Raw genomic sequence first — 57,671 nt, forward strand, 5'->3', positions numbered from 1 at the left:
GATCTAAACCCGCATGACTGGAAGTTGATCATCGCTAAAATAGAAGCATCGTTTGTAGGTGAATTATTTTATGCTCACGAAGTAACAATAAAAACGGTAGTAGAGCATATAGGAAATAGCTCTTTTACTATTAAGCAGGAGGCGTGGCAGCAAGGTAAATGCTGTGTTGTGGGTAAAACTGTATTAGTGCGCTATAACTTTAAAAGCAAAGCTAAACAAAATTTAAGTGAAGCCGAAGTAGCGGCACTAAACGAGCACCTAGTTTAACTAGTTTACTACACGCAGCAAAAAGCAGTCATGTAAACCACAAGCGACAGCTGTAAATTTTTATCGCTGTTTTTTTAACGTATTTTAATTGAGTTACGCTTCTCACTTATATACTATTTATATTATATATTATTGCACCGCTATAACAGGTACTGTTGAGCTGGTAGTTTATGGAGAATGAATGTGGCATCTACAACTGGCAATAAACCGTTAGAGGTGATAACGCTTAGCGATGGTAAAAGCTTAACTGCAGAAATACTGCCATTTGGCGCTATTATCAAAAGTATAAAGTTTAATAACCAAGAGATGACGCTCACAGTGAGCGACCCACAGTATTACCTAGAAAACCCATTTTATTTAGGTGCAACAGTAGGGCGTTATGCAAATCGTATTGAAAATGGACGCTTTGTGTTGTCTGGTACCGAGTATCAGCTTAAGGCAAATAATGGCCCAAATAGTTTGCACGGTGGCGAAAAAGGTTTTAATAAAGTGCAGTGGCAAGTCACTCAGCAAAGTGATAATGAAGTAGAGCTTTATTATTGCTCCGCCGATGGAGAAGAAGGTTTTCCAGGCCAGTTACAAGTTTGGCAAACAATCACTGCACGCAATGGCGAGTTAATCCTCAGTTACCAAGCAACTACCGATAAAGAAACCCTCGTTAACTTTACCAACCACTGCTATTTTAATCTTGAAGGCAGTGAGAGCATTAACGAACATCTACTGCAAATAAATACCGCCACCTATTTACCTATCGATAGTAACAGTATACCGCTTGCCCATCATGAAGATGGCTCCGGCAGCTGTTTTGACTTTACCAAGCGCACACAGGTGGGTACAGCGCTAAGTGAGGCTCACCCTCAGTTAAAGGCTGGAAATGGCTTTGATCACTGCTATATTTTTAGTGATGACAATCGTTTAAAAACAATGGCTACATTAACCTCGCCACACACGGGCGTTAATTTAACCCTTAAAAGTACCCAACCAGGCATGCAGTTATATACCGCAAACTTTGTAGGAGCGCCTTTTAAAGCACGCCAAGCATTGTGTTTAGAAGCGCAAAATTGGCCTAATGCAGCAAACAGAAGCGATTTCCCAAAAGCTAATTTATTGCCGGATGAAGAATATACTCAGCAAATAATTTTTGCATTTTCGCAATAACGTACTAATTCTACTGTTAAATTAAAGAAAACAAAAAGAAAAATACACGTAACAAAAAGATAGCCATAATTAAGGAAAAGGTTGCACTTTTGCTCAATTTAAAGTATTTATATTATAAATAGTATTTGAAGCTATACACACCATACAACGACAAAATGACTACACACAATCAGGAGTTTTTAAAAAATGATAATTAACAATAAGTTATCGTTCAACAAGAAAACCGCGCTCAGTATTGCTATTACAGGTATATTGGCAAGCGGCCACGTTGCAGCTCAAGGCGCTGAAGGTGACACACCGACAGTAGATAAAGATGTTGAGGTTATCGCAGTAACGGGTATTCGCAGCAGCTTACGTTCATCAATGTTAGATAAAAAAGCATCTAATGTTGTAACTGATGGGATTAAAGCAGAAGATCTTGGTAAATTTCCTGATTTAAACGTAGCAGAGTCTCTGCAACGTATCACAGGTGTAGCCATTGACCGTAGTGGCGGTGAAGGGCAGGCAGTAACAATTCGTGGTTTTGGCCCGCAATTTAATACGGTACTTGTAAATGGTCGTCAAATTGCGACAGACAGCGCAGGTCGTGAATTTAATTTTGATGTACTAGCAGCAGATCAAATCACCGGCGCTGATATTTATAAAAGTAATAGCGCAACACTTCAAGAAGGCGGCATTGGTGGTACGGTAAACGTAACCACGGCTCGTCCTTTTGATTTTGGTGGCTTACACGTTATTGGTTCAGTTAAGGGTATGTACGAAAGCCTTTCTGAAGAAGTATCGCCATCGGCTTCATTTTTAGTAAGTAATACCTTTAACGACGACAAGCTCGGTGTGCTTTTTGCTATTACTAATCAGCAACGTAAACTGCAAAACAACCAAATTTTAACGGCTGGTTGGCGCGGTGGCCAAACAATCTCTAACCCACAAGACGGCGTACTGTATGACAATGCATATATTCCACGTAACTGGGACCAAGTTGTTGATGAGCAAGACCGTGAACGTACCAATGCAAGCTTAGTATTACAATATGCACCGTCTGACGATATCACTATTACCGTAGATGGCTTAATTTCAAAATTTGAAGTGGACTCATCAGTACGCGATTTAGCGTCTTGGTTTGAACCAGACCGCGTAGGTAGCGCAACAATCGACCCAGAAACGGGTACTTTGCTTACCTTTACGCAAGAAGTAGGATTAGGTAACGCCAGTGGCAACCCTGCAACTGACTTTGTATCACACACGCGTAACTCACGTGATGTAACTAACAAAGCATTTGGTGTTAACGTTGACTGGCAAGTAAATGAGTCATTAAAAGCAAAGTTTGATGTGTCTCGCTCAACAGCTGAAAACGACCGTGCAGGTAATGACCGTTTTAACGTAGTGGGTATTATTAATAGCTACAGCTTTGATGGTACAGGAAGTATTCCTACCGTACAGCATGATGGGTTTGAAAATGGCTCGCTGCCAGATGCAAGCCTTGCGCGTCTTCACTATAACGAAGTGGGCAACCAGTTTACTGATGAAGATGAAATTACCGAAATTAAAGCCGATTTTGAATACGTGCCAGACAAAGGCCCAGTTGATCGCATTAACTTTGGTGCATATCGTCAAGAACGTGAAAAATCAAGCTTCCAAATTTTTGGTAGCCAATGTCAATTTTGTGGTTACGGCACGCAAGCTCCTATTGATGAAATTGATTTTGAAGCGTATTCAGCAAGTAATTACTTCCCAGGTTTAATCGATACATTTTATAGCTACGACGGCGACAAAATGCTTGATTACCTAGCTGATCAAGGTTTCCCTGTAGAGCCAACATTACAAAATAACCGTTACACAATTAACGAAGATATCACTAGCCTTTACATGGACTTTACCATTGGCTTTGATCTAGCTGATATGCCAGTTACGGTTAACATGGGTGCACGTTACTCAGAAACAGATATTGAAGTCGCTGCTGTACAAAGTTTTATCAGTGATGTTATTCCTACCTCTGATGCGACTTTATTCCAAAACGTATTTGGCCCAGCAACAGACATTCAAGAAGGGACAAGTTACTCAAACTTACTTCCGTCGTTTAACGTTAAGCTTGAACTGCAAGATAACATGATTTTACGCTTTGCAGCGTACGACAGTATTACTCGTCCTACAATGTCACAGCTTTCTCCAGCGACAACGTTTAACGAGCCTCGTCGTCAAAACTTAACAGCAAGTGGTGGTAACCCAGCTCTTAAGCCATTCCAGTCTGAAAACTGGGATATTTCTTACGAGTGGTACTACAACGACGCTAACTTATTTAGCTTTGCGGTATTTAGTAAAGAAGTGGATGACTTTATTGTTACCCTAACCGGTGATGAAACATACGACATGACTGACCGTACAGGCCCTGATTTTGCGTGTACTACGTGTACTGACCAAACCGATGCAGAGCTTAATGGTAGCTCAGAAGTTTACACTGTAAGTCGTCCGCAAAATGGCGAGTCTGCAACGGTAACGGGTTACGAAATTGGTGTAACCCACATGTTTGAAAACGGCTTTGGTTTTATTGCTAATGCCACAGTAGTAGATAGCGACATTAGTGTTGGCTCTGATACTTCACAAACATTTGCACTTGAAGGCTTAGGCGATTCGCAAAACTTAGTATTGTTCTACGAGCAAGAAAACTGGCAAGCACGTATTGCGTTTAATAACCGTGAAGGCTTTTTACGCTTAGTTGATAACGGCTTTAACGGTGAACCAGTGAACGTAGAAACGTACGGTCAATGGGATATTAGTGCAAGCTACGATATCAACGAAAACTTCACTATTTTTGCCGAAGGCATCAATATTACTGAAGAAGAGCTAGTGCAAACGGGTCGTTTTGCTAATCAAATCTACTCTGTAGAAGATAATGGCTCACGTTACGCGTTTGGTATTCGCGGTACGTTTTAATTGATAGCTGAGGCAGTGATTGCCTCTTAGTTTTCATTGCCGTGCATTATAAGTACTGTTACTAATAAAGTTAGTAGCTAATTTGCACAGAATGAGACTAATTTAAACAAATGCCCGAAAGGGCATTTGTTGTCTAACCGGTTATCAATAAAATACTCAAAGAGTAGTCCGTTATGAATAAAACAATAAAAACAATTGCCGTAATTGGTGGTGGCACAGCAGGATGGCTGAGCGCTGCAATTATTGCTTCGTATCACCAAGGTAATAAGGGTGATGGCTTAAAAGTGATGTTGGTAGAATCATCTGATATTCCAACAATTGGTGTAGGTGAAGGTACCTGGCCCACTATGAAAAACACGCTTCAGCAAATTGGTTTGCGAGAAGTAGATGTATTTAAAGCCTGTAATGCCACCTTTAAACAAGGCGGTAAATTTGTAAACTGGACGCATGGCAACAACGATTTTTACTACCATCCCTTTACAGTGCCGCTAGGCTACGGCCGTATAGATTTAGCCCCCTATTTAGATAATGTTGAAAACTTTGCTCAGCAAACTAATTTTCAGCACGATATTTGCGAAGCAAACCTAGCACCAAGAGGCATTGCGCAAGGCGAGTATCAAGCTAATTGTAATTACGCATACCATTTAGATGCAGGTGCTTTTGCCGAGCTATTAAAGCAACATTGTAAGAGCAAACTAGGCATTGAGCACATTATTGGCACCGTTGATCAGGTAAAGCTTGATGAAAATGGTGCTATAGACACCCTTACCTTAAAAGATCAAACCCGCACCATAAACGCCGATTTATACATAGACTGCACGGGTTTTTCATCGCTGTTATTAGGCCAAGCCCTTAACGTGCCATTTAAAAAAATGGATCACGTATTATTTAACGACAGCGCCCTAGCTATGCAAGTCCCCTACGAAGAAGGTGATGAGTCACTGGCCAGCCATACTATTGCCACCGCACAAAATGCTGGGTGGATTTGGGATATAGGCCTAACGCATCGCCGTGGTGTTGGGCATGTATATTCAAGCAAGTTTTTATCAGACGAAGAAGCCGAGCAAAACTTACGTAACTATTTAGGCGATGCCGCTAAAGGTTTAACTGCACGAAAAATAAGTTTTGAGTCGGGTTACAGAGAAAAGTTTTGGCACAAAAACTGTGTTGCAGTGGGGATGTCGGCAGGGTTTGTAGAGCCGCTTGAGGCAACCGCCATTATGTTGGTTGAGATTTCGTCTCGCTTTGTAGCAGAGCACATGCCAGCCGATACTCAAGTAATGCCGATTGTTGCAAAGCGCTTTAATGAGCAAATGGATTACCGCTGGCAGCGTATTATCGACTTTTTAAAGCTGCACTATATGCTTACTAAACGCCCTGAACCCTATTGGCAAGCGCATGTAGAGCCAGAGTCTATTCCACAAAGTTTACAAGAAGACTTATTACTTTGGGGAACTCGAGGCCCACTTATTCAAGATTTTCATGGCGCGTTAGAGCTATTTCCTGCAGCTAGCTACCAGTATGTTTTATACGGTATGGGCTTTAAGCCCGACTTTACTAAGCAAGCGTATTTGTACTCAAACGATGCGCAAGCAAATCAAATAATTGAACGTAACAGCCAGCTTACACAGCAGATGTTGCAAACGTTGCCGCCTCACCGTGCTTACATAGAGCAGTGGCTTGCGGCTAACCCAGTTTAAGGATGTGTAACTATGGCAATGAGTGAACTATCAAATACTCAACACCAAGCAATAAAAATTAACCCTAATGCGGGTGTTGAATACGCAAAAACACAGCATTTAGTTAATCTACGTGCAAACGAAGTGGCAAAATCAGCCTGCGATTTACCTATTTTTTTAGCGCGTAACGCACATAATGGCAGCCACACCATTTCGGGCTTAACCAGCTTTAGTGCTGGGCAAAGTTTATTTGTGAGTAACAATCAATGGCAAGCGCTGTACGCGCCTGTGTGCATGCAAACCCAGCCACTTTATTTACTCACTCGTGAGGCAAATAGCAGTGATTACTTTATTGCTATTGATGAGCAAAGCTCAGCCGTTAATACCCAGCAAGGCGAGTCGCTATTTGATGCCAAAGGCAACCCAAGCCTGTATTTAACTGCGCAGCAAAAGCTACTCGAAAGCGATTTAAAAAATGATTACCAAACGTATCAATTTACTCAAGAAATTGCCCGTTTAGGACTAATTAAAAACATAGATATTGTTTTGCAGTTTGAGCAAGGCGAGGCGCAAACTATACAAGGTTTGAGCACCGTTGATGAAGACAAACTGCAAACTTTAGACAGCGATACCATTGCCAATTTACACAAACAAGGTTATTTAAGCGTACTTAACAGCATGCTTATTTCGTTGTTTCAGTTAAATGCGTTAGTAAAGCGTCATAACCAGCATCCTGAACTTATGCCATTAAAGCAAATTAAGTTAGAACTAAGTCGAGATGCACACGCACTGTAAGGTGCAATTTATTTTTAGCCTTCATAGGTTAAAACGTTCACATAGACAGACATTGCGTTTAACGCGCTGGAGACACACACATGTCAGACAACATTTTGCAGTTAGTGGTTTTTTTCTTTGTAACCGCTTTAATTGGTGGACTTACATATTGGAAGTGCCGAGGCCAAAACCGTAATAGTGGTGATAATCAAACAAAAGAGTATTTTTTAGCGGGCGGTGGCCTTACTTGGATGTTTGTTGCAGGCTCAATTACGCTCACAAATTTGAGTACCGACCAGCTGGTGGGCATGAATGGCAATCAAATGGCCTTGCTCGTATGGTGGGAATTAGCAGCTATTTTAGGGCTTATTATTTTAGCCAAAGTATTTATTCCTGTTTATTACAAGTACAACTGTACTACCACTACAGAGCTGTTAGAAAAACGCTACAACAATAAGCATATTCGTGCTGTTATTGGTGGCTTATTCTTTTTAGGTAACGCACTAATTTACATGCCTGCGGTTATTTATTCTGGTGCGCTATTTATGCAAACCATGTTTAAAGTTGATATTCCGTTAATGTACATAGCGACCGCATTTGCATTGGTAGGCGCTATTTATGCATTTTTTGGTGGCTTACGCGCGGTTGCTGTATCAGATACTTATAATGGTTTATTAGTGTTAGGTATGGCAATACTGGTCGTGTTTTTAGCGCTTAATGCGATTGATTACGACTTTAGCGGTATTCCACAAGAGCGCTTAACATTAATTGGTGATGCTGACTCGCCAATCCCTTGGCCTACGCTGTTAACCGGCATGATCTTTATTCAAATGTATTATTGGGGTACTAACCAAACCATTACCCAGCGTGCTATGGCTGCACCTAATGTTAAAGAAGCGCAAAAAGGGATATTTGCAGCAGCGGGTATTCGCTTTTTAATTGTACCGGCGATTGTGGTGCTACCAGGTATTATTTCGTACAAACTATATGGCGACATTGGCGATGCAGCCTATGGCCGAATTGTAGGTGATGTAATGCCTGCATGGTTAACGGGTGTGTTTGCCGCAGCAATGGCGGCGGCGGTACTTTCTACTTATAACAGCTTATTAAACTCGGCTACGGCACTTTATGTGTGTGATATTCACGAAGCGTACTTTAATAAAGAGCCAAGCGTAGTAAAGCTAAGTGGTTACGTTACGTTGTTACTTACTAGTTTAACGCTTGTGCTTGTGCCAATTTATCAGCAAGCCGACAGCATTATTAACTTACTACAACAGTTAAACGGCTTATTAAGTATGCCTATATTCTCAATTTTTGTAGTGGGCTTATTGTTTAAAAATGTGGATGCGCGTGCAGGTATTGCCGCAGTAATTTTAGGCGTGGTTATGTATGGCATGCTAACGTTTAAAAATTCACCGCTACATACTGAACTACACTATATTCACTTAATGCCAATTACACTTATTGTATGTGTAGCCTTTGCGTTAATCGTTAATAAAGTAGTGTTTGGTTTAAATGCACAGTGGGCAGGCAAAACACCTGCTATTGAAGATACGCCACAAGTGCACGCACCAAAATAATCAGCAGTAAAAGTTAAGTCACTTTTTACTAGCCAGTTAACACATTACTAAATCGGCCTAAGGTAACTTAGGCCGATTTTTATTTATTCAAATAACCTACACTGTAGATAATAGCCATGATTAAGTATTACCGCGGATTGGTATAACTGGTATAGCCAGTAATAATATTGACTAAAATACAGCGTAAACACTATCTAAAAGTAATTTGTATGATATATACTATTATTTTAAAATCACTGACTGCAATTTGATGCAGTAAACAGCGAGTAAGCACACATATTATGTACTCGCGTATTAAACTCATCTTCATTAAAGAGGACAGGAGAATCATGGCTGATATTAAACCATTCTTTCGATTAGACAGCGCAAACAGCACCGTTATTTTCGACTGCCAGAGCAAAACACCGGCATTACTTTATTTTGGTAAGCGCCTATCTGAGCAAACAACTGAAACAATGCTAACTCAGCTTGCGACTCGTCAGGAAGTAAAATGTGCCGTGGTTGAAGAAGCACCTATTTCTCTTTCTCCGCTATTAGGTGAAGGCTTTACTGGCGCTCCGGGCCTAGAGCTATCAAACGATTCTATTGCTTGGTCTGTAGGGCCAAAGCTTCAAGAGGTTCGCCAGCCCTCTGCGTCAACCCTTGAGTTTTTGAGCGTAGATGAACTTCGCGGTATTGAAGTTGTGCACAGCATTACACTTGATAGCACTACCGATGTGCTTAGTGCGCACACGGTTTTAACAAATTTAAGTGACTCACCTTTAAGCGTTAACTTTTGTGCCGCACCTACATTTCAATTACCAGATAGCATGAACAAGCTAGTGAGCTTTGAAGGGCGTTGGTCTAACGAATTTCAACGCCAATCGGTTGATTTAGTGCTAGGCAGCTTTGTTCGCGAAAACCGTAAAGGTAAAACCTCGCACGATGTATTCCCTGGTTTACTAGTACACGCTGAAGGCGCAGGCGAGCAACAAGGTGAGTGTTACGGCTTTCATTTAGGTTGGAGCGGTAACAACAAGCTACGTGCAGAGCTACTACCTGAAGGGCGCCGTTATGTGCAAATGGGTGAGTTATTATTACCTGGTGAGCTAACCCTTGCTAAAGGTCAAACGTATCAAAGCCCAAGTATTTATGGCTCGTTTTCGAGCGACGGTTTTAGTGCGCTGTCGCGTAATTTTCATCGTTTTGTTAAAGCAAACTTGTTAACTCAGGCACAGCGCGAAAAAACACGCCCAGTGCATTACAACACGTGGGAAGGCATTTACTTTGACCACGATGTAGACACACTTAAACAGCTAGCCGACAAAGTAGCGCCATTAGGTGTTGAGCGTTTTGTATTGGACGATGGTTGGTTTAAAGGTCGCCGTGGTGATTACGCAGGCCTTGGTGATTGGACGGTAGATTATGAAATTTACCCAGATGGCTTATCGCCAGTGATTGACCATGTAAACAGCTTAGGCATGGAGTTTGGTATTTGGTTTGAACCTGAAATGGTAAACCCAGATAGCGATTTATACCGCGCTCACCCTGATTGGGTATTGGGCTCAGAAAATAACGAGCAACTTAGTTTTAGAAACCAGCTTGTGCTTGATTTAACGCGTACTGAGGTTGTTGAGTACTTATACAAAGCCATTGACGACATTTTAGTTGAATACCCAACAATTAAGTATATTAAATGGGATATGAACCGCGATATAAACCACGCGGGTAACTTCTCAGGCAAGCCAGCAGTTCATCAGCAAACACTGGCACTGTACCGTTTAATTGACCGTATTAAAGCGGCGCACCCAGGTCTTGAAATAGAAAGCTGTTCATCAGGTGGTGCCCGTGTAGATTACGGCGTGCTAGCACACACAGATCGTGTATGGACGTCAGATTCTAACGATGCGCTTGATCGTCTTGAAATTCAACGCGGTTGTTCGTTCTTCTTCCCATCGTCGGTTATGGGTGCACACGTAGGCCCGCGCGATTGTCATATTACAGGTCGTAATGTCAGTATTGAAATGCGTGCAGCGGTATCACTGTTTGGCCACATGGGTATTGAAATGGACCCACGTGAATTGACCGAACATGAATACAACGCCCTTAAAGCGGCCATTGCGCTGCACAAAGAGCACCGTGATTTTATTCATGCTGCCGATTTATATCGCCTCGATAGCGACGATTTATCAATTAACTTTGGTTTAATCGACGAGCAAAAATCAAAAGCGTTATTTGCGTATAACAGTGTACGCGAAACACCACGTACTGCGCCTAATAAGCTTCGTTTCGTTGGTTTAGATGCAGATACACAGTACACACTTAATTTAGTGTGGCCTGTAAAATTTGAAGAGTACCGCCCTTCGTCTATTGCTGCCGTTAACGGGCAAACATTTACCGGTGAAGCGTTGATGGAATTTGGCCTACAAATGCCAATTTCATTCCCGCAAACATCACTTATTTTTGAGCTAAACAAAGCTTAAAATATAATAAGCAGTAAAAAGGGAGCTAATTAGCTCCCTTTTTTAATGGTGTTTTTTTAAGCCATTAGTCGAGTTTAGATTCAATAAGCTCTAAGGCTTCTTCTAAAATAGTTTCTACTGCTTTTTTAGCGCGTTCTGGATTACGTGATTTAATCGTATCTAAAATATCAGCATGTTTTGCTACATCGGCACCTGGCACACCCTTAATGTGGTTGGTGTAACGAATACTTACGCGCAGCGCGGTGCTAATAAATTCAGTGAGCTGCACAAAAAAGCGGTTATTACTGGCCACTAAAATACTGGTATGAAAGGCAATATCGGCTTCAAGCGGATCGTCTAAGCCTTGGTCTGCATCGGCCATGCGAGCAAGTGCGTTGTCTATTTCAGCCAGTTGTGCGGCGCTGGCATTTTCAGCTGCTAGGGCAGCGGCTTGTGGCTCAAGTGCTACACGTACTTGTGTAAACTCTTTTAATAAAGAAAGTGATGGTTTACTGCTTAAAATCCAGCGCAGTACGTCAGTGTCAAACATATTCCAGCTGCTTTCTGGCAGTACCCGAATACCTTGCTTAGGGCGAGAAGATATTAAGCCTTTAGCTGAGAGCATTTTTACGGCTTCACGTGTTGCACTGCGGCTTACATCGTATTTAACACATAGGTCAGCTTCAGATGGTAAACCTTCGTTAACTGGGTATACGCCACGCACAATTGCAAAGCCTAAATCATGGGTTAATTGTTGTGTTAAATTTTGACGAGGTTGGCTTTTCATTGAGCGTTATCCGAATGAGTTATTGCTTTATTATATATCATATATCATATTAATGTACGAAAGGATATGTTATAAACTTTGATAAAGGCAAGTATTTTAACACAGCTGTAACACGAATCCCCAAGCAAAAGTTTTTACTTTAAGTGGCGCAGTCTGTTTTATGGAGAAACGCATTTGAATAAACACGTTCACTACCCCAGTATTTCTGGCAGAGTTGTTTTTATTACCGGGGGGGCTTCAGGCATTGGTCGCGCAATGGTAAAAGCGTTTGCCGATCAAGGTGCCAAAATTGCTTTTATAGATATTAATAACGAGGCTGCTCAATCTCTTATTGCCTCGCTGCCTAACGCTAAATTGTGGTTTAGACAGGTTGATGTAACCGACTCAAATGCTTTACAGCAATCTTTGGTAGATGCCTGCGCAGCATTGGGTGCCATTAATGTGCTAGTAAACAATGTAGCCAACGATCGCCGCCAAGCCAGTGAAGATGTTACCGTCCAAGATTGGGATCAATGCCTACAAATTAACTTAAATCCGGCGTTTTTTGCCTCGCAAGTGGCTATGTCTTATATGAAAAGCGAAGGCGCGGGGAGCATTATTAATTTTAGCTCTATTAATGCGATTATGGGGCAGCCGCAAATGGCCGGTTATGTAACCGCAAAGGCGGGCCTAATCGGCATGACTAAAGCGCTGGCTCGCGATTATGGTGAGTTTGGCATAAGAGTAAATGCTATCTTACCGGGTTGGGTTGCCACCGACCGCCAATTAGCCAGTTGGTTTACTAAAGAAGAGCAAGTGAAGTGGATGGAAGCCATGGCACTTAAAAAGTTAGTAACCCCTGAAGATGTAGCTAACTTGGCACTTTTTTTAGCTGCCGACGAAAGCAATATGATCACAGGTCAAGGTATTAAAATTGACGGTGGGAGGCTCTAAGTTGCAGCACTTAAACCTTTTTATAGCCGTAGATTGGGGCACGAGTCATTTACGCGCTTATTTATGTAGTGTAAATACCACAGGGCAATTAACGTTAATTGCTCAGCGCGACGGCCCAGGTGTGATTAGAGATAAACAAAACTTTGAACACACTTTAATTGGCGTCGTTGCACCCTGGACCAGCGAATACGGCGTGTTACCTATTTATATGGCGGGGCAAATTACCTCAAGTATTGGCTGGAAAGAAACCCCATATTTAGCCTGCCCTATAAACCCCGAAAGCCTACTCAGTGGTGCGATTAACTTTGATTGTGCAGGTAATAAAGTCAGTGCCTTACCTGGCACAAAATGCACATTACAAAATAATTTATTTGATGTAATGCGCGGCGAAGAACTGCAAATTTTAGGGTTTTTAAAACAAAATCCGGACTATCAGCACGGCAATGTACTAATATGTTTACCCGGTACCCATACGAAATGGGTGTTGCTAAAAGATGGGCAAATTATCTGTTTTAAAACCGCAATGACCGGTGAATTGTACGATTTGCTGTGTCATCAAAGTGTACTTATTCCTAATGATTGTGAGGCTGGGGAATTTGATTGGCATGCATTTGAGCAAGGTTGTGAGCTTACCTTAGGCAGTGACAGCGGTAATTTGGCGCACGGTATTTTTAGTGTGCGTACGCGCCAGCTTTCAAAAGAGTTAACGCCAGTGCAAGCCAAGGCGTACTTGTCGGGAGTGCTAATAGGTAGTGATGTACGCGCTGCACGCCATGCCAGTGAATGGCAATTGGTGAATAATTCTAAAGTGGTGGTTATTGGCACAGAGCAACTAAATAAGTGTTTTACCCATGCGTTAAATTGCATAGGCGTAGAATGCCTAGAGTTTGATGTTAAAACGGCAACCTTAAGTGGTTTTAACTACTTGTTTAATACTAAAAGCTAATAACCCAGCAGATACAAAAAAACCTCTACATTATAATTATGTAGAGGTTTTTTGATTTATATGTTTTGCGTTTTATGCTGTTTTAGCCCCTTGGCCTTGCTCAATATAATGATTAAGCGTTGCCACTTGTGCGTCATTAAAACGCAGGCCTAGTTTACTTCTGCGCCATAAAATATTATAAGCGTTGCCCGCCCATTCTTCGTTTAGTAAGTAATCGACTTCTGCTGCAAATAAGCCATGGCCAAAGTCTTGGCCTAAATCACTTAGCTGGACTGCATTGCCTAAAATTAGTTTGGCACGAGTCCCGTAGGTACGTACAAAGCGTTTAAGAGTGATTTCTGGTAACCAACTATAAGTCGCTTTTAGTTCATTAGTGAGTGCCTCTACCGAGCTAAAATCACCACCAGGAAGTGCGCTGTGTTTGGTCCACGCTTCACTCATTTGTGGGTAAAACTCTTCAAGCTTATTCACCGCAGCTTCGGCAAGTTTACGGTAGGTGGTAATTTTGCCACCAAACACACTTAACAGTGGTGTGTGTTTGCCTTCACTTGATAGCTCTAACTTGTAATCACGTGTTACTTTTTGTGCATTCACTGACTCGTCATCAAGCAGTGGGCGCACACCCGAAAAGGTATGTACTATATCTTCGCGTTTAATGTGGTTTTTAAAGTAGCTGTTAGTAATATCAATTAAGTAATCGATTTCTTCATCACTAATTTTTACATCTTGCGCTGCGCCTTTGTGTTCAACATCGGTGGTGCCTACTAGCGAGTAGTCATCCTCAAATGGAATAACAAACACAATGCGCTGATCTTTATTTTGTAAAATATAGGCTTGTTTTTCATCGTGAATACGCGGCACCACAATATGGCTGCCTTTTACAAGGCGAATATTTTGTGGTGATTTTTCAATCAGTGCTTCGTCAAATAATTTTGCAACCCACGGGCCTGCTGCATTAACAATACCTTTGGCTTTAATAGTTTGTTGCGCCTTAGTTTGTTGTTGCTCAAGCGTTATCTGCCATTGGTTATCAATGCGTTTTGCACTAACACACTTGGTTTGCGTAGCAATGGTCGCGCCTTTGTTTTGCGCAGCTAAGGCGTTTAAAATTACCAAACGTGAATCATCAACCCAGCCATCTGAGTATTCAAACCCTTTTGTAATTGAAGGTTCTAATACGCTGTTTTCACCAAATTTAATGCCACGCGAGCCAGCAAGTGTTTCTCGCTTAGCGAGGTTGTCGTACATAAATAAGCCAATGCGGATCATCCATGCTGGGCGTAGGTGTTTTTGATGCGGTAATCTAAAGGTGAGCGGCCACATAATGTGCGGGGCATTTTTAAGCAGTACCTCACGCTCTGCAAGTGCTTCTTTTACAAGTCTAAATTCATAATGTTCAAGGTAGCGCAAACCGCCGTGGATTAGTTTAGAACTATTTGAAGATGTTGCACTGGCAAGGTCTGATTGTTCGCACAAAAGCACCTTTAATCCTCTGCCTGCTGCATCAGCTGCTATTCCAGTGCCGTTTACACCGCCACCGACGACGAGTAGGTCGTATTCGTTATCTGCTAATTCCACCGAGCTAACCTTTTTATTTGTAATATAAATAAGACATATAACATCATAAAGCGGTGGCTCTTATTTGACAATAGATAACCACGCTTTTTGCGTGTTAATTTTCAATCCTGATCTTTTAAAACATACAGCGTACAGCGCGCTATTTAGCTGACTTTGTTTATGTTTGATAAGCCGCTAACTTAATTAGCGGCTAGTTTTTACTGCTGTTGGCAATCGTCACTAGATAAACGAACTTGCGCTACACAGTGCTGCCATTTTGCGTATAAATCATTACGCTCGTCAGCACTCATTGCTGGCTCAAAGCGACGGTCACAGGTCCACATTTTTGCTAATTGCTCCGTTGACTTATACACACCGGTTTGTAAGCCTGCTAAGTATGCTACGCCTAAAGAGGTGGTTTCGGTCACTGTTGGGCGCTCTACGGTTGCGCCTAGAATGTTTGATAAAAAGGCAAGTACCCAGTTATTTTTAACCATACCGCCATCAACCCGTAACACGCTTGGACGTAAGCCATCACGCTCCATTGCTTTTTGTAAATCTTTGGTTTGATACCCTACAGATTGCAGCGCAGCAGCAACTATGGTGCTAATGCCCGAGTCGCGCGTTAAACCTAAAATAGCGCCCCGTGCGTTCGGGTCCCAATACGGTGCACCTAACCCTGTAAACGAAGGCACTAAAAATACCCCATGATCAAGCGGTACATCTTTTACTAAGGATTCGCTCTCTCCGGCATGGCTTAATAGTTTTAAGCCTTCAACAATCCACTGCATCGTGGCGCCAGCCATAAAAATGCTGCCCTCAATAGCGTAAGTTGGTTTGCCGTTTAATCTGTAAGCCACCGTGGTTAGTAAGCGGTTTTCAGAAGTAAGCGCTTTTTCGCCAGTATTAAGCATTAAAAAACAGCCCGTACCGTAAGTGCTTTTAGCCATGCCTTGTTCAAAACATGCGTGGCCCACAAGGGCTGCTTGCTGATCGCCGGCAATACCACATACACGTATTGGCGTGCCAAAAATATCGTCGCTGGTTGAGCCAAACTCGTCGGCTGAGTCCATCACTTGAGGCAGCATAGATTCAGGAATATCGAATAAATCGAGTAACTCTTGATCCCATTGCTGAGTATGAATATTAAATAGCATGGTGCGCGATGCGTTAGTTGCATCGGTGCGGTGCACTTTACCACCGGTTAACTGCCACAATAAGTAGGTATCTACAGTACCAAAAGCCAGTTCACCCGCAAGGGCTTGTTCGCGTGCGCCTTCTACGTTGTCTAAAATCCAGCGTACTTTAGTGGCCGAAAAATACGGGTCTAGTAGTAGGCCTGTTTTATCGCTTATGGTTTGGCAAAGCTCATCAGTGCTTAGGCTTTCGCAGTAATCACTGGTGCGGCGGTCTTGCCAAACAATCGCGTTATAAATTGGTTTACCGGTTTTTTTGTTCCATACCAGTGTGGTTTCGCGTTGATTGGTGATACCAATGGCAATAATTTCTTCAGGCTTTACGTTTTTATCGGCTAGCACTTTGCGGCTGGTACTTAGCACGGTTTGCCAAATATCGTTAGGGTCGTGTTCTACCCAGCCATTTTGCGGAAAATGCTGCGAAAATTCTTGTTGTGCTGTACCAAAAACGTCTGCATCTTTTGTAAACAAGATGGCCCGAGAGCTTGTGGTTCCTTGATCAATTGAGAGTATGTATTTGGACATGATATTTGTGTTATTTATCTTATCTTATATATGACTAGATTGCCTTTAACTAAGATTAATGGCAACGATTTTTTCTTAAAATAGCCGATTAAAAAATAAACACGCTGTTTTTATTTGCTAACTCTTTTAAATAACAGGTGTTTTATTACGGCATAATTTTAAGTGCGAGTGCGGTTATTTATAAAGATAACCGCTTAAAAACTTAATGTTACTTGGTGTGAGGTTTGGCTTGTTGCCAATCCATACCCGTTGAAAAGCGATTATCAAACCCGTGCCATTGTGGCAGCGGCTTACCATCAACAATGGCTTGATCGCCGTTTTGTGGTAAATCAAGGTATTCGCATTGGCTGGCAACGCCTTTTACGTGGCAGTCCATCATAGCAAGTACAAAGTGTTTGTTGGTCTCATTTAGAGTGCGCATTGACCAGGATGGCTCGTAGTAATGGCCAATATCTAATTCGCTACTACTTTGTGCAATAGCAGGCGCAGGGTGCGGTGCAATATTATGGCGAGCATTTTTGTAAGTAAGCATATACTTATCTGAGCTGCCTGTTTGGTCATACAGGTTTTTAATGCCTTCGTAACCGGATATATCATCTAAGCTACCCGCCACATAAAGCGAAGGGACTTTAATGTTTTGCATAGCATCGGTTTTAAATAGGTTATGTTGCCCGCCCCACGGTGCAAAGGCCACCATGGCTTTTATGCGTGTATCAACTTTTGGATTTTGATATTGCCCACCTGCGCAGCTATTGAGTAATTGCTGCACTTGTTTAATTTGTGCAGGGTCTTTTATACCGGTAAACATGGCGGTTGTTTGCTCATTAAAGTCATAACAGCCACCAATTGTATTTACCGCGCCAAAACCTCCCATTGAGTAGCCAATAATACCTGCACTATTGTTATCGACTTGCTTGCTGGCAAAGTTGTTTTGTTCGTTAAAATAATTAAGTACAAATTGCTGATCGCGTGAGCGGTTAATAAGGGTACTAAAAAAGCCCGAAAACGGGGCGTTTTTAAAATCAACATCGGCATTGGTTGAGTCGGTATGATCAAGTGCAGCAACTATGTATCCGTGCGATGCTAAGTGCTCACCTAGGTAGTACATAATAGTGCGATAGCCGGTATAACCGTGCGAAAGCACAATAACAGGGTAGTGCTCTTTATTATTAATGGCTACATCGCGCATGGCATCGGCTTGTAAGGTAAATGATTTACCTGTGCGTGTTACATCACTGTAGCTAGTGAGTGGTGCCTTTGCCGTGTTTGCTGCGGGATACCACACTTCTACTTTTAAAGGGCGATCTTTTTGAGTTTGTGTTGCAGGGTCAAACTGCGCTGGGTTTACTAAGTCAAGCGTTTGTACGCCAACACTGTAACTACCTTTAGCAGCAAGCTCTGGAAGTACTTCGCTGGTTATTGGCGGGTAGAGTTGCTCAGGTGTTTTTTGAGCTGCAAAAACAGTACTTGCTGTTAAGCAGCCAGTTGCAAGCAGCAAGGCTTTGGAAAGCGCCTTTAAAGTGTGTGTGGTTGTCATTGTGTATCCTTGTTGTGTGTATTTTTTATTATTAATCTAGCTCATGAGTTTCAACGCTATCACTGTATTTAAGCTGCCACTGGGCCCGAAGCTCATCCATTATATTCATAACTCTTAGGCTTGTGCTGAGCGGTAATACAGTACTTTGTGTTTGCTGCTGTAAAATACACTCGCTTACGTGAGCAATTTCGAATTTAAAGTTCTCATCGTCATTAAAGCTAAAATCAAAGCGCTGCATTTGTTGTGCGTTTAAATGAAGCTCTAGCGACTGAGCACCGACAAATTCATCAATACGAATATATCCTTGCTCCCCTAAAATACAGGCTTGAGTAGGGCCATTTTGTTGTAAAGCGCTGCTAAGCTGTGCAAATTGGCCTTCGCCGTAATTTATAAGGGTTACACTTCGCTCATCTACGCCGGTCGTGCTTTTATGTACTAATGATTTAATTTGCTCAGGGGCTTTATTAAATACCACATCGGCAATCGATAGTGGGTAAATACCTAAATCAAGTAATGCGCCACCCGCTGTTGCAGGGTTCATTAAACGGTGTGAGTCAGCAAAGTTGCCTGCTAGGCTAAAGTTAGCATTAACACTGTGTACTTTGCCTATTACGCCCTCGCTTAATAGCTGCTGCAGTTTTACTATGGCTGGTAAAAAGCGCATCCATACACCTTCCATTAAAAAGCAGTTTTGTTGCTCTGCTAACTGACTAAGGGTTGTGAGTTGCTGTGCATTAACCGTAATGGGTTTTTCGCTGAGTACATGTTTATTGTGCATTAAGCATTGCGCAATGGTTTTAAAGTGTTGCTCGTGGGTATTGGCAATATAAATGGCATCAATGTGTGGGCATTGCATAAGAGCTTGGTAGCTCTCATAGCCTTTAATACAATAGTGTGTGGCAAACTCATTTGCGCGTTGCTCGCTGGTCGATGCAGCGCCAATAAGCTGTGCATTGGCGCAATGCGTAATGCTTTTAGCAAAGGTGTGAGCAATATTGCCACACCCAATAATACCCCAATTAACCTTTGCCATGCTTATTCCTTAACGATGTTTAAAAAGACGTAATTTGTAACCCTGAACCTGCGGAGCATACGTAAATGTCGGCATTTAAATTAAAGCGTTCAAAGTAGTGTTGCTCTACTGCGGCTTTAATAAGGGGTACTTCTGCATCACGGCATAAACACACAATCGCACCGCCAAAGCCGCCACCGGTCATACGTACTGCACCACGTTCTCCCATGGCTTCTTTACAAATTTCTACTAGGCCATCGGTCGCGGGTACGGTTACTTCAAAGTAATGCTTAAGCGACTGGTGCGATGCAGCCATTAGCTCACGTAGCGTATCAATGTCGTTATTTTGCAGCGCTTTAGTTGCTGCAATTACACGCTCGTTTTCGCTAATTACGTGGTGTGCACGTTTGTATTCGTTTTCGCTGAGTACGTCTTTTGTTGCTTCAAGCGTAGCCATGGTTGCTTTACGAAGCGTGGCTACGTTCATTTTTGCAGCTGCTTGCTCACAGTCAACACGACGTTGGTTGTATTCGCTATCTACTAACTTACGTGGGTAGTTAGAGTTAACAATAACAATGTTTAAATCATCCGGTACTTTTACAGACTCAGTGGCTAGGTTTTCACAGTCAATTAAAAGAGCATGGCCGTTTTCGCCTTTTGCCGAAATAAGCTGATCCATAATGCCCGATTGGCAATGCATAAAGTCGTTTTCGGCTTCTTGGCCTAGTAATGCAATTTTTTCTTCGCTTAAACCAAGTTGTGCAATATGGTTAAACATACCACCAACAGCAACTTCCAGCGCAGCTGATGACGATAAGCCACTGCCTTGCGGTAAGTTACTATCAATCAGTAAATCGGCGCCGCGTAAAGTATGGCCTGCACGCTTTAATACAAATGCCACGGCACGAATATAGTTGCCCCATTGCGACTGTCCTTCACTGATGTCTTCATCAACACTAAAGCTGTCTTTTTCGCCTGGGTAATTTAACGAATGCACGGTAATGATGTTGTCGTCGCGCTCTTTAAACATAACTTGAGTACGAAACTCTAACGAGCACGGAAATACAAAGCCGTCATTGTAATCGGTAAATTCGCCAATGAGGTTTACACGCCCAGGTGCTGCAGCAATACCTTGAGCAGGCGCACCGTACAGTGATAAAAATTGTTGTTGAAAATCGTTAAGCGTCATCTGTGTGTCCTGCTGTTTTTTTATAGTGTGTGGTACTGGCTGCTTGTAAAATAGAGGCAGCTGTTTCTGCGCTTAAATCGCGCTGGCTTTCGCCTAGCATTTCGTAGCCAACCATGTGTTTTTTCACAGTAGCCGAGCGAAGTAGCGGCGGATAAAAATGAGCATGTAAGCGCCAATGTTGCTCATCTGAACCACGATTTGCGGGTGCATTGTGCCACCCCATAGAATACGGGAAGCTACAATTAAATACGTTGTCGTATTTAGTCGTTAATACTTTTAGTGCTTGTGCTAAAGCGTCTGTTTGCGCATCGTTTAGCTGGCTAAAATTTTGAATGTTATCTTTAGTTACAAGTAGTGTTTCAAACGGCCATGCTGCCCAAAATGGCACTACAACAAGCCAATGTTCGTTTTCAAATACGACGCGGGTTTTATCTGCTTGCTCTTTTTGCACGTAATCGGCAAGCATCGCGCTGCCATGCTTTTTAAAATAGGCAAGCTGCTGCGTATCTTCGGCTTCTATTTCGGTTGATAAGTGCGAGTGAGCCCATACTTGGCCATGTGGATGAGGTTGCGAGCAACCCATGATCTCGCCTTTATTTTCAAATACCTGAACACACTCGTAGTGCTGAGCAAGTTCTGTGTAGTTGTCTTTCCAGGTTTTTACTACTTCGTGCAGAGCATCGTGCTCAAGCTCGGGTAATGTTTTGTTATGCTCTGGCGAAAAACAAATCACACGGCATTCGCCGCTTGCTTCATCAGCAATAAATAAATCGCTGTCTGACTCTAAGCTTTGCGATTGCTCGCTCTCATTAGGTGTCAGTGCGCCAAAGTCATTTTTAAATACATGGGTATATTTGTAATCTGGATTGCTGTCGCCATTTGCACGGGTGTTACCTGGGCAAAGTGGGCAGCTTTCATCGTGCTTGGGTAGTACGCTTTCGTTTACTGCTTCTGTTGCGCCTAACCACGGGCGGTTATTACGATGCGGTGATACTAATACCCAACGCCCCGTTAGCGGGTTTTTACGTCTGTGAGTACTTTCTAATAAAGCCATGTTAACTCTCCAACCCACTTGGGTAATTAGTTTGCCAGCGCCATGTATCGTTGGTCATGTCGCTAAGTGTTAGTTCTGCGTGCCAGTTAAGGGTGGTTTGCGCTTTTGTGGCATCGGCATAATTACAGGCAATATCGCCTGCTCGGCGCGGTGCACTTTTATACGGAATATCTTTATTGGCTGATGCGCTAAATGCGTTGATCATATCAAGCACTGAATAACCTTGGCCTGTGCCTAGGTTATAAGCATGAAAGGCGGTATCTGTTTTATGTTGCATAAAGGCCGCTACATGGCCTTTCGCTAAATCTAAAACGTGAATGTAGTCGCGCACGCCTGTGCCATCTTTGGTGTCGTAGTCATCACCAAAAATATTAACCACTTCGCGTTTACCTACCGCAGTTTGAGCAATAAATGGCATTAAGTTATTTGGGATACCATTTGGGCTTTCGCCTAATAAGCCGCTTGGGTGAGCACCTACTGGGTTAAAGTAGCGAAGAGCAATGCCCATAAATTGGCTGTTGGCATTACATACGTCTTGCATGGCTTGTTCAACCATAACTTTGGTCCAACCATAAGGGTTGGTCGCGCGTATAGGGTGTTTTTCATCAATAGGGAGGTAGTCTGGCTCGCCGTAAACGGTTGCCGATGAGCTAAATATAATATGATTAACGCCTACCTCTTGCATGTTTTGTAGCATGCTTAACGTGCCCGACACATTGTTTTGGTAATAACGCAGTGGTTGCTCGGTTGATTCACCTACTGCTTTAAGCGCTGCAAAGTGAAATACAGCCTCTGCCTTGCTGTGTTTAAGCGCAAGTTTAAACTGCTGCTCGTCTTGAATATCACCTAAAATAAACTCAAAACGGGTGCCGGTAATTTTTTCGAGTTGATCAAGCACACGGGGGCTTGCGTTAGATAAGTTGTCGTAAATAACTGGGGTAATGCCTGCCTCGTGAAGGGCAATACATGTGTGGCTACCAATATAACCCATACCGCCTGTAACTAAAACTTTCATGTGTTTTCTCGAAAAGTGTATTTATATGATAAATACTACTATTAAGGTAATTTAAAAACAATAGTTATGATTGCCCGTTATTTCAAATAAAAGCTTAAAATTCACCCAAGCAAAGGTGCATGGCTATATCTACTTATATAAGGGTGCATAGGTTTATCAATTAATTCTATAAACTGATTCTACTGAGCCACTAATTATTAGTCGCTAAAAGTGGTGGTACTATTAATAAATAGCAGTGAGCTAATGCGTGTGTAATTTGTCGTTAATGCAGTGGCCAAAGTCTTAATATAAAAAGGAACGTTCAACATGAAAAAAACAATTTTATTAACCGGTGCCACCGACGGTATTGGCCTAGAGACCGCTAAAATGTTGTTAGCGCAAGGGCATACTGTATTATTACACGGGCGTAATCAAGATAAGCTAAACAATGTGCAAGGGGCTTTAAACGAGCAATACCCTCAAGCAAATACAGCAACCTATGTAGCCGACTTAAGTGCTATGGCGCAGGTGCAAACATTTGCGCACACAGTATTAGCTGACTTACAGCAAAGCGGCAAAACATTAGATGTACTTATTAATAACGCCGGTGTTTATAAATTGGCAAATATCACTACTGTCGATGGGCTAGATGCACGTTTTGCTGTTAATACGTTAGCGCCTTATTTACTTACTAAAGCGTTATTGCCTGTAATGAACACGCAATCACGTGTGGTTAACGTGTCATCGGCTGCACAAACCAGCGTTAATTTTGACTCGTTGGTGGGTAAAAAGCCACTATCAGATAGCGCAGCCTACGCGCAAAGCAAATTGGCTATTACTATGTGGTCGCGTCACTTAGGTTTAGCACTTAAAGGTAACGGGCCGTTAGTCGTTGCGGTAAACCCTAAGTCGTTACTAGGTAGTAAAATGGTAAAAGATGCCTACGGGCTTGCTGGTGGCGACTTAAAACTAGGTGCCGATATTTTTTGCCGTGCCGCACTAAGTGACGAATTTAAAGATGCCACTGGCCTTTATTTCGATAACGATGCAGAGCGCTTTGCCCCGCCACATCCTGATGCGCTCAACCCCGCTAAAAATCAGCAGTTAGTTGATACGTTAGATAGCTTGCTTGCTCAACTAAATGCCGATAGCTAGTAGTAAATTAACGCGAAAAGATTTTACTCATGCCTTATAAGGCCTAGTCGTTTTTATAAAGCCGATATGTGCTTTAAATGTTTTACCTTTTGTTGATCGTCAAAGAGTTCACCTAACGGTGAACTCTTTTTTTTGTGTGCAGCATTACTCTTGTTGTAAACGCTCGTACAACCAATCTTTTAATTCTGAACGCTCATGCTTTAGTTGATTCATTTGCTCATCGCTAATGGGCGCATCTTTAAGCTCTAAAGTGCGTATTTCTTTATCTAGCTTGTCGTACTTATCTGCCTTTTTGGCAAATTCTGTATCGCTTTTATTTAGCTCTGCAATGGTATTTAGGTACTGTGGAAAGTCATTGGTAAGTGAGTGGTCTTCGCCTAACATATTCGCTCCTTAGTAGGAAAATGAGTTATTTAAGTGAATTACTACCTTTTCATCTATTACTCTGGGGTTTACACAATCATAAATCAACCATAGCTATTTTAAATTGATATAGCGCCGCGACAGGGTAGGGCTTTGTTTAATGCCTACTTTTAAACAGGGATGGGGAATTTTTAAACTCTATTATAAATATTTTTTTGAAACTGATTGTGTGATTAGCCTTATTATCATTTTTAAAGGGTGTGTCTACAATGAAGCTTCATTACATAATTACTTATCAACAGATAACAGAGGCAATACCCATGAAAGCAATGACAATTAATAATTTTGGTGGCACTGAAGAGTTTGTAGCAGCTGAGGTTGCAAAACCACAAGTAACAGCAGGTAATGTATTAGTTCGTATTGCCGCAACAAGCGTAAATACAATCGATATGATGATTCGTCAAATGGGTGCAGACTTACCCTTTGCTCCAAAACTACCGGGCATTTTAGGGATGGACTTTGCAGGCACCGTTGAAGCTGTAGGCGAAGGCGTAACAGATTTTGCAGTAGGTGATGAAGTATATGGTTGTGCTGGTGGCCTAGGCGATTTACCAGGTGCACTTGCTGAGTTTATTCTTGCTGATAAGCGCTTAATCGCTCACAAACCTAAAAACCTAAGCATGAAAGAAGCAGCTGCTATTCCACTTGTAGGTATTACAGCACTTGAAGGTTTAACACGTGCAAGTGTAAGTGCAGGGCAAAAAGTATTAGTGCACGGCGGTGCCGGTGGCGTAGGCCATTTAGCAGTACAACTAGCTAAGCATTTTGGCGCAGATGTTTACTCAACGGGCGGTAACGCAGAGCAATTAGCCCTAATAGAAAGCTTTGGCGCTACAGGCATAAACTTTAAAGACGAAACCGTAGAGCAATATGTTGAAAAACACACAAGCAACGTTGGTTTTGACATGGTATTTGACACGGTAGGCGGCGGTAACCTGACTAACTCATTTGCTGCAGCAAAATTAAATGCTCAGGTATCTACAACGCTTTCTTTATTAGAAGTAGATTTAAGCCCAGTACACTTTAAAGGGTTATCGTTAAATGTAATCTTTATGCTTATTCCAATGATCCACGACTTTAACCGTCAAGACCATGGCGACAAACTAGCACAGCTTGCACAAATTGTTGAAGCAGGCGGCATGCGCCCAGTACTTGATGAGCAAAACTTTAGTTTAGAAGACGCAGCTAAAGCGCATGACCGCTTAGCAAGTGGTCAAGCCATGGGTAAAGTTGTTATTTCTGTACAATAAATTATACCAATCCGCATAATTAAGTGATCTATTTTGAGGATGGAAAAGCGTGTTGATAGCAAGGCAAGAAATTCGCTATTTAGTTGTTCTAAATGAGAATTTTTTAACGCAGATAGCGACACGTTTAGCCCCTAAAAATGATTAAGTATTATTGCGGATTGGTATCATTAAGGCCGGCAGCCTCGCCGGCCCTTTCTTTTTATGCCCGCCTGATTAACGTTTGCACACCCTTTTTATAACTAAATATAAACAATGGTACTTTTATTAATCGTATATAATTACGTTTTAAAATGAGTTGTTAATATTTTAGGGTCAGAGTAAGCGTTTATATGAAAATATTCACTAATAAATTTGCCAGTAAAGCTAAGCAGTTTTATATAGGTACTGTACTGGTAGGCTGTGTCCTATCTGCGATGGTTTATTATCAGGCAGAAACCATTAAACGCACCTCATCGACCTTAATGGAACAACAACTTCCGGCGCTGCGCGATATTCGATTAATCGAAACCTATCTAGTAAAACAAGAGCGCTTATTATATGAGTATTACGCAACTAATAAGCGTGAACTTTATTTAATCGACTTTTTAGAAAACCATGTACATATACTTGCGTTGATAAAAAACCTAGATCAAAACCACAGCACATTAGCGCTAGAAAGCAGCTTAAGTGATGAGCTTAAACGTGGTTTAGACTTAGCACTTAAATTACACGAAAACTTATCAAGCTCCCGTACCAGTTGGGATTTAGCAAGAGAGCAGCTTGAGCAACTCACCGCGTTACAAGCGCAAATGATGGGCCAACTAGGCAATGCTGAAACTGTCATTTCAAAGGCGGTTGATAGCGGCTACAAAAACACAGAGAGTAATCTGCATAGCACAGTGCAAACGGTATTTCTATTTACCTTTGCCTTAGTGCTGGTAAGTATTTATACAGGCCGTTACGCCTCTAAATTTATAAAGCTTAGTGCCCGTAACGAACGTTTGGCGCTATTTCCAACCCGTAACCCTAACCCAATTGTCAGTTTAAGTGCCAACCTTGATCTTAATTACTGTAACCCTGCAGCCATTACTATGCATAAAGCGTATGTAAGTGATAAAAATACTACGCCTATTGCATTATTAAGCCCCAATATAAAGCAGCAGCTAATACAAACTAAGCAGTCGGCCAATCACGTTGAGCGTTTTTATACACAACTAGATAACCATTACCTCACTTACCAAGTTCATTGGCTGCAAGAAATAGATGCCTTTGATATACATATACGCGATGTAACAGAGCAATTTGAGGCAGAGCGCTCATTAGAGTATTTAGCCTTTCATCACCCATATTCAAAGTTGCCTAACCAGGCCAATTTAGAAACATACACCAATGAGCTAATTTCACTTGAGCAGCCGTTTAGTTTAATGCTGATTGATGTGAGCCACTTTAAGCTATTGCTTGAGCAATATGGTTTATCGGGTGCTAATGAGTGTATAAATGCCTTTGCAATGCACTTATCGCGTAGCGCTAATAAGTTTTCGCAGCAGGTTAAAAGTAAAAACAAACTGACCTTTTATCATATTGCCGATGCTAACTTTGTGGTTATTTATACTGAGCAAGATTGCTCTACAACCCTAGATGATTTGCTCAAAGGGGTGCAAAGCCGCTTAAGCCAAGCTATTAGCACACCGTACGGTGAAATGCGCATGAGCTTTAATTGCGGTGTCACACGCTACCCAACCAGCAATAACTATAAAGCGCTTCTACTGCACGCCAATATTGCTTTAGAAGAAGCGGTAAAACGTAATATTCCCTATGCTCATTTTAATACTGAGAGCGGCGCTAAACATGCACAGCAATTGCATATTGCACGGCGCCTTGATACTGCCATTGAAAAACAACAGTTTGAGCTTTATTTTCAACCTAAAATGCACCTTAAATCGCAAACTATAAACAGTTGCGAGTGCTTAATTAGGTGGTTTGATGACGGGAAGTTTGTTTCTCCGGCGCAGTTTATTCCTATTGCCGAGCACAGTGGGTTTATATTGCCATTAGGCGAATGGATACTCGATAGTGCCTTTGCCCAAGCTAAAAAATGGCATCAACAAAACTTAAACATACGCCTAGCCATTAATATATCGGCTAGGCAATTTACGCAGCAAAACTTTGTACAAAGTATAAAACAAAGACTCATTCATTTTAACGTGCCCGCGCATTTAATAGAGCTAGAAATTACCGAAACCGCCATTATGGACGATGAAGAGTTTGGTATTTCGGTACTGCAAGCGCTCAGCGCACTGGGTATTAGTTTATCAATAGATGATTTTGGTACAGGCTATTCATCACTTGGCTACTTACAGCGTTTTCCGGTTAATAAATTAAAAATAGATCAGTCGTTTGTGCGCAATATGGCAAACGATAAACGCGACCAAGCTCTTGTGCTGAGTATTTGCCAATTAGCTAAAAACTTAGGGCTCGATATTATTGCCGAAGGCGTAGAGGAGCACGCCCAACTTGAAAAGTTAACAGAGTATAACTGCGACCTAATTCAAGGGTACTTATTAAGTCGGCCAATACCTGCCGATGAGTTTGAGGCTTTTTTAGCTAAAGGCATTAGCTTTTAAGGCGTTTTGCTCATGTATGTTGGGGAATTATTAGTGATAGAATAGGCATTATAAATGCTTCTACTGCTCATTATACAAGCCAAACATGTGAGCAAAGAGCACTCCATTTGAAATAAGGTCGTTGTGTAATGCTGTTGATGATCGACAACTACGATTCGTTTACTTATAACCTAGTACAATATTTTCAGCGCTTAGACCAAGAAGTTTTGGTAAAGCGTAATGACGAAATATCGGTTGCGCAAATTAAGCAACTAAACCCTAAGCATATTGTTATATCGCCAGGCCCTTGTACGCCAAACGAGGCGGGTGTGTCACTCAATGTCGTTGAGCAGCTAAAAGGTATTTACCCTATTTTGGGTATTTGCTTAGGGCATCAAACTATAGCGCAAGCGCTAGGGGGTAAGGTTATTCGTGCAAAGCAAGTTATGCATGGTAAAACCTCGCCTATTATTCACAATAATAAAGGGGTGTTTAGCGGTTTAGAAAACCCCCTTACTGTGTGTCGCTATCACTCGCTGGTGGTCGAAAAGCACAGTTTACCGAGTGAATTAACCATTACCGCGTGGAGTCAAACCGAGCAAGGTGAGTTTGATGAAATTATGGGGCTACTTCACACAGAGCTTGCACTCGAAGGCGTGCAATTTCATCCCGAGGCTATTTTAACAACTCAAGGGCTCGAATTGCTTGCTAACTTTTTGTCTCGCTTCTAACCTTACAGTAACCACCGAATGGTAACACTTATACTGAATGGACTTTATGACTGAACTTGCCTCGCAAAAGCGAATAGCCTCAATGCTTGACCAGCGTGCTCACGACTTGCTGCTTGGGCATAGTTTTGCACATCAACAAATAGGCTTTATTCATACATTAGACATTGATTATGGTAAACCTATGAAGCAGCGCACTTTATTAGAAGTTGAAGTTGCCGCACAGCATAAACGCCAACAAAATAGCACCGCGCATCATAAGTACCGAGCACAAGCGAGTAAGCAGCTCCATAAAGTAATAGAAACAGCCATATTTAAGCAATTAGAAGATATGGACAGTGTTATTCAAAACACCATAGGTATAGAAGATAACGTGGCGACTATGCTAGATATACTAGCGGTAAAGTCGGTATCTGTTGGGCGTTTAGAGCCATTGGTAAATGACTCAAGTTGGCTTGGCCGTGAATTAGTCTCGTTGGTAAACTTGCCTTATTATCGAAAGCAGCGCAGTAAAAGTACCTCGGTTAAAGTAGACAGCCCTGCACTTGCGCTGCGCTACATTGGCCTTGATAACTTGCAGTTGGTTATTCCTACTTTTGCTGTGCGTCATTGGATGCCACACAGCACAGAGCCATTTCCACTATTAAAGCGCCGCTTACGCGATGCCGCCATGGCCAATGCCATTGCTGCACAAAAAATTGCAGAGCTTAACGATGTAAACCCTATACATGCCTTTACGCTTGGTATGCTTATAGATGTAGGGCGTATAGCCTTAGTGCGTTTGTACTTAAAAACATTTGAGCAGGTATGGCAACGCAAAGTGCAAATAGCGCGCGAGGCACAGCAAAAAGATTTACACACAGCCTTGATGGAGTTAAAGCCCGATCCTTTATTTTTAACCACATTGTTGAGTAATAAGTCGCTTGAGCTTAGTGCTAAAGTCATCCGTAAAATGGCGTTTCAGTACTTACCGTTTAATCACGTTATGGCGCAACTTGTTCATGGTATTGAGCGAAGTAATGATGTTTTCCCAATGAGTGAAGTCATGCTTAAAGCACGATGCTATTCGCAGTATTTAAACCTAAAACAACATCAACTTATTGAACAAGATGAAGTAGAGGCGTGGTTTTCGTATCACGGCTTCACTAAAAATGAGCTGAAAACCCTCGAAACAAGTAATTTTACCAACCTCGCTATTCAAATTGACTAAAAAGCCGTTTATTTTTTGGACCTTATACCGGTAATTTTTGGCTGGTGGCGGTAAATTTTCATTAACTATTGAATTTTTTGTTAATTTTTTTGCGACTATTCATTCATTAACATCTTCTTTGGCGCACCTTACTTTAAGCTCGTATTGTAAGGCGCGGCTCAGTGCGTAGGCGCTAAAGCTGCAAAAAAAGCTATTAATTATCTATGCAGATAGTTATTCACTATCTATGAAATAATATCCCAAGGCCTTTATTTTAAAGGCCTGCATGAAAGTTTTTAACGAGACAGCATCACAAATATCTGAAATAATGAGCGCCTGAAAATTGAACCACAAGGCAGTTTTACGCTCAATCTTTTGCTATTTAGTGCGTAAATATCTTGGTTACATTTATAACCAAACACCTATTTTGATGTTTTGTGTTGCTCACAATTAAGAGGAAAAAAAATGACAGTCAATCGCGAATTATTTGATCACGTAATGGTTCCTAACTACGCACCTTCAAGCGTAATTCCTGTTCGAGGCGAAGGCTCTCGCGTATGGGATCAACAAGGTAAAGAATTTATCGACTTTGCCGGTGGTATTGCTGTTAACTGTCTTGGCCATTGCCACCCTGCATTAGTAGGTGCATTAAAAGAGCAAGGCGAAAAAATTTGGCACCTATCAAACGTAATGACTAACGAGCCTGCGCTGCGTTTAGCTAAAAAAATGGTAGATGCGACCTTTGCTGAAAAAGTGTACTTTGCAAACTCAGGCGCAGAAGCAAACGAAGCCGCGCTTAAATTAGCACGTCGTTTTGCACTTGATAAATTTGGCGCAGAAAAATCACAAATTATCTCATTTAACAAAGGCTTTCACGGTCGTACGTTTTTTACCGTAACCGTAGGCGGTCAAGCTGCATACTCAGATGGTTTTGGTCCTAAGCCAGGCGACATAGTACATTGTGATTACAATGACCTAGCAGCATTTGAAGCGCTAATTAGCGACAAAACATGTGCTGTAATGATGGAGCCACTGCAAGGCGAAGGCGGTATTATTTCGCCAACTGACGAATTTGCACAAGGCGTGCGCGAGTTATGTACTAAACACAATGCACTGCTTATTTTTGATGAAGTACAAACAGGTGTAGGCCGTACTGGTGAGCTATACGCATACCAAGGTTTAAACGTAGTGCCTGATATTTTAACATCAGCTAAAGCACTTGGCGGCGGTTTCCCAATTGGCGCTATGCTAACTACAACTGAGATTGCACAGCACTTAAAAGTAGGTACTCACGGTTCTACTTACGGTGGTAACCCACTGGCGTGTGCAGTAGCTGAAGCCGCATTTGATACTGTAAATACCCCTAAAGTACTGGCGGGCGTAAAAGAAAAAGCCGCTTTATTTAACGAGCTACTTGCAGCGGTAAACGAAAAATACAACGTGTTTAGCGAAATTCGTGGGCAAGGTTTATTAATTGGTGCAGCCGTTAACGAGCAATACAAAGGCCGTGCTAAAGAGTTTTTAGTAGCAGCTACCGAGCAAGGGCTTATGTCGCTTGTAGCGGGTGCTGATGTAGTACGCTTTACGCCATCGTTAGTGATCACCGAAGCAGATATTCGCGAAGGTATGGCGCGTTTTGAAAAAGCAGTAGCAAGCGTAGTAAACGCTTAAGCGCGTTAAACCACCTTATTAAGGGCAAGCCTGCTTGCCCTGCATATTCTATTTACCGTTATTGATAAGGGAGCAAGCGGACTCATGATGATCCTTCGCCCAATCCAGCAAAATGATTACGCAGCGTTATTAAAAATTGCCCACGAATCGGGCCATGGTTTTACATCTTTGCCGTTAAACGAAGAGTTACTGCAAAAGAAAATTGACCATTCTGTAAGCTCATTTGCTAAACAAACGTCACAACCTGGTGACGAAGGCTACCTGTTTGTTCTTGAAGATACCGAAACCGGTGAAGTAGTCGGTACTTCAGCTATTGAGGCTGCTGTAGGGCTTGATGATGCATTTTATCATTACCACTTAAGCAAAGTGATTCATTCATCACGTACACTAGATGTATACAAAGCGGTTGATATTTTAACTCTATGTAATGACTACACCGGTGCAACAGAACTATGTACCTTATTTTTGAAAGATGGCTATCGTAAAAACTGTAACGGTAAACTGCTTTCAAAAGCGCGCTTTATGTTTATAAAACAACATGAGCAGCGTTTTGCACAAACAGTAATAGCAGAAATGCGCGGCGTGTCTGACAAAAACGGCAGCAGCCCGTTTTGGCAGTGGCTAGAAGAGCACTTTTTCTCAATGGACTTTCCTACCGCTGATTACCTAACAGGTATAGGCCAAAAAGTGTTTATTGCTGAGCTAATGCCAAAATACCCAATTTACGTAAACTTGCTAAGCAAAGATGCGCAAGCGGTGATTGGTAAAGTACACGACAACACGCGCCCAGCGATTGAGCTATTAAAAAATGAAGGATTTACCTTCAATGGCTACGTCGATATTTTTGATGCGGGCCCAACAGTAGAAGCAAAAGTAGATAACATCGCCACTATTCGTAATGCGAAAGACTTTACCGTAGAAATAGGCGAAGTATCGGGCGATACCATGGTACTGCTTGCTAACGGCAAGTTAGAAGATTATCGTGCAACCGTTGCAGCGCTTAGCTTTGATGAGCGTGCAAACTCTCTTGTTTTATCGCAACAAATAGCCGATGCCCTACAGCTTCAATCGGGCGATACCGTAAGCGCAACCCCAGTTTAATTAAGGAGAAAGTATAATGACTCATCCTGCACAATTTATTAATGGTCAGTGGTCACAAGGCCAAGGCAACGCATTTAACTCAGTAAACCCTGCAAATAACGACGTTATTTGGCAGGCATCTTCCGCTACTGCAGAGCAAGTAGATAGCGCGGTAAATTCGGCGCGCGAAGCATTTTACAGCTGGGCAGATAAAAGCTTTAATGAGCGCTTAGAAATAGTTAAAACCTTTGCCGCAACACTTAAAGAGCACAGCGAAGAGCTTGCTGTTGCGATTGCCCAAGAAACCGGTAAGCCACTGTGGGAAACGCGAACAGAAGCAGGTGCTATGGTAGGTAAGATTGCCATTTCAGAAAAAGCATTTTTAGAGCGCACCGGCGACGTTGAAAACGCTATGCCAGTAGGGCGTGCGATGATCCGCCATAAACCACATGGTGTAGTTGCCGTATTTGGCCCATATAACTTCCCTGGGCACTTACCAAATGGCCACATTGTGCCAGCGCTTTTAGCCGGTAACACTGTGGTATTTAAGCCATCTGAGCTTACGCCAATGGTGGCAGAGCTTACGCTTAAACTATGGGAAAAAGCTGGTCTACCTGCAGGTGTAATTAACCTTGTTCAAGGTGAAGTAGAAACGGGTAAAGCCCTTGCTGCTCATAAAGGCATTGATGGATTATTCTTTACCGGTTCTTCGCGTACTGGTCATATTTTGCATGAGCAGTTTGCGGGTCAACCAGGTAAAATATTAGCGCTTGAAATGGGTGGTAATAACCCACTTATTATTAAAGATGTGGCTGATACTAAAGCCGCTGTACACGATATTATTCAATCGGCGTTTATTTCAAGCGGCCAGCGTTGTACGTGTGCACGTAAAGTATTTTTACCTAAAGGTCAGCAAGGCGATGACATTTTAGCAAGCCTTATCACGGCTACTAAAGCGATTAAAGTAGGCAACTACGATGATGAAGATCAGCCATTTATGGGCTCTATGATCTCATCTGCGGCTGCAGCCGGCATGGTAAAAGCACAAAACGAGCTTGTTGAACTAGGCGGTGAAGTGCTAGTAGAGCTTGAGCACACAGCCAATACTGGTTTTGTAACACCGGGTATTATTGAGTGTTCAGCAATTAGCGACTTCCCAGATGAAGAGCACTTTGGCCCGTTATTAAAAGTGTTCCGCTTTGATGACTTTGACCACGCAATTGATAAAGCAAACGATACCAGCTTTGGTTTATCAGCAGGTTTATTAAGCGACAGCGAAGCCGACTACAATCACTTTTTACGCCGTATTCGTGCCGGTATTGTTAACTGGAACCGACCAATTACAGGCGCATCAAGTGCAGCCCCATTTGGTGGTATTGGCGCATCAGGAAATCACAGAGCAAGCGCGTATTACGCAGCCGACTACTGTGCATACCCTGTAGCATCGGTAGAACTTGAAAAAGTAACGATGCCAGCAACACTAAGCCCAGGCTTAAAAATAGATTAATTACTATTCTATTTATAGTTATAAAGAATGAGAAAAGCAGCTTAGGCTGCTTTTTTTGTATTGGTATCGCGCAAAGCTAGTAATTAGCAGCACTTTCTGCTTAAATCTATGCAATTAGTTATTCAAAGGTGAAAATCACAATGGTTTTAGACAGGCAAGGGTACGATGACCTGATCATGTATCTAACTCAAAATTTAGCGTTATTTGAGAAGCCAGGTGAAATCAAACCCGGTGCGCCAACCGTTATGGAACTCATAGAAGACGTAATAGCGCAAAATGTGATGTTAATTTGTGAGCAGCATACCAACCTTAATACCGAACAACGTAGCCAAATAGTGCGCGAGGTAGACGGTATTGTTTACGACTTACAAGAAGTACTAAGCAGCATTACCTCACAACCCGTTACGGTTGAACAACACGCATTTATAGATGAGTTTGCTGGGCTTATTAAAAACCTATTTGATAATGCGGTAACACAAACCTCTTAACGTTACCCGTTAGCACAGCGCAGTATGACCTAATGACTGCGCTCCTATGACTTCTCGCCTTATTAATAATATCAATCCGCAAAATGATTAAGTATTATTGCGAATGGGTATAACACCACTAAATTTAATCTCAGCGCTCACGTATCGTTGCAGATTGTTATACAATCAACAAAAATTTTTTAGAGATAAACACATGCAAGCAAATGTAAAATGGGTTGAAGGCGACACCTTTATTGGTCGTTCTAATTCTAATCACAATGTCGTTTTTGATGCCGGCAGCGACAGCGCTGCACCAAGTCCAATGGAAATGGTACTTATGTCGGTTGGGTGTTGTTCGTCGGTTGACGTGGTAAGTATTTTAAAAAAAGCCAAACAAGATTTTTCTGATGTGCAAGTGCAGTTAAGCTCAGAGCGCGCCGAAACAGCGCCGCGTGTATTTACTAAAATTAATTTACACTTTGTTGTTACAGGTAATAATGTCTCGGAAAAACACCTTGCGCGTGCGGTTTCGCTTTCTGCTGAAAAGTATTGTTCTGTTGCTTTAATGCTTGATAAAACAGTAGAAATTACCCATAGCCACGAAGTTGTGCAAGAACAGGTAAAATAACGCTTTTTCCGTGAGGAAAATTCGTATAAAATCCGCGAACTTTTCATTCTGCAGGTGCAGATTTCACTAATTTATAGGTTGGTTTATCATGAACAAACCCTTCGATAAACTTAAACTTCATGGCTTTAATAATTTAACCAAAAGTTTAAGCTTTAGTATTTACGACATTTGCTACGCAAAGACCGAGCAACAACGTAAAGAATATATTGAATATATCGACGAGCAGTACAGTGCAGATAGACTAACCGACATACTAGGTGATGTTGTTGATATTATTGGTGCTAACATTTTAAATGTGGCGCGCCAAGATTATGAACCACAAGGCGCAAGTGTAACTATTTTGGTTTCGGAAGAGCCGGTAGAAGAGCAGCAAAATTACGATGCTGACGAAGCGCCAGGCCCATTACCCGACTCTGTTGTTGCGCACCTAGATAAAAGCCACATTTGTGTACATACCTACCCAGAAGCACACCCTGATGATGGTATTTGTACATTCCGTGCTGATATTGAAGTATCTACCTGTGGCATTATTTCGCCACTTAAAGCGTTAAACTTCTTAATTCATAGCCTAGAGTCAGACGTGGTAACGATTGACTACCGTGTACGTGGCTTTACTCGCGACGTAAACGGGGTTAAACACTACATTGACCACGCTATTAACTCGATTCAAAACTTCATGACAGAAGATACCAAAGAAGCGTACCAAATGATGGACGTGAACGTGTATCAAGAAAACCTGTTCCACACTAAAATGATGTTAAAAGAAACCGACTTAAATACCTATTTATTCGGCCTTTCTACTGATGAGTTATCGGATGAAGAAGAGGAAGAAATTCGCTCTAAACTAACCCGTGAAATGCAGGAAATATTCTACGGTCGTAACCTACCAGACGCAGAATAAACAGTTTAAAATAATTTGATTTTATTAAAAATGGCGCTCAGTGAGCGCCATTTTTTATGGGGTAATATTATTGCTATTAATTAAGCATGCTGTAAATAAGTGCACATACGGCCAGTGAGCCCACAGCAAGTACAAACAAGGTACTTAAACGGTTGCGGTATTTACTCAGCGCAGGCACTTTGTACACGGCAATCATAGGCATAATAAATAAAATCATCGCGATGATAGGGCCAGATAGCTGATCCATCATGTCTAAAATGCTTGGATTTTTAACCGCGCAAAACCAAATAGCAAAAAACATAATGAGTACGCCAATTTTGTCGGCTACTTTTGCGCTTAAGCTCGTTTGCTTAGTCACCAAACCGGTAAAGCTTTCGCGTGCTCCTAAAAAGTGCCCTAAAAACGATGAGGTAATAGCAATAAAGGCAACCAGCGGTCCAAGGGTCGCGATATACGAATTACTGGTGATGTTAGCAAGGTAAGATAAAATCGATACGTTCGCCGCTTTAGCAGCAGCCATTTGCTCGCTAGTAAGCGAAAGCACGCACGAAAACACAAACAGCAGTACAAATACAATAAGCAGTAAGCTAGTGCGCTTTAAAATAGCCTCAGCCTTATTGGTGGCCTGATTGCCATAATGACCACGCTGTACGTTCACAAAGCTTGAAATAGCCGCCGCATGGCTAAACGAAAACACAATAATAGGAATAGATAACCACAGTGTTTTAGTAAAGCTGCCCGCCTCAGGAAAGCTCATATCTGGCATTTGCCAGCTCGGAATTAAATATATCGATAAGCAAAATAAAATACCTACCAATGGGTAAACCAAAATAGCAAAGGCACGCAGCATTAAACGCTCGCCGCCCATCATTAGGCTTATCATACCTGCAACTAATACACCCGAAAGTAACACGCGAGAAGGTGATTCCACTCCCATTTGGTTCACCATAAAGCTATCAACTGTATTTGTTAAACCAACGCCGTAAATAAGCAAAATGGGGAATATAGATAAAAAGTATAATAAAGAGATTAACCTACCTGCTGTTACACCAAAGTGCTCCTCAACAACATCGGTAAAATCTGAATCTTTATTTTTAGACGACAACACAAAGCGGGCTAAACCACGGTGCGCTAAAAAGGTCATTGGAAAGGCTAAACACGCCATAATAATCAGTGGCCAAAAACCACCTATACCAATGTTAATAGGTAAAAATAAAATGCCCGCGCCAACGGCGGTACCAAAAAGGCTTAACGTCCACTGCGTATCGTGCAGATTCCATTTAGAAGTAGGTGTGTGTTCACCTGTTGTTGATGCATTTGAAAGCGTTGCATCTTGTGATGGTGTCATGTGTGTGCTCATCCATTATTTAAATAATAATCGCGCGCAAGAATATAGTTTTTAGCTAAAACTTTCATGTTTTGAGGCGTTTTGTAGACTAATTAATTAGACGCCGTTGCAGCAAAAGTGTCATGAATACGAAACAGCGCTGTAAAATTAAACAAATACCTCAACCAGCACAGTTGTAGGTTGGGTAGAGCGAAGCGAAACCCAACACGCCCATAGTGTTTTTCAAGCACTAAAGCAAAGATAGGCGGTTGTAATAACGTAAAAATAGGGGAGCCATTTTTATTGCTTCCAACTAATATCAAAGCTTGCTTACAAAACCTGTTAAGTAGCCGCCATTGCTTAGAACTTCATAAGAGATTTATTCTAAACTCCGTTATACTTCCTGCTATTAAATATGCCAAACAAAGTAAACAGGCTGCTAACTGCAATGAGCAAAGATATTCTTTTTCATACTACTTTTGCACACGAAACCAGTAAAATATGGGTTGTATTTGTTCATGGCGCAGGGGGGAGTTCGGCAATTTGGTTTCGCCAACTTAAAGCCTATAAAAAAGAATATAATGTATTGCTGCTCGATCTTCGTGGTCACGGTAAATCAAATAACTTAGTGCAAAACTTTGTAGATAATAATTACTCGTTTAATAAGGTCTCTAAAGACATTATCGATGTGCTAGATCATAACAACATCCCTAACGCACACTTTGTTGGTATTTCACTGGGCACGATTCTTATTCGAAATATTGCTGAAATTGCGCCGCAATATGTTTCTAGCATGGTGCTAGGTGGAGCGGTTACTCGTTTTAATACTCGCAGTAATACCTTGGTTTATTTAGGGAATACGTTTAAACACTTATTGCCTTATATGTGGCTGTATCGCTTATTTGCTTTTATTATGATGCCGAAAAAGCGCCATAAAGAATCTCGACTTTTGTTTGTTCGTGAAGCAAAACGCTTGTGCCAAAAAGAGTTTATAAAGTGGTTTAAATTAGCCATGGACGTAAACCCCTTAATGCAGTATTTCAAAGAAAAAGACATTGATATACCCATTCTTTACATTATGGGTAAAGAAGATCACATGTTCCTTGGCCCTGTTAAAGAAATGGTAAAGCGCCATAAAAATAGCGTACTGCAAACTATTCACCATTGCGGCCATGTTTGTAACGTAGAGCGCCCTGACTTATTCAACCAGCACTCGCTTGCTTTTATCGCCCAGCAAAACCGTTAAGGGTTACCGCTTTTAAAAAGCGTTCAATTAATGGCAAGTATCTAGTAATAAAACTAAAACAGCCACCCTTAGCAAATTGGAATGGGTCATTCTTTTTTTGTTTTCGTACTAAACTAAAAACAAGGCTTGCCGCTTAAGTAATAAACCCAAAATGTCATATCGTCATCCAAGTCTTAAAGTCAAGGTAGGCTGTTTTCATAGCGAACAGCGTATCCGATATAATATTTATAATTGGTAATAACCTACACGCTTTGATATTAATAGAAGCTCGAAAAGTGAGAATATCCCACGTAATGATTGAAAAAAGCCTCTCAAAACTTGGAGGTATTACTTTTCACAAGAAGCTATTAGTGCCACTAATTAGGAGTGACTTACATGAGTGGGGATATGTTTGGGATAAACCTGAATGATTGGCTTGAAGGAACAATTGCAAAGGTTAAAAATAATGAACCTTGGAATAAAGCGTGGATAAATACCTATAAGGATTTAGGTGGCCAAAGTTTAGAAAGTGGAAAGAAATCTTGCCCAAAGAACGCCGCGAGAGTGTTATATCAAAACGGGAGAATAGCAGGATATGATGAAAATTATAAAACAGTCTCATTTCAGGAGGTTATAGAGAATGATTCTGTAAATGGGGTTTATGCTCTTATGGCTATTGATGAACTAAAACAAAATAATAGTATTGAACTTAGTTCGCTTGTAAAAGCTGTTCATTGCAAATTCGAGAAGCAGTTTGGTTCAGCTCCTAACTCAGATCAAGGTGCTATAAAATTAACATTCAAACTATGGCATTTGAATAAAATTGTTCAACAATAAGCTAAAGCTATCACTTGTCTTGCTGACAACTGATAGCTAACCACTCAAAACTGCTTTTATCCCTCTAAAGCCGAAACAATAAAATACGGATTCAAATATTCATCTTTGGTGTTATACAAAAGCGGGCTGCCATCAAGTTTGGTTACTTTAGCGCCGGCTATTTCGGCGATTGCATGGCCGGCACCCGTATCCCACTCACAGGTTGGGCCTAAGCGTGGGTAAATATCAGCGCTGCCTTCGGCAACTAAACATAATTTTAGTGAGCTGCCTTTTGAGACCATTTCAACGTCGTCAAAGCGTTTTACAAACTCGGCTAAATCAGGTGACGGGTGCGAGCGGCTGCCTACAACACGTATTAACCCTTTGTTAGGCTTAGTGGTAACTTTAAGCTCTATTCGTTCATCGCCTTTGTCTTTAAACGCGCCAATGTCGTTACTGGCTAAGTACGATACGCCAAGCGCGGGTGCATCAACTACAGCAAGTACGGGTTTACCGTTTTCGATTAGGGCTATGTTTACGGTAAATTCGCCGTTCTTTTTTATAAACTCTTTTGTGCCGTCGATGGGGTCTACTAACCAGTAGCTTTTCCAGGTTTGGCGAATATCCCAGCTTATATCAGCGCTTTCTTCGCTGAGTATAGGTGTGTCGGGAGTGAGCTGTTTAAGCCCTGCCGCAATCACTTTATGAGCTGCTAAATCGGCGTCGGTTACTGGGCTTTCATCGGCTTTGTATTCAACGTTAAAGTCCTTTTCGTAAATCCCCATTATGGCTTGGCCTGCTTTGCGGGCAAGTATGAGGGTTTCTTCTAGTAGCTCGGTTTGGTTCATTGGGGTTAACCTATAATATGCTTTTGTTTTAGATACGTTATCAGTTGAGTAACCGATTGGTCTAGGGTGTTTTTACTGGTATCTAAAATTATTTCTGGGTTGTTGGGTATTTCGTAGCTTGAGTCGATGCCAGTAAAGTGTTTTATCTCTCCTGCGCGGGCTTTTTTGTATAAGCCTTTAGGGTCGCGGCTTTCACATACATCAAGCGGGGTATCTATAAATACTTCAATAAACTCGCCGTCGTCTACTAAATTGCGCACCATGTCGCGCTCTGCTCTAAATGGCGAGATAAACGCAGTAAGCACTAATAAGCCTGCATCGGTCATGAGCTTAGCGGTTTCGCCAACGCGGCGTATGTTTTCAATGCGATCTTCGTCGCTAAAGCCTAGGTCTTTACATAAGCCGTGGCGTACGTTGTCGCCATCAAGTAGGTAGGTGTGCGCGCCTTGCTGGTTAAGCGCCGCTTCTAGTGCATTAGCTACGGTGCTTTTGCCAGAGCCTGAAAAACCGGTAAACCATAAAATGGCCGGTTTATGCTTTTTTTGCTCACTACGCTGTGCTTTTGTGGTTGCGTAGTTATGCCAAACAATATTTTCATCCATAGTGGTGAGTCTCTTGTACTTTAAGCGCCAGTATTAAAACGGAAATACCAGCGGGATCAAGGTTAATACCGTGATTGAATAAATAATGGAAAGGGGCAAGCCCATTGTTATGTAATCTTTTAAGCGGTAGTTACCCGCACTATAAACCATAAGGTTAGTTTGATACCCAAACGGCGATATAAAACTGGCCGATGCACCAAACGCTACCGCCATAATAAAGGGGAGTGGGTCTACATTAAAACCCACTGCTAGCGAGTAAGCCACAGGGAATGAAAGTGCTGCTGCGGCATTATTAGTAATAAGCTCGGTGAATAACACGGTCATTAAAAATATGGCGATAAACGCGCCATAAGGGCCAAAATCACCTAGAACCATAAATAGGGCGCTTGATATTTGCCCGGCAAGCCCGGTTTCTATCATTAATTTAGCAAGCCCTATGGCACTGCCTACGACTGCGAGTAGCTCAATTGGAAAGCGACGTTTTACTTCACTCAGTTTAACTGTACCGCTAAGCAGTAAGCCAATTAATAATACCAGTAAGCCTTTAACAAGCGGCACTATACCTACAATACTTAGCCCTAATACAGCAGCAAAGCCTGCTAATACAATATTAGATTGCTTAGGTTTTAAGTGGGTTTGTAAGTCAAACCCCGATATATACACAAATTCGCGGTTTAAATTAGGCAAAGAATAAAAGCTTTTACCTGGGGCGAGTATTAAGGAATCGCCGGCTTGCAATTGCACTTGCCCAAGGCCGCCTTGTAAGCGGTCGTGCCCGCGGCGAATGGCAATAACCGCGGCATGAAACTGCTCTCTAAAGCGCCCTTCTTTTACGGTTTTACCTATAAACTTAGAGGATTGGCTTACCACTACTTCTACTAAGTGTTCTATGTCTTTTTCGTGGTTGTCGTGCACTACTTTTAGGCCATCAAAACGCTGAAGTAGCGGCACCGACTTTATATCGCCTACAAACAGCAGTACGTCGTTTTGCCTAATAATTTGCTGAGGTGTTACTGCGTATATACGCTCATCGCCGCGAATAATTTCGGCGAGGAATAAATCTTTTAAATCGCGTAGACCGTTTTCTTCTACGGTGCGGCCAATAAGCTTAGAGCCTGCCTGCACTTTTCCCTCTAAATAAAAGGGAATAACTTCTTGCGCGTTTTTGCCGTTGTCGGGTAGGTATTTGAGCATTACTAAAATAGTAATGAGGCCCACACTTAATGCGCCAATGCCTACAAGTGTAAAATCAAAAAAGCCCAGTGGCGCCATGCCTGCATCTACCGCAAAGCCATTTACAATTAAGTTGGTTGATGTACCAATAAGTGTGATGGTGCCGCCTAATATAGCCGTGTACGACAGCGGTAACAGTAGCTTTGAGGGGGAATGATTTGGGTTGTCTTTTATGGCGGTAATAAGCGATGCAACCACCGCGGTGTTATTAGTAAACGATGACAAAAAGGCGGTAGATAAGCCAAGTTTGGTAACCGATTTTACTAAGCTTCCTTTAGATAGTGATTGCGATAGTTTTTGAATTAAAGTGGTTTTTTCAATCGCAATTGAAACAAGTACCAATAACACTAAGGTAATAAGTGACGGGTTAGCGTAGTTTACTAACATGCTTTCAAGGTCAATCAGGCCTGTTAAATAACCTGTACCAATAGCACTTACAAATAACCATGCAGGATTAATGCGGGTGCCAAAAAGGCACCCAACTAAGGTAAGCATAATGCCTGTTAAAACCAGCTGCTCTACCATGCTTTTATATTCCTAACAGACATTTTTTATACTTACAGTTTTGAGATATCAAGCGCTTGCCAATGTGGGAAGTGCTTGCGTACTAAACTATTAAACTCAATTTCAAAGTCGCTGAAATCGCTTTGTTGTTTTTCGCTTTTTAGTACTTGCTCAATCATACCTGCTGCAACCGTTAAGTTAGATAAGCGGTCGATAAGGATAAATGAGCCAGTTTCGTGGTTGTTGTGATACTCGTCAGCTAATATTGTTTCGCTTAGTTCAAGCGTGACAATGGCAATTTCGTTTAGCTGCAGTGAATCGGCTGTGCCGTGCTCTAGGGTATTTACATCAATAGTGTGGTCAATCTTTTTAACCACGACAGATGTATTTTTGCTACCTAGTTTTATGTTGTAACTTTTACCTAGTACCAGCGGCGCTTCGTGCATCCACACAAGTTTTGCTTGTATAAGGTTAGTTACTGTAGCCGTTGAGCTTGCCGGTACTATTACGTCACCGCGGCTAATATCTATTTCGCTATTAAGGGTAACGGTAATTGCTTGGCCAGCTTCTGCATGATCTAGGTTGCCATTAAAGGTTACTATTTCTTTAATGTTTGACGTTTTACCCGACGGTAATACTTTTACTGCATCGCCAACGTGTAACTTGCCTGATGCCAACGTGCCCTGAAAACCACGGAAGTTTAAGTTAGGGCGTACCACGTACTGCACAGGTAAGCGTGCTTCAAAACCGGTATCGGTTTCTGCCGCTGGTGAGTCTTCTAAAAGCTCAAGCAATGGCTTGTCGGTGTAATAAGGCGTATGCGCAGAGCGTGTTACTACGTTATCGCCTTTAAGCGCCGACATAGGCACAAACTTAATATTTGTTACGTTAAGTTGCTCAGCAAATTTAAGGTAATCGGCTTTGATTTTTTCATAAACGGTTTCGTCAAAATCAACGATATCCATTTTATTAATCGCTACCACAAACTGTTTAATACCGAGCGAGTCACAAATAAAGCTATGGCGCTTAGTTTGTACTTGCACACCGTAGCGAGCATCAACCAAAATAATGGCTACATCGCTTGTTGATGCGCCCGTTACCATGTTGCGTGTGTATTGCTCGTGCCCTGGGGTGTCGGCAATAATAAATTTACGCTTAGCGGTTGAAAAATAACGGTACGCTACGTCAATAGTAATGCCTTGCTCGCGCTCAGCTTGCAGGCCATCTACGAGTAGCGCTAAGTCGAGTTCTTCGCCTGCGTTACCTACTTTTTCGTTATCTTTATGAAGCGCTGCTAGCTGATCTTCATAAATTTGGTGGCTGTCGTGCAAAAGGCGGCCAATCAGTGTTGATTTGCCGTCGTCTACGCTGCCACAGGTAAGCATTCGTAATAAGCTTTTGTCTTGTTGGCGTGCTAGGTAGGCGTCTATGCCAATTTCTTTTACTTCGTTAATGGTGTCGTTAGTATTGGTAGACATTAGAAATACCCCTCACGTTTTTTCTTCTCCATTGAGCCTGCTGAGTCGTGATCGATTACACGGCCTTCACGTTCAGATGACGTAGATAACAGCATTTCTTCAATAATTTCTGTTAGGTTGCTAGCGGTTGATTCAACTGCACCGGTAAGCGGGTAACAGCCTAAAGTACGAAAACGTACCGACTTCATTTGTGGTACTTCACCCTCAGCAAGTGGCATGCGCTCATCGTCAACCATTATTAGGGTGCCATCGCGCTCTACTACTGGGCGCTCTTTCGCTAAATAAAGCGGAACCATTTCGATGTTTTCTTGGTAAATGTATTGCCAAATATCAAGCTCAGTCCAGTTAGATAGTGGGAATACACGAATGCTCTCACCTGGGTTAACTTGGCTATTATAGGTATTCCAAAGCTCTGGGCGTTGGTTTTTAGGGTCCCAACGGTGGTGTTTATCGCGGAACGAGTAAACACGCTCTTTAGCACGAGACTTTTCTTCATCGCGGCGTGCGCCACCAAATGCAGCATCAAAGCCGTATTTATCTAGCGCTTGCTTTAAGCCTTGAGTTTTCATTATGTCGGTATGCTTACCTGAGCCATGTGTAAACGGGCTGATGTTCATTTCTAGCCCTTCAGGATTTTTATGAACAATTAGGTCAAAGCCGTATTCTTTTGCAATGCGGTCGCGAAACTCAATCATTTCACGAAACTTCCAGTTGGTGTCTACGTGTAATAACGGAAACGGAATTTTTGCAGGGTAAAATGCTTTACGCGCTAAGTGCAAAAGTACCGACGAATCTTTACCAATTGAGTAAAGCATTACTGGGTTCTCAAACTCAGCGGCGACTTCGCGCATGATTTTGATACTTTCAGCTTCAAGTTGCTGAAGGTGAGTTAAAGCCATTGTTAGTCGTCCTACTAAAATGATTAAAAGTGATTAAGTAAAATATAATTATGTATTTGCTACGCCGGTTAGCGGCTGTGCAAAGCTACTGGTTTGCTCGTTTTGGCCAAACCATGCAAGCTGCGAGTGCAGGGCGGCTACTTCGCCAATAATAAGTAATGCTGGCGATACAACACGGTTGCGCTCTATTAAATCTGCAAGTTCACCTAATTGCCCCGTAACAACACGCTGGTTTTTACGGGTGCCGTTTTCGATTATGGCAACTGGCGTATTAGCGCTGCGGCCATGTTTTAAAAGCTGAGCCTGTATATGTGGCGATTTAATAACACCCATATAAATAGCTAAAGTTTGATGCGCTTTAGCAAGCGATTGCCAATCGAGTTCTTGGCCATCTTTTTTACAATGCCCTGTTACAAACTGGATGGCTTGTGCGTGGTCGCGGTGAGTAAGCGGAATACCCGCATACGCGCTACAGCCAGCGGCGGCAGTTATACCTGGCACTATTTGATAATTAACGTTATTGGCAGCCAGTACTTGTACTTCTTCACCACCACGGCCGTAAATAAAGGGGTCGCCACCTTTAATGCGGCATACCTTTTTACCTTGCTTGGCAAAATCAACCAGCATTTGGTTGGTATCTTCTTGCGCTACACTGTGATCGCCCATACGCTTGCCTACGCAGACTAAATCGGCATCACGGCGTACTAATTCCATAATTTCATCAGACACTAAATAGTCGTATACAACAACATCGGCTTGCTGCATTAGTTGCAGTGCTTTAAGTGTTAAAAGCTCAGGGTCGCCAGGGCCTGCACCTACTATGTATACTTCACCTTCTGGCTCAGCTTTGGCATCAAGCATTTGCTCTAGCTGCGCTTGTGCTGCATCGGTATTACCGGTTTGCACTTTGCTTACGACTGATGAATCAAACACGCCTTCCCAAAATTGGCGGCGATCAGCAAAGTGCTTAAAGCGCTGTTTTACTTTGTCTCTAAAGCTGCCAACTAAAGTAGCCAGTGGGCCAATGTGTTGTGGAATTAACGTTTCGAGCTTTTCACGTAAACGCCGTGCAAGTACTGGCGCAGTGCCTGCACTTGATATAGCAATGGTTATTGGGTCGCGATCTACAATTGATGGGAATATAAACGTACATTTTGGTTGGTCATCAACCACATTCACAAATACATTACGTGCGTTTGCCAGCTCAAATACAGTGTTGTTTACTTCGTCTAAGTCTGTGGCTGCTATAACTAGCATTTTGCCATCAAGGTGTGACTCATCAAAATAGGCATCAATAAGCGTTACTTCATTGTTGTGTGCATGCTCTTTTAGTTCATCACAAAACCAAGGTGCCACTAAGGTTACATTTGCGCGGGCTTTTAAAAACGCGCGACATTTGCGTAATGCGACCTCTCCACCGCCAACAACCAGCACAGGTTTGTTGTCGAGTTTGGTAAAGATAGGTAAATACTGCACGTGGTTAACACCTCTAAGTAAAATCTAAAATAAAACGCTATTGAGCAGTTGGCAGAATATAGCGCGTACTGGTAAGTAAAAAATAATTAAAACCAAGTTTATATAACCAAAAGTTATAATGGGTGGTCGTTTTAGGTTTAAGGCTTAATTTATCTGGGATTAAGACGAGTTACACGCAAAATAATGTGCTTATAGTGTTTGGTTATGAGCTATAGCGAGATTACGTTAATTTGTTACTATGATGCTAAACCTAATTTATCGCCTACTTAAAGGGATTACGTATGACTGTACAACACAACGATGCACACTTAGCGGTTTCGTTAATGGACCTAACCAGCCTAAATACAGCTGATACTTCAAACGATATTCAGCAGCTTGTAAATAGTATTAACCCACAATTGGGCACGCCTGCTGCAGTATGCGTTTACAGTAATTTTGTAGATGATGCAAAAATAGCATTGGCTGCGCGTGAGCTTAACCATGTAAAAGTAGCAACGGTTACAAATTTTCCAAGTGGTGATGCGCCACTGAGCGATGTGATAAACGAAACGCTAATAGCTATTGAGCGCGGCGCGGATGAAATAGATTTAGTTATACCCTATAAAGCACTTATTGCCGGTGAGGACTCTAAAGTGCTCGAGTATGTAACTCAAAGTAAAAAAGCTTGTGGTACAAAAGCGCAATTAAAAGTAATTATAGAAAGTGGCGAGCTTAAAACTGCAGAGTTAATCACTAAAGCAACAAACTTAGCGATTCAAGGCGGAGCTGATTTTGTAAAAACCAGCACAGGTAAAGTGGCAATAAATGCAACGCTCGACGCAACAAACATGATGCTCAATGCTATTAAGCAATCGGGCAAGGTTGTTGGTTTTAAAGCCGCCGGCGGTGTTAAAACAGTCGCCGATGCAAAGGAGTATTTAGCATTAACACGTTCAATAATGGGCGATGACTACTTGCAAGCCGCTACATTTAGGTTTGGCGCATCAAGCTTACTTAGTGATGTGTATAAAGTATTAGAAAAATAACCATTAAATTAAGCACTATGCCCTTATACAAGAGAGTAAATGATTGGCATACGAAATAATAATGGAATTAATTAATTAGATTTTCATATGTGGGTATCTTTTAGGCTTGTGTTAATGATTTGCGTAAGTATAATAGGCATCCACTTTGCAGGGGCGTAGTTCCAATTGGTAGAACAGCGGTCTCCAAAACCGACGGTTGGGAGTTCGAATCTCTCCGCCCCTGCCATTTTTACTCATAAATTGAGTAAGTCTGGGGTTAAAAATCGGTTTAAATAAGTCTGTTTTTAAGTTTAGATTTTAATGGATTAACCCTGCCGTTGTGTAGGGTTGTTGTGTCTGTAGTTAAGGTAATAATATTATGAGCACGAATGTAGAAACACCATCAAGTGCGATGGAGTCGGTAAAGTGGTTAGTAGCAATCGCGCTACTTGCAGGCGCAGTTGTTGGTAATCACATGTTTGCAGATCAGTCTGTATTACTACGTGCAATTGGCGTTGTGGTTGCTATAGCAGCAGGTTTAGGTATTGCCTCGCAAACCGCTAAAGGCCGTGACTTTTTAGCATTTGCTAAAGAAGCACGCATCGAAGTACGTAAAGTTGTTTGGCCAACGCGTCAAGAAACTACCCACACGACATTAATCGTAATGGTTGCAACAGTGATTATGGCGCTTATCCTTTGGGGATTAGATGGCATTTTATTCCGCGCTGTAGGCTTTTTAACTGGATTGGAGATCTGATCCCATGTCGGATGAGAACAAAGAAATTAAATTACGCTGGTACGTTGTACAAGCATTCTCTGGTTACGAAAAGCGTGTAGCGCAAACGTTATCAGAGCACATTAAAATTGAAGGTCTTGAAGAGAGCTTTGGTGAAATATTAGTACCAACAGAAGAAGTGGTTGAGATGCGCGCAGGTCAAAAGCGTAAATCTGAGCGTAAATTCTTCCCAGGTTACGTACTAGTACAAATGGACATGAACGATGCAAGCTGGCACTTAGTGAACAGCACTGAACGTGTAATGGGCTTTATTGGCGGTACTTCTGACCGTCCAGCGCCTATTAGTTCTAAAGAAGCAGAACGCATTCTTAACCGCTTACAAGAGAACGCTGAAGCACCTAAACCAGCTACATTATTTGAGCCAGGTGAGGTTGTTCGTGTTACTGATGGTCCATTTGCTGACTTTAGCGGTGTTGTTGAAGAAGTTGACTACGAAAAGAGCCGCGTAAAAGTGTCGGTGCTTATTTTCGGTCGTTCTACACCGGTTGAACTTGAATTTGGTCAAGTTGAACAAGATAAGTAATTGATTAAAAAAGCTTCGCCATTATTTACTTAAATTTTGGCACGAAGCTTGAAAAAGGCCGCTGATTAACTTATAATCAGCGGCCTTTTTGTATTAAGGCAAAAATTTATTTTTGCTAGCAAAAAGTACGAAACCAATTTTTAAACTGGGAAGCCGTTAGAGTACGCGTCCTCGCGCGCACAAGGCTAAGACCCACCAAATGAGGTATTTATAATGGCTAAAAAAGTTGAAGCTTTAATCAAGCTACAAGTTGCCGCTGGTATGGCTAATCCTAGTCCTCCAGTAGGTCCTGCACTAGGTCAACACGGTGTAAACATCATGGAATTCTGTAAAGCGTTTAACGCGCGTACAGAGTCTATCGAAAAAGGCGCTCCAGTTCCTGTAGTGATCTCTGTTTACGGTGACCGTTCATTTACGTTCGATATGAAAACGCCACCTGCTGCTTACTTACTTAAGAAAGCTGCTGGTATCAAATCAGGCTCAGGCCGTCCTAACACTGAAAAAGTAGGCACAGTAACTCGTGCTCAACTTGAAGAGATCGTTGAGACAAAACGAGCTGACCTTACAGCGGCTGATATGGACGCTGCGGTTCGCACTATCGCAGGTTCTGCGCGTGCGATGGGCTTGAACGTAGAGGACTAAGAAATGGCTAAATTAACTAAACGTATGCGTACTATCCGCGAAAAAGTGGAAGTAACTAAAGATTACGAAATCAATGAAGCAGTTGCTCTTTTAAAAGAGTTAGCGACAGCTAAATTCGTAGAAAGTGTTGACGTTGCTGTTAACCTTGGTATTGACGCTCGTAAATCTGACCAGAACGTTCGTGGTGCAACTGTACTACCTAACGGTACTGGCCGTGATGTTCGTGTTGCTGTATTCACTCAAGGCGCTAATGCAGAAGCTGCAAAAGAAGCCGGTGCTGAATTAGTAGGCATGGAAGATCTTGCTGAACTAGTTAAGAAAGGCGAGATGGATTTTGACGTTGTTGTTGCATCACCAGACGCTATGCGTGTTGTTGGTCAACTAGGTCAAATCTTAGGTCCACGTGGTCTTATGCCTAACCCTAAAACTGGTACTGTAACACCTAACGTTGCAGAAGCAGTTAAAAATGCGAAAGCAGGTCAAGTACGTTACCGTAATGACAAAAATGGTATCATCCATACTACTATCGGTAAGGTTGATTTCACTGCTGAGCAACTTCAACAAAACCTTGAAGCTCTAATTGTTGCGCTTAAGAAGGCTAAACCTTCTCAAGCTAAAGGTGTTTACGTTAAGAAAGTAACCATCTCTACAACAATGGGCGCAGGTGTTGCTGTTGACCAAAACACATTAAGCACAACTGTAGCTTAATAAGTGTTTACATGGCGTGAAATTTGTACTATAATTTTGCGCCATTTTGTTGAATAATTTATTGTTTAACAAGTAAAGAATTCGGGTTGAAGTCCATAATTTCGCTAAGCTCTTGAGTGATGCGATAAATTGGGCTTCCGTCCAAGACCGTAGGCGGCTTCGGCCTTAATATTACCTACGTAGACGGTGTGAATCCCCAGATAGATTTTTCCTAATCTCTTCTGGCTCTCGCCGTAAAAAGCATCTCTATCAGTTTGTTGATAGGGAAGAGTAAAACAGGGAAGCCGAGTGTCGGTGACCCATTAAACCAGGAGTAACACCCATGGCTTTAAATCTTCAAGGCAAAAAAGCAATTGTTGCTGAAGTCAACGAAGCAGCCAATGGTGCTCTTTCTGCAGTTGTTGCAGATTCTCGTGGTGTAGCAGTAGGCGCAATTACAGCCCTTCGTAAAGAAGCTCGTGAAGCTGGTGTATGGATGAAAGTTGTTCGTAACACTTTAGCAAAACGTGCTGTTGAAGGTACTGAATTTGAATGCCTATCTGATTCGTTAGTTGGTCCAAGCTTAATCGCTTTCTCATCAGAGCACCCAGGTGCTGCTGCGCGTATCTTCTCAGATTTCGCGAAAAAGAACGAGAAATTCGAAGTTAAAACGGCCGCTTTTGAAGGAAATGTTGTAGATGCAGCAATGCTTGCTACATTACCTACATACGATGAAGCTGTTGCACGCTTAATGAGCGCTATGAAAGAAGCGTCTGCTGGCAAATTGTGTAAAACAATTGAAGCAGTACGTGTACAGAAAGAAGAGCAAGCTGCTTAATTTTAAGCTGTTCAACCTCCCTTTCGGTGTAAAATTTATTTGGACCTAGAGTCCGTTAATTATTAGGAAATTTGTAATGTCTGTAACTAAAGACCAAATCCTTGACGCAATTGCTGAAATGTCAGTAATGGACGTTGTTGCTCTTGTTGAAGCAATGGAAGAAAAATTCGGCGTAACTGCTGCAGCTGCTATGGTAGCAGGTCCTGCTGCTGAAGCTGCTGAAGAGAAAACTGAATTTGACGTAATCCTTACTGGCGCTGGCGCTAACAAGGTTGCGGCAATCAAAGCTGTACGTAGCGCAACTGGCCTAGGCCTTAAAGAAGCGAAAGCGCTTGTTGAAGCTGCTCCTGCACCTATCAAAGAAGGTGTATCTAAAGAAGAAGCTGAAGCACTTCAAAAAGACCTTACTGAAGCTGGTGCTGAAGTTGAGGTTAAGTAATCTAGCTCACGCTAGGTTCGCTGCCTGAGTAATCAGGCAAGGGCTGGTGATTATTTAATCACCGGCCTTTTTGCGCTATAGAGTTATGTATTCCTGTAGCTCAAATAAAATCTAATTTTCTCTTTACTTTCAACGCTTTATAGTTTGCTAGTGTTGTTAAGGCGGAGTTGATTAGAACAACAATTAAATGTTGTAAATCTTGGCATAGATGCCAGTTAAGTCTGTTCTTACAAGAACAGGTCGGGTCAAAGATCAGCAAGCTGAGGAACCCCATGGCTTACTCTTATTCTGAAAAGAAACGTATCCGTAAGGATTTTGGTAAACGTCCACAAGTTTTGGATATACCTTTCTTACTGTCAACACAGTTAGAATCGTTTAAAAAATTCTTAGTCCCAGACGCTGATGGCGATCATGGTTTGGAAGCAGCCTTCCGTTCTGTGTTCCCTATTAAAAGCTACTCGGGAAATTCTGAGCTTCAATACGTAAGTTATCGTATTGGTGAGCCAGTATTCGATGTAAAAGAATGTCAAATTCGCGGTGTGACTTATTCTGCTCCACTTCGCGTGAAACTGCGTCTTGTAGTTATGGACAAAGAAGCTCCAGGCACAGTTAAAGACATTAAAGAGCAAGAAGTTTACATGGGCGAAATTCCGCTCATGACTGATACCGGTACTTTTGTAATCAATGGTACAGAGCGTGTTATCGTTTCTCAGCTACACCGTAGCCCTGGTGTATTCTTTGATAACGACCGCGGTAAAACCCATTCATCGGGTAAAGTATTATATAACGCACGCGTTATTCCTTACCGTGGTTCATGGTTAGACTTCGAATTTGATGCAAAAGATAACTTATATGTACGTATAGACCGTCGTCGTAAATTACCGGCGTCTATTATCTTACGTGCACTTGAGTACTCTAGCGAAGAAATCTTAGATATGTTCTTCGACACCACTGCGTTTGAAGTAACTGACGGTAAAGTTCTTATGGAGCTTGTGCCTTCACGTTTACGTGGTGAAACTGCCGCTTTTGATATCAAAGGCGAAGACGGTGAAGTACTTGTTGAAAGCGGTCGTCGTATTACGGCACGCCACATCAAGAGCATCGAGAAAAAAGGCATTAATCAATTAGAAGTACCACATGAGTACATCATTGGCCGTATTGTAGCTAAAAACTATGTTGATGAATCAACAGGTGAAGTTATTGCAAACGCTAATGACGAGCTATCACTAGAGTTGATGGCTGAATTGGTTAAAGCAGGTCACACTAAAATTGATACGTTATACATCAATGAAGTGGACAGCGGCGCTTACATGTCAAATACATTGAATATTGACTCGTCAAGCAACCGTTTAGAAGCATTAGTAGAAATTTATCGCATGATGCGCCCAGGCGAGCCACCGACGAAAGACGCGGCTGAAGCCTTATTTGAGAACTTATTCTTCTCAGAAGAACGTTATGACTTATCTACTGTAGGTCGTATGAAGTTCAATAGCCGTGTTGGTTATGATACTGACACAGGCCCAGGCACATTAAGCAAAGAAGACATCGTAGCTGTTATGAAAGTATTAATTGCTATTCGTAACGGTCAAGGCGATGTTGATGATATTGACCACTTAGGCAACCGTCGTATCCGTAGTGTTGGCGAAATGGCTGAGAACCAATTCCGTGTTGGTCTAGTACGTGTAGAACGTGCTGTACGTGAGCGTTTAAGCTTAGGTGACCTTGACGCGATCATGCCACAAGACCTTATTAACGCTAAGCCTATTTCGGCAGCAGTTAAAGAGTTCTTCGGCTCGTCTCAGTTATCACAGTTTATGGACCAAAATAACCCGCTATCAGAAGTAACGCACAAACGTCGTATTTCTGCATTAGGCCCGGGTGGTCTTACGCGTGAGCGCGCTGGCTTTGAAGTACGTGACGTTCACGTAACTCACTATGGTCGCGTATGTCCAATCGAGACGCCTGAGGGTCCAAACATCGGTCTAATTAACTCGTTATCTACGTACGCACGTACAAATGATTACGGTTTCTTAGAAACACCTTACCGTAAAGTGGTAGACGGTGTTGTAACTGATGAAGTTGATTATTTATCAGCCATTGAAGAAGGTCAGTTTGTTATCGCACAGGCGAACTCAAACTTAACTGAAACCAATGAATTTGTTGATGAACTTATTCCGTGTCGTCACAAAGGTGAATCAACCTTTATGGGTCGCATGGATCAGCAATATATGGATGTATCACCACAACAGGTGATCTCTGTAGCGGCAGCACTTATCCCGTTCTTAGAACACGATGATGCTAACCGTGCATTGATGGGTTCAAACATGCAACGTCAAGCAGTACCAACATTGAAAGCGGATAAGCCGTTAGTAGGTACAGGTATTGAGTTAACACTAGCGAAAGACTCTGGTGTAACTATTGTTGCTAAACGTGGTGGTGAAGTAATGTACGCCGATGCAAGTCGCATCGTTGTAAACGTACATGACGATGAGCGTATTCCTGGTGAAGCGGGCATCGACATTTACAACCTTACTAAATACACACGTTCTAACCAAAATACATGTATTAACCAAAAACCAACGTGCATGGTTGGTGAACCGGTTACTCGTGGCGACGTGTTAGCAGATGGTCCTTCGACTGACTTAGGTGACTTAGCCCTTGGTCAAAACCTTCGCGTGGCATTCATGCCATGGAACGGTTATAACTTCGAGGATTCAATCTTACTATCAGAGCGCGTAGTTGAAGAAGATCGTCTAACGACTATCCACATTCAAGAACTACAGTGTGTTGCCCGTGATACTAAATTAGGTCCTGAAGAGATCACTGCAGATATCCCGAATGTGGGTGAGTCTGCGCTAGGCAAGCTTGATGAATCAGGCGTTGTTTATATCGGTGCTGAAGTTAAAGGCGGCGATATCCTAGTAGGTAAAGTGACTCCGAAAGGCGAGACGCAATTAACACCTGAAGAGAAGCTACTGCGTGCTATCTTCGGTGAAAAAGCGTCTGACGTTAAAGACAGCTCTTTACGTGTACCAAACTCTGTAACTGGTACTGTAATTGACGTACAAGTTTTCACCCGTGATGGTGTTGAAAAAGATAAGCGTGCGTTAGAAGTTGAAGATATGCAGCTTCGCGAAGCGAAGAAAGACTTCAACGAAGAGTTCCGTATTCTAGAAGCTGGTGTACTAGACCGTGCTCGCAAGTTACTTGCAGCAGCAGGCTTCGACGAAAACAACTTAGCGTCACTAAATGCTGAAAAGCTACTTACTCAAAGCCTTGCAGAAGAAGACAAGCAAGCTGAACTTGAGCAACTAGCTGCACAGTACGATGAGCTTAAAGCTGAATACGATAAGAAGTTTGAAAACAAACGTCGTAAAATTACTCAAGGTGATGACTTAGCACCAGGCGTACTTAAGATTGTTAAAGTATACCTAGCTGTTAAACGTCGTATCCAACCGGGTGATAAAATGGCGGGTCGTCACGGTAACAAAGGTGTTATCTCGACTATCGTACCAGTAGAAGATATGCCATACGATGATAAAGGTCGTACGGTAGATATCGTACTAAACCCACTAGGTGTACCATCACGTATGAACATCGGTCAGATCCTTGAAACACATATGGGTCTAGCTGCACGTGGTATTGGTGAGCGCTTAGAGGAAATGATGAAGGAACAACGTGAGCTGCATGAGCTACGTGAATTCATCAAGCAAGCTTACGAAATCGGTGAATCTCGTCAAGAAGTAGATATTGCTAGCTTCTCTGATGATGAAATTCGTCGTCTGGCTGAAAACTTAAAAGGTGGTTTACCAATCGCAACTCCGGCATTTGATGGCGCGAAAGAAGACGAAATCAAAGACATGCTAGAGCTTGGTGGCTACCCAAGAAGTGGTCAGGTTACACTCTATGATGGCCGTACTGGCGATCAGTTTGAACGTCAAGTAACTGTTGGTTACATGTACATGCTTAAACTTAACCACTTGGTTGACGATAAGATGCACGCGCGTTCAACTGGTTCTTACAGCCTTGTTACTCAGCAGCCGCTGGGTGGTAAAGCACAGTTCGGTGGCCAGCGTTTTGGTGAGATGGAAGTATGGGCACTTGAAGCTTACGGTGCTGCTTACACGCTACAAGAAATGCTAACAGTGAAATCGGATGACGTGAACGGTCGTACTAAGATGTATAAAAACATCGTTGATGGTAACCATAAGATGGAACCAGGTATGCCAGAATCGTTCAACGTATTGTTGAAAGAAATCCGCTCATTGGGTATCAACATCGAGTTGGAAGAAAATTAAGCCAATTAGATGCTGCAGTTAATCCTGCAGCATCTGTTACGGCTGAATAGAATGTAGGGGCGAGGTTATCCGCCCTCAAGATTAACTCCGACAGGAGAGCTAAGGTGAAAGACTTACTTAAGTTTCTGAAGCAACAAAATAAGACCGAAGAATTCGATGCAATTCGCATTGGTCTTGCTTCACCAGACATGGTTCGTTCATGGTCATACGGTGAAGTAAAGAAACCTGAGACTATTAACTACCGTACTTTCAAGCCTGAGCGCGATGGCTTATTCTGTGCCCGTATTTTCGGCCCAGTGAAAGATTATGAGTGTTTATGTGGTAAATATAAACGCCTTAAACACCGTGGTGTGATCTGTGAGAAGTGTGGCGTTGAAGTTACACTTACAAAAGTGCGTCGTGATCGTATGGGTCATATCGACCTTGCGAGCCCAGTAGCACATATATGGTTTTTAAAATCATTACCGTCTCGTATTGGCTTAATGCTTGATATGACACTTCGTGATATTGAACGTGTTCTTTACTTCGAGTCATTCGTAGTAACTGAGCCTGGTATGACAACGCTTGAGCGTGGTCAATTATTAGGTGAAGAAGAATACCTAGATGCACTTGAAGAGCACGGTGATGAGTTTGAAGCGAAGATGGGTGCAGAAGCAGTATTAGACTTGCTTCGTGAACTTGATCTTGGCCAACTAATTGCAGAAATGCGTGAAGAGTTACCAACAATTAACTCTGAAACTAAGCGTAAGAAGATCACTAAGCGTCTTAAGTTAATGGAATCGTTCCACCAATCAGGTAATAACCCTGAGTGGATGATCATGACAGTACTTCCAGTATTGCCACCTGATCTACGTCCATTAGTACCACTAGACGGTGGTCGTTTTGCGACATCTGATCTAAATGACCTTTACCGTCGTGTTATTAACCGTAATAACCGTCTTAAACGTCTATTAGATTTAGCTGCACCAGATATTATCGTACGCAACGAAAAACGTATGTTACAAGAAGCGGTAGATGCGCTACTTGATAACGGTCGTCGTGGTCGTGCAATTACAGGTTCTAACAAGCGTCCGCTTAAATCTCTTGCTGATATGATCAAGGGTAAGCAAGGTCGTTTCCGTCAGAACTTACTTGGTAAGCGTGTAGATTACTCTGGCCGTTCTGTAATCACGGTTGGTCCTACACTTAAGCTTCACCAATGTGGTCTTCCTAAGAAGATGGCACTTGAGCTATTCAAACCATTTATTTATGGCAAATTAGAACGTCGCGGCATGGCTACGACAATCAAAGCTGCTAAGAAAATGGTAGAGCGCGAAGTAGCGGAAGTATGGGATGTACTAGACGAAGTAATTCGTGAACACCCAGTATTACTTAACCGTGCACCTACACTTCACCGTTTAGGTATCCAAGCGTTCGAACCTGTACTAATTGAAGGTAAAGCAATCCATTTACACCCATTAGTATGTGCGGCTTACAACGCCGACTTCGATGGTGACCAAATGGCGGTACACGTACCGTTAACGCTTGAAGCTCAGTTAGAAGCTCGTGCACTAATGATGTCTACTAACAACATTCTATCTCCAGCGAATGGTGAGCCAATCATCGTTCCTTCACAGGATGTTGTATTAGGTCTTTACTACATGACGCGCGATCGCATTAATGCGAAAGGCGAAGGCATTGTATTTAAAGATCCTAAAGAAGCAGAAAAAGCATACCGTAGTGGTAACGCAGAACTTCACGCGCGCGTTAAAGTGCGTATTAGTCAGTCAATCACTAACGAAGCAGGTGTTGTTGAAGACACTGTAACGCTTATCGACACAACTGTTGGTCGTGCAATTCTGTCTTTAATTTTACCTAAAGGCATGCCGTTTGAGTCAATCAACCAAGCATTAGGT

At 42.2% G+C, this 57,671-nt stretch carries 47 protein-coding genes and 1 tRNA gene (2 of these 48 only partly in view); 32 read left to right on the forward strand and 16 right to left on the reverse strand.

Annotated features, from left to right (window positions below):
• The 7 genes from QUE46_RS01090 to QUE46_RS01120 all read left to right on the forward strand — a co-directional run.
• Positions 1-267 carry the 3' portion of a thioesterase family protein gene (locus QUE46_RS01090; protein ID WP_286245857.1) on the forward strand. It extends 123 nt beyond the left edge of the window, so only the last 267 of its 390 coding nucleotides appear in the window; the start codon falls outside the window, past its left edge; the stop codon is at positions 265-267.
• Between the two features lie 177 nt (positions 268-444).
• Positions 445-1,425, forward strand: a complete 981-nt coding sequence (locus tag QUE46_RS01095) for an aldose epimerase family protein (RefSeq protein WP_286245858.1) — start codon at positions 445-447, stop codon at positions 1,423-1,425.
• A gap of 186 nt (positions 1,426-1,611) precedes the next feature.
• The gene (locus QUE46_RS01100) at positions 1,612-4,356 is read left to right on the forward strand and encodes a TonB-dependent receptor (protein ID WP_286245859.1); all 2,745 of its coding nucleotides are present in this window, start codon (positions 1,612-1,614) and stop codon (positions 4,354-4,356) included.
• Positions 4,357-4,529: 173 nt separating this feature from the next.
• On the forward strand, positions 4,530-6,056 hold the full coding sequence (locus QUE46_RS01105) for a tryptophan halogenase family protein (RefSeq protein ID WP_286245860.1): 1,527 nt from the start codon (positions 4,530-4,532) through the stop codon (positions 6,054-6,056).
• 12 nt (positions 6,057-6,068) lie between these two features.
• Positions 6,069-6,830 (forward strand): SapC family protein, encoded by a 762-nt coding sequence (locus QUE46_RS01110; RefSeq protein ID WP_286245861.1) that lies wholly within the window; start codon positions 6,069-6,071, stop codon positions 6,828-6,830.
• 80 nt (positions 6,831-6,910) lie between these two features.
• Positions 6,911-8,389, forward strand: coding sequence for an SLC5 family protein (locus QUE46_RS01115; RefSeq protein WP_286245862.1), 1,479 nt, complete (start codon positions 6,911-6,913; stop codon positions 8,387-8,389).
• A gap of 329 nt (positions 8,390-8,718) precedes the next feature.
• Positions 8,719-10,851 carry an alpha-galactosidase gene (locus QUE46_RS01120; RefSeq protein ID WP_286245863.1) on the forward strand — a complete coding sequence of 711 codons (2,133 nt, stop codon included), beginning with the start codon at positions 8,719-8,721 and terminating at the stop codon, positions 10,849-10,851.
• A 64-nt stretch (positions 10,852-10,915) separates the two neighbouring features.
• Here QUE46_RS01120 and QUE46_RS01125 read toward each other — a convergent pair whose 3' ends face one another.
• On the reverse strand, positions 10,916-11,617 hold the full coding sequence (locus tag QUE46_RS01125; RefSeq protein ID WP_286245864.1) for a FadR/GntR family transcriptional regulator: 702 nt from the start codon (positions 11,615-11,617) through the stop codon (positions 10,916-10,918).
• 174 nt (positions 11,618-11,791) lie between these two features.
• Between QUE46_RS01125 and QUE46_RS01130 the strand changes: the two genes are divergently transcribed.
• Both QUE46_RS01130 and QUE46_RS01135 read left to right on the forward strand, forming a co-directional pair.
• A complete protein-coding gene (locus tag QUE46_RS01130) occupies positions 11,792-12,550 on the forward strand; it encodes an SDR family NAD(P)-dependent oxidoreductase (RefSeq protein WP_286245865.1) in 759 nt (252 codons plus the stop codon).
• 1 nt (position 12,551) lies between these two features.
• Positions 12,552-13,496, forward strand: a complete 945-nt coding sequence (locus tag QUE46_RS01135) for a 2-dehydro-3-deoxygalactonokinase (RefSeq protein ID WP_286245866.1) — start codon at positions 12,552-12,554, stop codon at positions 13,494-13,496.
• Positions 13,497-13,568: 72 nt separating this feature from the next.
• Here QUE46_RS01135 and glpD read toward each other — a convergent pair whose 3' ends face one another.
• From glpD to galE, 7 genes are all read right to left on the reverse strand, one after another.
• Complete coding sequence (glpD, locus tag QUE46_RS01140; protein ID WP_286245867.1) at positions 13,569-15,074, reverse strand: glycerol-3-phosphate dehydrogenase; 1,506 nt, start codon at positions 15,072-15,074, stop codon at positions 13,569-13,571.
• A gap of 197 nt (positions 15,075-15,271) precedes the next feature.
• A complete protein-coding gene (gene glpK, locus QUE46_RS01145) occupies positions 15,272-16,774 on the reverse strand; it encodes a glycerol kinase GlpK (RefSeq protein WP_286245868.1) in 1,503 nt (500 codons plus the stop codon).
• Positions 16,775-16,982: 208 nt separating this feature from the next.
• Positions 16,983-18,311, reverse strand: coding sequence for a dienelactone hydrolase family protein (locus QUE46_RS01150; RefSeq protein ID WP_286245869.1), 1,329 nt, complete (start codon positions 18,309-18,311; stop codon positions 16,983-16,985).
• Between the two features lie 31 nt (positions 18,312-18,342).
• Positions 18,343-19,344 carry a Gfo/Idh/MocA family protein gene (locus QUE46_RS01155; RefSeq protein ID WP_286245870.1) on the reverse strand — a complete coding sequence of 334 codons (1,002 nt, stop codon included), beginning with the start codon at positions 19,342-19,344 and terminating at the stop codon, positions 18,343-18,345.
• Between the two features lie 19 nt (positions 19,345-19,363).
• Positions 19,364-20,512, reverse strand: coding sequence for a galactokinase (gene galK, locus QUE46_RS01160; RefSeq protein ID WP_286245871.1), 1,149 nt, complete (start codon positions 20,510-20,512; stop codon positions 19,364-19,366).
• Positions 20,502-21,566 (reverse strand): UDP-glucose--hexose-1-phosphate uridylyltransferase, encoded by a 1,065-nt coding sequence (locus tag QUE46_RS01165; protein ID WP_286245872.1) that lies wholly within the window; start codon positions 21,564-21,566, stop codon positions 20,502-20,504. Before QUE46_RS01165 ends, galK begins: the two co-directional genes overlap by 11 nt.
• A 1-nt stretch (position 21,567) precedes the next feature.
• A complete protein-coding gene (gene galE, locus QUE46_RS01170) occupies positions 21,568-22,581 on the reverse strand; it encodes a UDP-glucose 4-epimerase GalE (protein ID WP_286245873.1) in 1,014 nt (337 codons plus the stop codon).
• 306 nt (positions 22,582-22,887) lie between these two features.
• Between galE and QUE46_RS01175 the strand changes: the two genes are divergently transcribed.
• A complete protein-coding gene (locus QUE46_RS01175) occupies positions 22,888-23,715 on the forward strand; it encodes an SDR family NAD(P)-dependent oxidoreductase (RefSeq protein ID WP_286245874.1) in 828 nt (275 codons plus the stop codon).
• Between the two features lie 144 nt (positions 23,716-23,859).
• Here QUE46_RS01175 and QUE46_RS01180 read toward each other — a convergent pair whose 3' ends face one another.
• On the reverse strand, positions 23,860-24,099 hold the full coding sequence (locus QUE46_RS01180) for a YdcH family protein (protein ID WP_138541493.1): 240 nt from the start codon (positions 24,097-24,099) through the stop codon (positions 23,860-23,862).
• Between the two features lie 299 nt (positions 24,100-24,398).
• Here QUE46_RS01180 and QUE46_RS01185 point away from each other — a divergent pair, with 299 nt between their 5' ends.
• The 10 genes from QUE46_RS01185 (at position 24,399) to speD (ending at position 36,141) form a co-directional block, all read left to right on the forward strand.
• Positions 24,399-25,388 carry a zinc-dependent alcohol dehydrogenase family protein gene (locus tag QUE46_RS01185; RefSeq protein WP_286245875.1) on the forward strand — a complete coding sequence of 330 codons (990 nt, stop codon included), beginning with the start codon at positions 24,399-24,401 and terminating at the stop codon, positions 25,386-25,388.
• 329 nt (positions 25,389-25,717) lie between these two features.
• Entirely contained in the window at positions 25,718-27,991 is a 2,274-nt protein-coding gene (locus QUE46_RS01190; protein ID WP_286245876.1) for a bifunctional diguanylate cyclase/phosphodiesterase, read from the forward strand.
• 128 nt (positions 27,992-28,119) lie between these two features.
• Complete coding sequence (locus QUE46_RS01195; protein WP_286245877.1) at positions 28,120-28,701, forward strand: aminodeoxychorismate/anthranilate synthase component II; 582 nt, start codon at positions 28,120-28,122, stop codon at positions 28,699-28,701.
• A 46-nt stretch (positions 28,702-28,747) separates the two neighbouring features.
• Positions 28,748-29,908, forward strand: coding sequence for an HDOD domain-containing protein (locus QUE46_RS01200; protein WP_286245878.1), 1,161 nt, complete (start codon positions 28,748-28,750; stop codon positions 29,906-29,908).
• Between the two features lie 444 nt (positions 29,909-30,352).
• A complete protein-coding gene (locus QUE46_RS01205; RefSeq protein WP_286245879.1) occupies positions 30,353-31,558 on the forward strand; it encodes an aspartate aminotransferase family protein in 1,206 nt (401 codons plus the stop codon).
• An 84-nt stretch (positions 31,559-31,642) separates the two neighbouring features.
• Positions 31,643-32,659: an arginine N-succinyltransferase gene (gene astA, locus QUE46_RS01210; RefSeq protein WP_286245880.1), complete on the forward strand. Its 1,017-nt coding sequence runs from the start codon at positions 31,643-31,645 to the stop codon at positions 32,657-32,659.
• A gap of 16 nt (positions 32,660-32,675) precedes the next feature.
• On the forward strand, positions 32,676-34,145 hold the full coding sequence (astD, locus tag QUE46_RS01215) for a succinylglutamate-semialdehyde dehydrogenase (protein WP_286245881.1): 1,470 nt from the start codon (positions 32,676-32,678) through the stop codon (positions 34,143-34,145).
• Between the two features lie 140 nt (positions 34,146-34,285).
• Complete coding sequence (locus QUE46_RS01220) at positions 34,286-34,633, forward strand: DUF3802 family protein (RefSeq protein ID WP_286245882.1); 348 nt, start codon at positions 34,286-34,288, stop codon at positions 34,631-34,633.
• A 193-nt stretch (positions 34,634-34,826) separates the two neighbouring features.
• Positions 34,827-35,240: an OsmC family protein gene (locus QUE46_RS01225; protein ID WP_004588192.1), complete on the forward strand. Its 414-nt coding sequence runs from the start codon at positions 34,827-34,829 to the stop codon at positions 35,238-35,240.
• 88 nt (positions 35,241-35,328) lie between these two features.
• Positions 35,329-36,141, forward strand: coding sequence for an adenosylmethionine decarboxylase (speD, locus tag QUE46_RS01230; RefSeq protein ID WP_004588193.1), 813 nt, complete (start codon positions 35,329-35,331; stop codon positions 36,139-36,141).
• A 76-nt stretch (positions 36,142-36,217) separates the two neighbouring features.
• Here the strand turns inward: speD and QUE46_RS01235 are convergent, their stop codons facing one another.
• Positions 36,218-37,489 (reverse strand): aromatic amino acid transport family protein, encoded by a 1,272-nt coding sequence (locus tag QUE46_RS01235; protein WP_286245883.1) that lies wholly within the window; start codon positions 37,487-37,489, stop codon positions 36,218-36,220.
• Positions 37,490-37,916: 427 nt separating this feature from the next.
• On the opposite strand from QUE46_RS01235, the gene QUE46_RS01240 reads away from it, so the two are divergent.
• Positions 37,917-38,714 carry an alpha/beta fold hydrolase gene (locus QUE46_RS01240; RefSeq protein ID WP_286245884.1) on the forward strand — a complete coding sequence of 266 codons (798 nt, stop codon included), beginning with the start codon at positions 37,917-37,919 and terminating at the stop codon, positions 38,712-38,714.
• Between the two features lie 375 nt (positions 38,715-39,089).
• Complete coding sequence (locus QUE46_RS01245; RefSeq protein ID WP_286245885.1) at positions 39,090-39,530, forward strand: DUF6979 family protein; 441 nt, start codon at positions 39,090-39,092, stop codon at positions 39,528-39,530.
• Positions 39,531-39,586: 56 nt separating this feature from the next.
• Here QUE46_RS01245 and cysQ read toward each other — a convergent pair whose 3' ends face one another.
• From cysQ to cysG, 6 genes are read right to left on the reverse strand one after another with little or no spacing between them, the layout of a single operon-like run.
• The gene (gene cysQ, locus QUE46_RS01250) at positions 39,587-40,357 is read right to left on the reverse strand and encodes a 3'(2'),5'-bisphosphate nucleotidase CysQ (RefSeq protein ID WP_286245886.1); all 771 of its coding nucleotides are present in this window, start codon (positions 40,355-40,357) and stop codon (positions 39,587-39,589) included.
• A 5-nt stretch (positions 40,358-40,362) separates the two neighbouring features.
• Positions 40,363-40,959 (reverse strand): adenylyl-sulfate kinase, encoded by a 597-nt coding sequence (gene cysC, locus QUE46_RS01255; RefSeq protein ID WP_089346424.1) that lies wholly within the window; start codon positions 40,957-40,959, stop codon positions 40,363-40,365.
• Positions 40,960-40,992: 33 nt separating this feature from the next.
• Positions 40,993-42,717, reverse strand: a complete 1,725-nt coding sequence (locus tag QUE46_RS01260; protein WP_286245887.1) for an SLC13 family permease — start codon at positions 42,715-42,717, stop codon at positions 40,993-40,995.
• 32 nt (positions 42,718-42,749) lie between these two features.
• Positions 42,750-44,174, reverse strand: coding sequence for a sulfate adenylyltransferase subunit CysN (cysN, locus tag QUE46_RS01265; RefSeq protein ID WP_286245888.1), 1,425 nt, complete (start codon positions 44,172-44,174; stop codon positions 42,750-42,752).
• Entirely contained in the window at positions 44,174-45,073 is a 900-nt protein-coding gene (gene cysD, locus QUE46_RS01270) for a sulfate adenylyltransferase subunit CysD (protein WP_286245889.1), read from the reverse strand. Before cysD ends, cysN begins: the two co-directional genes overlap by 1 nt.
• 48 nt (positions 45,074-45,121) lie before the next feature.
• On the reverse strand, positions 45,122-46,549 hold the full coding sequence (gene cysG, locus QUE46_RS01275) for a siroheme synthase CysG (protein WP_286245890.1): 1,428 nt from the start codon (positions 46,547-46,549) through the stop codon (positions 45,122-45,124).
• Between the two features lie 281 nt (positions 46,550-46,830).
• Between cysG and deoC the strand changes: the two genes are divergently transcribed.
• The 10 genes from deoC to rpoC form a co-directional block, all read left to right on the forward strand.
• The gene (gene deoC / locus QUE46_RS01280) at positions 46,831-47,574 is read left to right on the forward strand and encodes a deoxyribose-phosphate aldolase (RefSeq protein WP_286245891.1); all 744 of its coding nucleotides are present in this window, start codon (positions 46,831-46,833) and stop codon (positions 47,572-47,574) included.
• A 149-nt stretch (positions 47,575-47,723) separates the two neighbouring features.
• Positions 47,724-47,800: transfer RNA gene (locus QUE46_RS01285), tRNA-Trp, on the forward strand.
• A gap of 132 nt (positions 47,801-47,932) precedes the next feature.
• Positions 47,933-48,310, forward strand: coding sequence for a preprotein translocase subunit SecE (gene secE, locus QUE46_RS01290; RefSeq protein ID WP_004588203.1), 378 nt, complete (start codon positions 47,933-47,935; stop codon positions 48,308-48,310).
• Between the two features lie 4 nt (positions 48,311-48,314).
• Entirely contained in the window at positions 48,315-48,872 is a 558-nt protein-coding gene (nusG, locus tag QUE46_RS01295; protein ID WP_024032045.1) for a transcription termination/antitermination protein NusG, read from the forward strand.
• A gap of 213 nt (positions 48,873-49,085) precedes the next feature.
• On the forward strand, positions 49,086-49,514 hold the full coding sequence (gene rplK / locus QUE46_RS01300; RefSeq protein WP_004588205.1) for a 50S ribosomal protein L11: 429 nt from the start codon (positions 49,086-49,088) through the stop codon (positions 49,512-49,514).
• Between the two features lie 3 nt (positions 49,515-49,517).
• Positions 49,518-50,222 carry a 50S ribosomal protein L1 gene (gene rplA, locus QUE46_RS01305; protein ID WP_286245892.1) on the forward strand — a complete coding sequence of 235 codons (705 nt, stop codon included), beginning with the start codon at positions 49,518-49,520 and terminating at the stop codon, positions 50,220-50,222.
• Positions 50,223-50,544: 322 nt separating this feature from the next.
• On the forward strand, positions 50,545-51,039 hold the full coding sequence (rplJ, locus tag QUE46_RS01310; RefSeq protein ID WP_089346431.1) for a 50S ribosomal protein L10: 495 nt from the start codon (positions 50,545-50,547) through the stop codon (positions 51,037-51,039).
• Between the two features lie 76 nt (positions 51,040-51,115).
• Positions 51,116-51,478, forward strand: a complete 363-nt coding sequence (rplL, locus tag QUE46_RS01315; RefSeq protein WP_004588208.1) for a 50S ribosomal protein L7/L12 — start codon at positions 51,116-51,118, stop codon at positions 51,476-51,478.
• 272 nt (positions 51,479-51,750) lie between these two features.
• The gene (rpoB, locus tag QUE46_RS01320; protein WP_286245893.1) at positions 51,751-55,776 is read left to right on the forward strand and encodes a DNA-directed RNA polymerase subunit beta; all 4,026 of its coding nucleotides are present in this window, start codon (positions 51,751-51,753) and stop codon (positions 55,774-55,776) included.
• 104 nt (positions 55,777-55,880) lie between these two features.
• Positions 55,881-57,671: the 5' end (the start) of a DNA-directed RNA polymerase subunit beta' gene (gene rpoC, locus QUE46_RS01325; protein WP_286245894.1), read on the forward strand. It continues 2,382 nt past the right edge of the window; the window shows 1,791 of its 4,173 coding nt (coding positions 1-1,791); it begins with the start codon at positions 55,881-55,883; its stop codon lies beyond the right edge, outside the window.

It is taken from the genome of Pseudoalteromonas sp. MM1 (genome assembly GCF_030296835.1).
Lineage (GTDB): Bacteria > Pseudomonadota > Gammaproteobacteria > Enterobacterales > Alteromonadaceae > Pseudoalteromonas.

Excerpts from the sequence above, each read along its gene's own strand:
- QUE46_RS01095 (WP_286245858.1), top strand. The coding sequence starts at position 445 with ATGAATGTGGCATCTACAACTGGCAATAAACCGTTAGAGGTGATAACG.
- QUE46_RS01100 (WP_286245859.1), top strand. The coding sequence starts at position 1,612 with ATGATAATTAACAATAAGTTATCGTTCAACAAGAAAACCGCGCTCAGT.
- QUE46_RS01105 (WP_286245860.1), top strand. The coding sequence starts at position 4,530 with ATGAATAAAACAATAAAAACAATTGCCGTAATTGGTGGTGGCACAGCA.
- QUE46_RS01110 (WP_286245861.1), top strand. The coding sequence starts at position 6,069 with ATGGCAATGAGTGAACTATCAAATACTCAACACCAAGCAATAAAAATT.
- QUE46_RS01115 (WP_286245862.1), top strand. The coding sequence starts at position 6,911 with ATGTCAGACAACATTTTGCAGTTAGTGGTTTTTTTCTTTGTAACCGCT.
- QUE46_RS01120 (WP_286245863.1), top strand. The coding sequence starts at position 8,719 with ATGGCTGATATTAAACCATTCTTTCGATTAGACAGCGCAAACAGCACC.
- QUE46_RS01125 (WP_286245864.1), bottom strand. The coding sequence starts at position 11,617 with ATGAAAAGCCAACCTCGTCAAAATTTAACACAACAATTAACCCATGAT.
- glpK (WP_286245868.1), bottom strand. The coding sequence starts at position 16,774 with ATGTCCAAATACATACTCTCAATTGATCAAGGAACCACAAGCTCTCGG.
- QUE46_RS01150 (WP_286245869.1), bottom strand. The coding sequence starts at position 18,311 with ATGACAACCACACACACTTTAAAGGCGCTTTCCAAAGCCTTGCTGCTT.
- QUE46_RS01155 (WP_286245870.1), bottom strand. The coding sequence starts at position 19,344 with ATGGCAAAGGTTAATTGGGGTATTATTGGGTGTGGCAATATTGCTCAC.
- galK (WP_286245871.1), bottom strand. The coding sequence starts at position 20,512 with ATGACGCTTAACGATTTTCAACAACAATTTTTATCACTGTACGGTGCG.
- QUE46_RS01165 (WP_286245872.1), bottom strand. The coding sequence starts at position 21,566 with ATGGCTTTATTAGAAAGTACTCACAGACGTAAAAACCCGCTAACGGGG.
- galE (WP_286245873.1), bottom strand. The coding sequence starts at position 22,581 with ATGAAAGTTTTAGTTACAGGCGGTATGGGTTATATTGGTAGCCACACA.
- QUE46_RS01175 (WP_286245874.1), top strand. The coding sequence starts at position 22,888 with ATGAAAAAAACAATTTTATTAACCGGTGCCACCGACGGTATTGGCCTA.
- QUE46_RS01180 (WP_138541493.1), bottom strand. The coding sequence starts at position 24,099 with ATGTTAGGCGAAGACCACTCACTTACCAATGACTTTCCACAGTACCTA.
- QUE46_RS01185 (WP_286245875.1), top strand. The coding sequence starts at position 24,399 with ATGAAAGCAATGACAATTAATAATTTTGGTGGCACTGAAGAGTTTGTA.
- QUE46_RS01190 (WP_286245876.1), top strand. The coding sequence starts at position 25,718 with ATGAAAATATTCACTAATAAATTTGCCAGTAAAGCTAAGCAGTTTTAT.
- QUE46_RS01195 (WP_286245877.1), top strand. The coding sequence starts at position 28,120 with ATGCTGTTGATGATCGACAACTACGATTCGTTTACTTATAACCTAGTA.
- QUE46_RS01200 (WP_286245878.1), top strand. The coding sequence starts at position 28,748 with ATGACTGAACTTGCCTCGCAAAAGCGAATAGCCTCAATGCTTGACCAG.
- QUE46_RS01205 (WP_286245879.1), top strand. The coding sequence starts at position 30,353 with ATGACAGTCAATCGCGAATTATTTGATCACGTAATGGTTCCTAACTAC.
- astA (WP_286245880.1), top strand. The coding sequence starts at position 31,643 with ATGATGATCCTTCGCCCAATCCAGCAAAATGATTACGCAGCGTTATTA.
- astD (WP_286245881.1), top strand. The coding sequence starts at position 32,676 with ATGACTCATCCTGCACAATTTATTAATGGTCAGTGGTCACAAGGCCAA.
- QUE46_RS01220 (WP_286245882.1), top strand. The coding sequence starts at position 34,286 with ATGGTTTTAGACAGGCAAGGGTACGATGACCTGATCATGTATCTAACT.
- QUE46_RS01225 (WP_004588192.1), top strand. The coding sequence starts at position 34,827 with ATGCAAGCAAATGTAAAATGGGTTGAAGGCGACACCTTTATTGGTCGT.
- speD (WP_004588193.1), top strand. The coding sequence starts at position 35,329 with ATGAACAAACCCTTCGATAAACTTAAACTTCATGGCTTTAATAATTTA.
- QUE46_RS01235 (WP_286245883.1), bottom strand. The coding sequence starts at position 37,489 with ATGACACCATCACAAGATGCAACGCTTTCAAATGCATCAACAACAGGT.
- QUE46_RS01240 (WP_286245884.1), top strand. The coding sequence starts at position 37,917 with ATGAGCAAAGATATTCTTTTTCATACTACTTTTGCACACGAAACCAGT.
- QUE46_RS01245 (WP_286245885.1), top strand. The coding sequence starts at position 39,090 with ATGAGTGGGGATATGTTTGGGATAAACCTGAATGATTGGCTTGAAGGA.
- cysQ (WP_286245886.1), bottom strand. The coding sequence starts at position 40,357 with ATGAACCAAACCGAGCTACTAGAAGAAACCCTCATACTTGCCCGCAAA.
- cysC (WP_089346424.1), bottom strand. The coding sequence starts at position 40,959 with ATGGATGAAAATATTGTTTGGCATAACTACGCAACCACAAAAGCACAG.
- QUE46_RS01260 (WP_286245887.1), bottom strand. The coding sequence starts at position 42,717 with ATGGTAGAGCAGCTGGTTTTAACAGGCATTATGCTTACCTTAGTTGGG.
- cysN (WP_286245888.1), bottom strand. The coding sequence starts at position 44,174 with ATGTCTACCAATACTAACGACACCATTAACGAAGTAAAAGAAATTGGC.
- cysD (WP_286245889.1), bottom strand. The coding sequence starts at position 45,073 with ATGGCTTTAACTCACCTTCAGCAACTTGAAGCTGAAAGTATCAAAATC.
- deoC (WP_286245891.1), top strand. The coding sequence starts at position 46,831 with ATGACTGTACAACACAACGATGCACACTTAGCGGTTTCGTTAATGGAC.
- secE (WP_004588203.1), top strand. The coding sequence starts at position 47,933 with ATGAGCACGAATGTAGAAACACCATCAAGTGCGATGGAGTCGGTAAAG.
- nusG (WP_024032045.1), top strand. The coding sequence starts at position 48,315 with ATGTCGGATGAGAACAAAGAAATTAAATTACGCTGGTACGTTGTACAA.
- rplK (WP_004588205.1), top strand. The coding sequence starts at position 49,086 with ATGGCTAAAAAAGTTGAAGCTTTAATCAAGCTACAAGTTGCCGCTGGT.
- rplA (WP_286245892.1), top strand. The coding sequence starts at position 49,518 with ATGGCTAAATTAACTAAACGTATGCGTACTATCCGCGAAAAAGTGGAA.
- rplJ (WP_089346431.1), top strand. The coding sequence starts at position 50,545 with ATGGCTTTAAATCTTCAAGGCAAAAAAGCAATTGTTGCTGAAGTCAAC.
- rplL (WP_004588208.1), top strand. The coding sequence starts at position 51,116 with ATGTCTGTAACTAAAGACCAAATCCTTGACGCAATTGCTGAAATGTCA.
- rpoB (WP_286245893.1), top strand. The coding sequence starts at position 51,751 with ATGGCTTACTCTTATTCTGAAAAGAAACGTATCCGTAAGGATTTTGGT.